Origin of the sequence: Aurantimonas sp. Leaf443, from assembly GCF_001425575.1 — a bacterium.
GTDB lineage: Bacteria > Pseudomonadota > Alphaproteobacteria > Rhizobiales > Rhizobiaceae > Leaf443.
In genome coordinates this window covers 113,187-169,018 of record NZ_LMRD01000011.1, presented here as the reverse complement: position 1 = coordinate 169,018, position 55,832 = coordinate 113,187, and the positions used below count along the sequence as shown (strand labels likewise).

General features: G+C 70.3%; 44 protein-coding genes and 1 tRNA gene (1 of these 45 only partly in view). 26 read left to right on the top strand and 19 right to left on the bottom strand.

Going from position 1 to position 55,832, the window contains the following annotated elements:
- Nucleotides 1–297: 297 nt before the first annotated feature.
- Complete coding sequence (locus tag ASG48_RS18050; protein ID WP_082529542.1) at nucleotides 298–441, bottom strand: DUF1127 domain-containing protein; 144 nt, start codon at nucleotides 439–441, stop codon at nucleotides 298–300.
- A 427-nt stretch (nucleotides 442–868) separates the two neighbouring features.
- Between ASG48_RS18050 and ASG48_RS16420 the strand changes: the two genes are divergently transcribed.
- The 7 genes from ASG48_RS16420 (at nucleotide 869) to ASG48_RS16390 (ending at nucleotide 10,419) form a co-directional block, all read left to right on the top strand.
- A tRNA-Leu gene (locus tag ASG48_RS16420) sits at nucleotides 869–953 on the top strand.
- 79 nt (nucleotides 954–1,032) lie between these two features.
- Nucleotides 1,033–2,394: a trigger factor gene (gene tig / locus ASG48_RS16415; RefSeq protein ID WP_055852360.1), complete on the top strand. Its 1,362-nt coding sequence runs from the start codon at nucleotides 1,033–1,035 to the stop codon at nucleotides 2,392–2,394.
- A gap of 164 nt (nucleotides 2,395–2,558) precedes the next feature.
- Complete coding sequence (locus ASG48_RS16410; RefSeq protein ID WP_055852320.1) at nucleotides 2,559–4,997, top strand: mechanosensitive ion channel domain-containing protein; 2,439 nt, start codon at nucleotides 2,559–2,561, stop codon at nucleotides 4,995–4,997.
- Nucleotides 4,998–5,171: 174 nt separating this feature from the next.
- Nucleotides 5,172–5,804 carry an ATP-dependent Clp protease proteolytic subunit gene (locus tag ASG48_RS16405; RefSeq protein WP_055852317.1) on the top strand — a complete coding sequence of 211 codons (633 nt, stop codon included), beginning with the start codon at nucleotides 5,172–5,174 and terminating at the stop codon, nucleotides 5,802–5,804.
- Nucleotides 5,805–6,044: 240 nt separating this feature from the next.
- Nucleotides 6,045–7,313, top strand: a complete 1,269-nt coding sequence (clpX, locus tag ASG48_RS16400) for an ATP-dependent Clp protease ATP-binding subunit ClpX (RefSeq protein WP_055852315.1) — start codon at nucleotides 6,045–6,047, stop codon at nucleotides 7,311–7,313.
- Between the two features lie 243 nt (nucleotides 7,314–7,556).
- Nucleotides 7,557–9,977 carry an endopeptidase La gene (gene lon, locus ASG48_RS16395; protein WP_055852312.1) on the top strand — a complete coding sequence of 807 codons (2,421 nt, stop codon included), beginning with the start codon at nucleotides 7,557–7,559 and terminating at the stop codon, nucleotides 9,975–9,977.
- 166 nt (nucleotides 9,978–10,143) lie between these two features.
- Complete coding sequence (locus tag ASG48_RS16390) at nucleotides 10,144–10,419, top strand: HU family DNA-binding protein (protein ID WP_055852309.1); 276 nt, start codon at nucleotides 10,144–10,146, stop codon at nucleotides 10,417–10,419.
- Nucleotides 10,420–10,543: 124 nt separating this feature from the next.
- Here the strand turns inward: ASG48_RS16390 and ASG48_RS16385 are convergent, their stop codons facing one another.
- Nucleotides 10,544–10,924 (bottom strand): hypothetical protein, encoded by a 381-nt coding sequence (locus ASG48_RS16385; protein WP_055852307.1) that lies wholly within the window; start codon nucleotides 10,922–10,924, stop codon nucleotides 10,544–10,546.
- Between the two features lie 144 nt (nucleotides 10,925–11,068).
- Nucleotides 11,069–12,154 (bottom strand): ATP-grasp domain-containing protein, encoded by a 1,086-nt coding sequence (locus ASG48_RS16380; RefSeq protein WP_055852304.1) that lies wholly within the window; start codon nucleotides 12,152–12,154, stop codon nucleotides 11,069–11,071.
- A 466-nt stretch (nucleotides 12,155–12,620) separates the two neighbouring features.
- Here ASG48_RS16380 and ASG48_RS16375 point away from each other — a divergent pair, with 466 nt between their 5' ends.
- Nucleotides 12,621–14,282: an MFS transporter gene (locus ASG48_RS16375; protein WP_055852302.1), complete on the top strand. Its 1,662-nt coding sequence runs from the start codon at nucleotides 12,621–12,623 to the stop codon at nucleotides 14,280–14,282.
- A 2-nt stretch (nucleotides 14,283–14,284) separates the two neighbouring features.
- Complete coding sequence (locus ASG48_RS16370) at nucleotides 14,285–15,577, top strand: HlyD family secretion protein (RefSeq protein ID WP_244486927.1); 1,293 nt, start codon at nucleotides 14,285–14,287, stop codon at nucleotides 15,575–15,577.
- 15 nt (nucleotides 15,578–15,592) lie between these two features.
- On the opposite strand, the gene ASG48_RS16365 is transcribed toward ASG48_RS16370, so the two are convergent.
- Both ASG48_RS16365 and ASG48_RS16360 read right to left on the bottom strand, forming a co-directional pair.
- On the bottom strand, nucleotides 15,593–18,016 hold the full coding sequence (locus tag ASG48_RS16365) for a hypothetical protein (RefSeq protein ID WP_055852299.1): 2,424 nt from the start codon (nucleotides 18,014–18,016) through the stop codon (nucleotides 15,593–15,595).
- On the bottom strand, nucleotides 17,949–20,432 hold the full coding sequence (locus ASG48_RS16360) for a glycosyltransferase (RefSeq protein WP_055852293.1): 2,484 nt from the start codon (nucleotides 20,430–20,432) through the stop codon (nucleotides 17,949–17,951). The genes ASG48_RS16365 and ASG48_RS16360 overlap by 68 nt, the downstream gene beginning before the upstream one ends.
- A 210-nt stretch (nucleotides 20,433–20,642) precedes the next feature.
- Here ASG48_RS16360 and ASG48_RS18870 point away from each other — a divergent pair, with 210 nt between their 5' ends.
- Nucleotides 20,643–22,124 (top strand): Hint domain-containing protein, encoded by a 1,482-nt coding sequence (locus ASG48_RS18870; protein ID WP_055852290.1) that lies wholly within the window; start codon nucleotides 20,643–20,645, stop codon nucleotides 22,122–22,124.
- On the opposite strand, the gene ASG48_RS16350 is transcribed toward ASG48_RS18870, so the two are convergent.
- The 3 genes from ASG48_RS16350 to ASG48_RS16340 all read right to left on the bottom strand — a co-directional run bounded on the left by ASG48_RS16350 (nucleotide 22,103) and on the right by ASG48_RS16340 (nucleotide 27,505).
- Nucleotides 22,103–25,297 (bottom strand): tetratricopeptide repeat protein, encoded by a 3,195-nt coding sequence (locus tag ASG48_RS16350; RefSeq protein ID WP_055852289.1) that lies wholly within the window; start codon nucleotides 25,295–25,297, stop codon nucleotides 22,103–22,105. The genes ASG48_RS18870 and ASG48_RS16350 overlap by 22 nt on opposite strands.
- A 60-nt stretch (nucleotides 25,298–25,357) precedes the next feature.
- Nucleotides 25,358–26,500 (bottom strand): calcium-binding protein, encoded by a 1,143-nt coding sequence (locus ASG48_RS16345; RefSeq protein WP_055852285.1) that lies wholly within the window; start codon nucleotides 26,498–26,500, stop codon nucleotides 25,358–25,360.
- A gap of 117 nt (nucleotides 26,501–26,617) precedes the next feature.
- Nucleotides 26,618–27,505: a hypothetical protein gene (locus ASG48_RS16340; RefSeq protein ID WP_156381651.1), complete on the bottom strand. Its 888-nt coding sequence runs from the start codon at nucleotides 27,503–27,505 to the stop codon at nucleotides 26,618–26,620.
- 405 nt (nucleotides 27,506–27,910) lie between these two features.
- Here ASG48_RS16340 and ASG48_RS16335 point away from each other — a divergent pair, with 405 nt between their 5' ends.
- The 9 genes from ASG48_RS16335 to ASG48_RS16295 all read left to right on the top strand — a co-directional run bounded on the left by ASG48_RS16335 (nucleotide 27,911) and on the right by ASG48_RS16295 (nucleotide 37,992).
- Nucleotides 27,911–28,750 carry a hypothetical protein gene (locus ASG48_RS16335; protein ID WP_156381650.1) on the top strand — a complete coding sequence of 280 codons (840 nt, stop codon included), beginning with the start codon at nucleotides 27,911–27,913 and terminating at the stop codon, nucleotides 28,748–28,750.
- A 107-nt stretch (nucleotides 28,751–28,857) separates the two neighbouring features.
- Nucleotides 28,858–30,951, top strand: a complete 2,094-nt coding sequence (locus tag ASG48_RS16330; RefSeq protein WP_055852281.1) for a hypothetical protein — start codon at nucleotides 28,858–28,860, stop codon at nucleotides 30,949–30,951.
- Entirely contained in the window at nucleotides 30,941–32,248 is a 1,308-nt protein-coding gene (locus ASG48_RS16325; RefSeq protein WP_055852278.1) for a glycosyltransferase, read from the top strand. Before ASG48_RS16330 ends, ASG48_RS16325 begins: the two co-directional genes overlap by 11 nt.
- The gene (locus tag ASG48_RS18485) at nucleotides 32,245–33,075 is read left to right on the top strand and encodes a hypothetical protein (RefSeq protein WP_055852275.1); all 831 of its coding nucleotides are present in this window, start codon (nucleotides 32,245–32,247) and stop codon (nucleotides 33,073–33,075) included. The genes ASG48_RS16325 and ASG48_RS18485 overlap by 4 nt, the downstream gene beginning before the upstream one ends.
- 2 nt (nucleotides 33,076–33,077) lie before the next feature.
- Nucleotides 33,078–33,809 carry a SapC family protein gene (locus ASG48_RS18480; RefSeq protein WP_055852273.1) on the top strand — a complete coding sequence of 244 codons (732 nt, stop codon included), beginning with the start codon at nucleotides 33,078–33,080 and terminating at the stop codon, nucleotides 33,807–33,809.
- On the top strand, nucleotides 33,806–34,708 hold the full coding sequence (locus ASG48_RS16310) for a SapC family protein (RefSeq protein ID WP_055852270.1): 903 nt from the start codon (nucleotides 33,806–33,808) through the stop codon (nucleotides 34,706–34,708). The genes ASG48_RS18480 and ASG48_RS16310 overlap by 4 nt, the downstream gene beginning before the upstream one ends.
- 41 nt (nucleotides 34,709–34,749) lie before the next feature.
- A complete protein-coding gene (locus ASG48_RS16305) occupies nucleotides 34,750–35,436 on the top strand; it encodes a methyltransferase domain-containing protein (protein ID WP_156381649.1) in 687 nt (228 codons plus the stop codon).
- Entirely contained in the window at nucleotides 35,433–36,704 is a 1,272-nt protein-coding gene (locus tag ASG48_RS16300; RefSeq protein WP_055852267.1) for a glycosyltransferase, read from the top strand. Before ASG48_RS16305 ends, ASG48_RS16300 begins: the two co-directional genes overlap by 4 nt.
- A gap of 154 nt (nucleotides 36,705–36,858) precedes the next feature.
- Nucleotides 36,859–37,992 (top strand): polysaccharide pyruvyl transferase family protein, encoded by a 1,134-nt coding sequence (locus ASG48_RS16295; RefSeq protein ID WP_055852263.1) that lies wholly within the window; start codon nucleotides 36,859–36,861, stop codon nucleotides 37,990–37,992.
- Between the two features lie 3 nt (nucleotides 37,993–37,995).
- On the opposite strand, the gene ASG48_RS16290 is transcribed toward ASG48_RS16295, so the two are convergent.
- Nucleotides 37,996–39,228 (bottom strand): hypothetical protein, encoded by a 1,233-nt coding sequence (locus ASG48_RS16290; RefSeq protein WP_055852260.1) that lies wholly within the window; start codon nucleotides 39,226–39,228, stop codon nucleotides 37,996–37,998.
- Between the two features lie 290 nt (nucleotides 39,229–39,518).
- Between ASG48_RS16290 and ASG48_RS18475 the strand changes: the two genes are divergently transcribed.
- The 4 genes from ASG48_RS18475 to ASG48_RS16270 all read left to right on the top strand — a co-directional run bounded on the left by ASG48_RS18475 (nucleotide 39,519) and on the right by ASG48_RS16270 (nucleotide 44,453).
- Nucleotides 39,519–39,860, top strand: a complete 342-nt coding sequence (locus ASG48_RS18475; protein WP_055852257.1) for an ATPase inhibitor subunit zeta — start codon at nucleotides 39,519–39,521, stop codon at nucleotides 39,858–39,860.
- A 288-nt stretch (nucleotides 39,861–40,148) separates the two neighbouring features.
- Entirely contained in the window at nucleotides 40,149–41,876 is a 1,728-nt protein-coding gene (locus ASG48_RS16280) for an ATP-binding cassette domain-containing protein (RefSeq protein ID WP_055852255.1), read from the top strand.
- On the top strand, nucleotides 41,873–43,198 hold the full coding sequence (locus ASG48_RS16275; protein WP_055852252.1) for an HlyD family type I secretion periplasmic adaptor subunit: 1,326 nt from the start codon (nucleotides 41,873–41,875) through the stop codon (nucleotides 43,196–43,198). The genes ASG48_RS16280 and ASG48_RS16275 overlap by 4 nt, the downstream gene beginning before the upstream one ends.
- A gap of 1 nt (nucleotide 43,199) precedes the next feature.
- Nucleotides 43,200–44,453, top strand: a complete 1,254-nt coding sequence (locus tag ASG48_RS16270; RefSeq protein ID WP_055852248.1) for a glycosyltransferase — start codon at nucleotides 43,200–43,202, stop codon at nucleotides 44,451–44,453.
- 44 nt (nucleotides 44,454–44,497) lie between these two features.
- On the opposite strand, the gene ASG48_RS16265 is transcribed toward ASG48_RS16270, so the two are convergent.
- The 4 genes from ASG48_RS16265 to ASG48_RS16250 are packed head-to-tail and all read right to left on the bottom strand — an operon-like array spanning nucleotide 44,498 to nucleotide 47,993.
- A complete protein-coding gene (locus ASG48_RS16265) occupies nucleotides 44,498–45,496 on the bottom strand; it encodes a biotin-dependent carboxyltransferase family protein (RefSeq protein WP_055852246.1) in 999 nt (332 codons plus the stop codon).
- Entirely contained in the window at nucleotides 45,493–46,362 is an 870-nt protein-coding gene (locus ASG48_RS16260) for a carboxyltransferase domain-containing protein (protein WP_055852244.1), read from the bottom strand. Before ASG48_RS16260 ends, ASG48_RS16265 begins: the two co-directional genes overlap by 4 nt.
- Nucleotides 46,359–47,747, bottom strand: coding sequence for an acetyl-CoA carboxylase biotin carboxylase subunit (locus tag ASG48_RS16255; RefSeq protein WP_055852242.1), 1,389 nt, complete (start codon nucleotides 47,745–47,747; stop codon nucleotides 46,359–46,361). The genes ASG48_RS16260 and ASG48_RS16255 overlap by 4 nt, the downstream gene beginning before the upstream one ends.
- A 3-nt stretch (nucleotides 47,748–47,750) precedes the next feature.
- Nucleotides 47,751–47,993, bottom strand: coding sequence for an acetyl-CoA carboxylase (locus tag ASG48_RS16250; protein ID WP_055852239.1), 243 nt, complete (start codon nucleotides 47,991–47,993; stop codon nucleotides 47,751–47,753).
- Between the two features lie 140 nt (nucleotides 47,994–48,133).
- Here ASG48_RS16250 and ASG48_RS16245 point away from each other — a divergent pair, with 140 nt between their 5' ends.
- The 3 genes from ASG48_RS16245 to ASG48_RS16235 all read left to right on the top strand — a co-directional run bounded on the left by ASG48_RS16245 (nucleotide 48,134) and on the right by ASG48_RS16235 (nucleotide 50,487).
- Nucleotides 48,134–49,099 carry a LysR family transcriptional regulator gene (locus ASG48_RS16245; protein ID WP_055852237.1) on the top strand — a complete coding sequence of 322 codons (966 nt, stop codon included), beginning with the start codon at nucleotides 48,134–48,136 and terminating at the stop codon, nucleotides 49,097–49,099.
- A gap of 66 nt (nucleotides 49,100–49,165) precedes the next feature.
- Nucleotides 49,166–49,891 (top strand): LamB/YcsF family protein, encoded by a 726-nt coding sequence (locus tag ASG48_RS16240; protein ID WP_055852234.1) that lies wholly within the window; start codon nucleotides 49,166–49,168, stop codon nucleotides 49,889–49,891.
- A 5-nt stretch (nucleotides 49,892–49,896) separates the two neighbouring features.
- Nucleotides 49,897–50,487, top strand: a complete 591-nt coding sequence (locus ASG48_RS16235; protein WP_055852232.1) for a glutathione S-transferase N-terminal domain-containing protein — start codon at nucleotides 49,897–49,899, stop codon at nucleotides 50,485–50,487.
- Nucleotides 50,488–50,489: 2 nt separating this feature from the next.
- Here ASG48_RS16235 and ASG48_RS16230 read toward each other — a convergent pair whose 3' ends face one another.
- The 6 genes from ASG48_RS16230 to ASG48_RS16205 form a co-directional block, all read right to left on the bottom strand.
- Nucleotides 50,490–51,722 carry an extracellular solute-binding protein gene (locus tag ASG48_RS16230; RefSeq protein ID WP_055852229.1) on the bottom strand — a complete coding sequence of 411 codons (1,233 nt, stop codon included), beginning with the start codon at nucleotides 51,720–51,722 and terminating at the stop codon, nucleotides 50,490–50,492.
- A gap of 31 nt (nucleotides 51,723–51,753) precedes the next feature.
- The gene (locus ASG48_RS16225; protein WP_055852226.1) at nucleotides 51,754–52,824 is read right to left on the bottom strand and encodes a GTP-binding protein; all 1,071 of its coding nucleotides are present in this window, start codon (nucleotides 52,822–52,824) and stop codon (nucleotides 51,754–51,756) included.
- Nucleotides 52,821–53,147, bottom strand: coding sequence for a hypothetical protein (locus ASG48_RS16220; RefSeq protein ID WP_055852224.1), 327 nt, complete (start codon nucleotides 53,145–53,147; stop codon nucleotides 52,821–52,823). The genes ASG48_RS16225 and ASG48_RS16220 overlap by 4 nt, the downstream gene beginning before the upstream one ends.
- A gap of 60 nt (nucleotides 53,148–53,207) precedes the next feature.
- Nucleotides 53,208–54,089 (bottom strand): polysaccharide deacetylase, encoded by an 882-nt coding sequence (locus ASG48_RS16215; RefSeq protein ID WP_055852221.1) that lies wholly within the window; start codon nucleotides 54,087–54,089, stop codon nucleotides 53,208–53,210.
- 41 nt (nucleotides 54,090–54,130) lie between these two features.
- Entirely contained in the window at nucleotides 54,131–55,216 is a 1,086-nt protein-coding gene (locus ASG48_RS16210) for an ABC transporter ATP-binding protein (protein ID WP_055852218.1), read from the bottom strand.
- A gap of 101 nt (nucleotides 55,217–55,317) precedes the next feature.
- A protein-coding gene (locus ASG48_RS16205; RefSeq protein WP_055852216.1) for an extracellular solute-binding protein crosses the window boundary here: on the bottom strand, nucleotides 55,318–55,832 show its final stretch. The gene runs 718 nt beyond the window's last position; only the last 515 of its 1,233 coding nucleotides appear in the window; its start codon lies beyond the right edge, outside the window; the stop codon is at nucleotides 55,318–55,320.

Genomic DNA, 55,832 nt, shown 5'->3' with positions numbered 1-55,832 from the left:
CCGCCGGAGCCTTTGGGAGGAGGATGGCTCGGCGAAGCTCTGGAACCTTGCGCTCGCCGGGGGAGGACCCGGCGAGCGTCTAAGACAACCCGCACCGATTGGGAGGAGGAGGTGCGGGTCTGATCCACAGCGGCGATTGGGAGGAGGAGCCGCTGCGAAGCTCTGCAATCTCTGGGCGCCCGTCGGGGAAAGGACCCGACGGGCGGCTTTCGAGAGCCCACGCGATTGGGAGGAGAAGCGTGGGCTTCCACCCACCGGACCTTTGGGAGGAGGATGGTCCGGTGGAATTCGAATGGTTCAGCCGATCGAGCGGCGGGCGACCGTCGGGATGTCGGTGCGGGCGATGCCGAGGTCGGCGAGCTCGCGCTGCGACAGGCGGTTCAGCTCGCTGCAGGTCTCGCGGAAACGGCGCCAGTTGTTGTAGCTGCGGACGATGTTCATGACCCTCGTGGTCCCTCTTTCAACCGATTGAAGCGAGCCTCGGTGGCTGCTTCAGTCGTTTTCGTTGTCCAGAAATTAGGTCCTGCTCCCCGTCCTCACCAGAGGTCGTTCTGCATAGCTGCGATGCGCATTGTGCATCGCAACATCGACGCCGTTATCGCGAAGAGAAACAATACCTTAACGAAATTCGACCGTGGCGTGGCAGGGCGTCCGGCCGCCGTTGCCGCATGGCTCGCGCAAGGCAATACGTCAGCGAAGTTGATGATTGGGGCGCGGTGCGCCGGTCTGGTGTGCCGGACGAGCGGCGTCCGACCGGTGGCGAGCGCCCGCGATTCACGCTCTCGAAGGCCCGGATTGGCTCTTTCGCGCCCCAGGGGCCGGTGATATAGAGACGCGCTTCGCGGCGCCCTTGCGTGGTCGCAGTAAAGCGGGTGTGGCGGAATTGGCAGACGCACTTGGTTTAGGTCCAAGCGCCGTGAGGCATGGGGGTTCAAGTCCCTCCACCCGCACCATCGTCGCGCATAACGAAAACATCGACGGCGCTCCGGCCATCCGGACTGGAGCGACCGCGGACAGATCGAAGGTATGAGCATGCAGGTAACGGAGACCAAGGCCGAGGGCCTGAAGCGCGAGCTGCAGATAGTCGTTCCCGCATCCGACCTCGAGGCGCGTCTTCAGACGCGGCTTCACGAAGCGAAGGATCGCGTGCAGCTGAAGGGTTTCCGGGCCGGCAAGGTTCCGATGGGCCATCTTCGCAAGATGTACGGCCGCTCGATGATGGCCGAGATCGTCAACCAGATCATCAACGAGACCCCGCGCAACGTGATCGCCGAGCGCAACGAGCGCTCCGCCATGCAGCCCGAGATCGCCATGAGCGAGAACGAGGCCGAGGCCGAGAAGGTTCTGCGCGGCGAGACCGACTTCGCCTTCACCCTTTCCTACGAGACGCTCCCGAGCTTCGAGCTCAAGGAGACGAGCGGCATCAAGATCGAGCGCCCGGTCGTCGAGATCTCGGAAGAGGAAGTGAACGAGCAGGTCGAGCGCATCGCCGGCAGCGCCCGCACCTACGCGCCCAAGGACGGCGCGGCGGCCGACGGCGACAAGGTGACGATGGACTTCGTCGGCAAGGTCGACGGCGAGGCCTTCGAGGGCGGTTCGGCGACGGACAGCGACCTCGTGCTCGGCTCCAAGCAGTTCATCCCCGGCTTCGAGGAGCAGCTCGTCGGCGTCTCGGCCGGTGAGGAGAAGACCGTCGAGGTCAGCTTCCCCGAGGATTACGGCGCTGCCCATCTCGCCGGCAAGGCGGCCAGCTTCGAAGTGAAGGTGAAGGCGGTGCTCGCGCCCGAATCGCTGGAGATCGACGACGAGCTCGCCAAAAAGCTCGGCCTCGAATCGCTGGAGCGCCTGCGCACGGTCGTGCGCGAGCAGCTGGAGAGCCAGTTCGGCCTCGCCACCCGCCAGAAGGTCAAGCGCCAGCTGCTCGACGCGCTGGACAAGGACTACAGCTTCGACCTGCCCGAGAAGCTCGTCGAGGCCGAGTTCGGCAACATCTGGAACCAGGTCCAGAGCGAGCTGACGCGCTCGGGCAAGACCTTCGAGGACGAGGACACGACCGAGGAGAAGGCGCGCGAGGAATATCGCCGCCTCGCCGAGCGCCGCGTGCGCCTGGGCCTCGTCCTGTCCGAGATCGGCGAGAAGGCCGGCGTCCAGATCTCCGACGACGACATGCAGCGCGCGCTCTTCGAGCAGATCCGCCGCTATCCCGGCCAGGAGCAGCAGATCTACGAGTTCTACCGCTCCAATCCGGAAGCGCTCGCCAGCCTGCGCGCCCCGCTCTATGAGGAGAAGGTCGTCGACCACCTCCTCGCCAATGCCGACGTGACCGACAAGCCGGTGACGAAGGAAGAGCTGATGGAAGGCGACGACGAGGACGAGGCCGTCCTCGCTTCCTGATCGACGCGATCACCGGAGCCTTGGAAAGGGTCGGTGCTAGCCGGCCCTTTTTCTTTGGCGCCCCTGCCACATCCTTCGCTTGCCCGACGGTTCGCCGAGCGTTCGGGCGCGCCTCCCGACACGCACCGGGGAGAGGCGCGAAGGATCACACGGTTCGGAATGCCATGACACGATATGTCCAGCGGCTGGCGGCCTTCGTCGCCGGCTTCCTCCTTCTCGCGACGCTCGCCGCGGGCGCGCAGGGCACCGGGTCTTCGCCCGCCTCCCTGCCGGGCGCCGTCTCGAAGCCCGCCGCTTCCCAAGGCGCGGAGGCCGAGGCCGATACCGCCAGCCTCGACGATCTCATCCGCATCCTCGAGAACGACGCGACGCGGCAGAAGCTCGTCGAATCGTTGAAGGCCTCGGCCTACAAGGCGCCGGAGCAGGCCAGCGGCGAGGGGGAGGCGGCGATGCCGGGCGAGGCGCTGGCGGAGACGCTCGCCGGCCGCATCGCCGCCTCCATGCAGATGGTGATCGACGGGGCGATCGAGACCTCGAAGGGCATCGCCGACAGTCTCATGGCGGCGGTGGATCTGGCCTCCGGCGCGGAGAGCCTCGACCTTCCGAACCTTCTGCAGACCGTCGCCCCCGTGGCGCTGGTGGCCGCTTCCGTCTTCGCGGCGCTCGCTCTGGCCAGCCTCCTCAAGCGCGGCCCCATCGCGCGCCTCTCGCGACGCGCCGAGAGGGCGGGCCCGATCTCCAAGCTGCTGCTCCTGGCGCTGGCGACGCTGATCGACACGCTCGCCGTGGCGGGCGCCGCGCTCGTCGGCTATGTCGTCGCCGTCGCGGCCTTCGACGCGCGCCCCACGCTGAACCAGCTTCTTTTCCTCAACGCGTTCCTGGCGATCGAATCGGCCAAGATCGTGCTGCGCGCCTTCGCCTCGCCGACGCGGCCGGCCCTGCGGATGACGCCCTTCAGCGACCGCCACGCCCGCTACTGGTTCTTTTGGTTCTCCCGCGTCATCTCGGTGCTCGGCTACACGTTCATGTTCGTGGCGCCGCTCGTCCAGCAGAGCTCCTCGCCGCGCGCCGCCGACGCCGTCCGTTTCTTCGTGGTCACGGCCTGCGCGCTTCTGGCGATCGGCCTGATCCTCAGGAATCGCGGCATCGTGCGCGAGAGGCTCAAACGCGCCAAGCGCAACGGCGACACGAGCCTTCGCGCCCGCGTCCACGCCTTCATCGGCCAGATCTGGTGGGCGCTCGCGGCGCTCTTCGTCGCCGCCCTCTATCTCGTCTGGCTGCGCAGTCCGGAGGACGGGCTCGCCTTCATGACGCTGGCGACCCTGAAGACGGTCGGCGCCATGGCGCTCGGCGGCCTCGTCGCCTCCATCCTCGCGCGTCTGATCGTGCGCGGCGTGAAGGTGCCCGACAGCGTGAAGGAGCGCCTTCCGCTCTTCGAGCGGCGGCTCAACGGCTTCATCCCGAGCGCGCTCACCGTCGCGCGGGTGCTCGTCATCCTCGCGGTGATCGCGACGACCCTCGAGGCCTGGAGCCTCGTTTCGGTCTCGGACTGGATGGCGACCGAGCGCGGACAGCGCTGGGTGGGCGGCCTCATCGGCGCGATGATCGTCGTCGCCATCGGCTTCGCCGTCTACGTCGCGATCTCCTCCTGGGTGGAATATCGCCTGAACCCGAAGTTCGGCCGCGTGCCGACCTCGCGCGAGCGCACTCTACTCTCCCTTTTCCGCAACGCCTTCACCATCGCCATGATCGTGGTTGTGTCCATGCTCGTCCTCTCGCAGATCGGCATCAATATCGCGCCGCTTCTCGCCGGCGCCGGCGTCATCGGTCTCGCCGTCGGCTTCGGCTCGCAGAAACTGGTGCAGGACATCATCACAGGCGCCTTCATCCAGATCCAGAACGCCATGAACGAGGGCGACATCGTGGAGCTGAACGGCATTTCGGGGACGGTGGAGCAGCTGACGGTGCGCTCGGTCGGCCTGCGCACCGTGGAAGGCACCTGGTATCTCATCCCCTTCTCCTCGGTCGACCGGGTCGCCAATTTCTCCAAGGACTTCGCCTATTACGTCGCCGACGTCGCCGTGGCCTATCGCGAGAGCATCGACGAGGTGAAGGTGATGATGCGCGAGGCCTTCGACGAGCTCCGCGCCACGGAGGTCGGGCAGAACATCATCGGCGAGTTCGACCTCTGGGGCGTGCAGGAACTGGCGAACTCGGCGATCATCGTGCGCGGCCGCATGATGACCAAGCCGAGCACGCAATGGGCGGTGGGCCGCGCCTATCGCGAGATCGTCAAGCGGATGAGCGACGAGCGCGGCATCGAGCTGCCCTTCCCGCACATGACCGTCTGGTTCGGCGAGGACAAGCGCGGCAACGCCCCGCCGATCCATCTGACGCCGCCCGAGCCGGCGGCCGTGCCGTCCCCCGCGCCGGCGCCGCAGACGGCACCCGCCGGGCTGCCGCCCCGTGGCCCCGCGGCGCCGGGAGCGCCTGGGGCCGGAGAGGACTTCGGTCTCCTCGACGCGCGCGGACGCCTCATCCCGCCCAGCAGGTCCGACCTCGACGAGGCGGAGGACGGGCCGGACGCCGCAGGGCGCACGTGAGCGCTCGACCCCCTATGCGAGCCGCGCGGTCGCGGCATGGCGCCGCGCCCGACCTTGCATCGCGCAAGGCGGAAGGCCTATCTACGGACCTCAGGATACGAAGACCCGATTCCCGGGCCGGATGCCGATTCGCGGCGCCGGCATCGACGGGCCGAAGAACGAGATGACGAACCGATGAAGCACCCCGTCGAAACCGCGATGAACCTCGTGCCGATGGTCGTCGAGCAGACCAATCGTGGCGAGCGCGCCTACGACATCTTTTCGCGCCTCCTGAAGGAGCGGGTGATCTTCATCACCGGTCCGATCGAGGACTCCATGGCGACGCTCGTCTGCGCCCAGCTCCTGTTCCTGGAGGCCGAGAACCCCAAGAAGGAGATCGCCCTCTACATCAACTCGCCCGGCGGCGTGGTAACGAGCGGCATGGCCATCTACGACACGATGCAGTTCATCCGCCCCGCCGTGTCCACGCTCTGCATAGGACAGGCCGCCTCGATGGGCTCGCTGCTGCTCTGCGCCGGCCAGAAGGACATGCGCTTCGCTACGCCCAACGCCCGCATCATGGTGCACCAGCCCTCGGGCGGCTTCTCCGGCCAGGCCTCGGACATCGAGCGCCACGCGCAGGACATCATCAAGCTGAAGCGCCGCCTCAACGAGGTCTATGTCCAGCACACCGGCCAGGACTACGAGACCATTGACCGCACGCTCGATCGTGACCACTTCATGACCTCGGACGAGGCGCAGGCCTTCGGATTGATCGACAAGGTCTATTCCTCGCGCGAAGCTCTGGAGAAGCCGGTCTCGGCCTGAGGCCCTCTCGCCTTGGGCCTGCCACGATCGGGGACCTGAATTCGGTTCCCGGTTAAGGGCGGCTCAAGCTTTCGCAGGTTTGATGCGTAGAGACATCGAACCGTCATGGGCAGGCGCCGCGTTACCGCTTCAAGAGGCCGCTTGCTTTGTGTTCGCTGCGGATTATCGTTACGCTCGGTGGGCGTTTTTCACGGACGGAAGCGGGATCCTGACCAGGTACTGGATCGGAAGGAAATTCGGATGAGCAAAACGAGCGGTGGCGATTCCAAGAACACGCTCTATTGCTCTTTCTGCGGAAAGAGCCAGCACGAAGTCCGCAAGCTGATCGCCGGGCCCACGGTTTTCATCTGCGACGAGTGCGTCGAACTGTGCATGGACATCATCCGCGAGGAAAACAAATCCTCGATGGTGAAGTCCCGCGAAGGCGTGCCGACGCCGCAGGAGATCATCGCGGTCCTCGACGACTACGTGATCGGTCAGTCCTTCGCCAAGAAGGTGCTGTCGGTGGCCGTGCACAACCACTACAAGCGCCTCGCGCACGCGGCCAAGAACAACGACGTCGAGCTGGCCAAGTCCAACATCCTGCTGATCGGTCCGACCGGTTGCGGCAAGACGCTGCTCGCGCAGACGCTCGCCCGCATCCTCGACGTGCCCTTCACCATGGCCGACGCCACGACGCTGACCGAGGCCGGCTATGTCGGCGAGGACGTCGAGAACATCATCCTCAAGCTCCTGCAGTCGGCGGACTACAATGTCGAGCGGGCGCAGCGCGGCATCGTCTATATCGACGAGATCGACAAGATCTCCCGCAAGTCCGACAACCCGTCGATCACCCGCGACGTGTCGGGCGAGGGCGTGCAGCAGGCGCTTCTGAAGATCATGGAAGGCACCGTCGCCTCCGTGCCGCCGCAGGGCGGGCGCAAGCATCCCCAGCAGGAGTTCCTGCAGGTCGACACCGCCAATATCCTCTTCATCTGCGGCGGCGCCTTCGCGGGCCTCGACAAGATCATCTCCGACCGCGGCCGCAAGACCTCGATCGGCTTCGCGGCCAATGTCGCCGGTCCGGACGATCGCCGCACGGGCGAGCTGTTCCGTCAGGTCGAGCCCGAGGATCTCCTGAAGTTCGGTCTCATCCCCGAATTCGTCGGCCGTCTGCCGGTGCTGGCGACGCTCGAGGATCTCGACGAGATCGCGCTGGTGCAGATCCTGGTGCAGCCGAAGAACGCGCTGGTGAAGCAGTATCAGCGTCTCTTCGAGATGGAGAATGTCGAGCTGTCCTTCCACGAGGACGCGCTGAAGGCGATCGCCCGCAAGGCGATCGAGCGCAAGACCGGCGCGCGCGGCCTTCGCTCCATCATGGAGGCGATGCTGCTCGACACGATGTTCGACCTGCCGACGCTGGAAGGCGTCCAGGAGGTCGTGATCTCCGAGGACGTGATCGAGGGCCGCGCGCGGCCGCTCTACATCTATGCCGAGCGCAAGGACGAGAAAGAGAACGTGAGCGCCTGACGGCTCTCGGCCGGTGGTCTCTTCGTGACGACCCCATCCGACCCGTCCCGGCGCCCCGTCGGGGCGGGTTTTTTTCGGCCTCTGCGCCGTCCCGGCCAATCACGGGCGACAGGTTGCCGCCCGCACTGGAAGCGCTCTCCGGCGCTGCCCATATGACGAGAGCTTAACGGCGTCGCGCCGGGTGCCGCACCGGGCCCGCCTCGACGGCCTGTGACGGCCACGAGCCGTAGAAAGGAAACTGCCATGTCCACATTCCCGGAACGGTCCGCGGGCGAGGGGGCGGCGCTCTATCCCGTCCTGCCCCTGCGCGACATCGTCGTGTTCCCGCACATGATCGTCCCGCTCTTCGTGGGTCGCGAGAAGTCGATCAGGGCCCTCGAGGAAGTGATGGGCGCCGACAAGCAGATCCTGCTTGCGACGCAGAAGAATGCCGGCGACGAGGACCCGACGCCCGACGCCATCTTCGAGCTCGGCACCGTCGCCAACGTCCTGCAGCTCCTCAAGCTGCCCGACGGCACGGTGAAGGTTCTCGTCGAGGGCGTGGCGCGCGCCGAGATCGAGAGCTTCACCGAGCGCTCGGACTGGCACGAGGCCCATGCGAGCATCGTCGAAGAGACCGAGGACGACCCCGTCGAGGTCGAGGCTCTGGCGCGCTCCGTCGTCGCCGAGTTCGAGAATTACGTGAAGCTGAACAAGAAGATCTCGCCCGAGGTCGTCGGCGCCGCGTCCCAGATCGACGACTATTCCAAGCTCGCCGACACCGTCGCCTCGCATCTCGCGATCAAGATTCCCGAGAAGCAGGAGATGCTCGCCACGATCAGCGTGCGCGAGCGGCTCGAGCGGGCGCTCGGCTTCATGGAGTCCGAGATTTCCGTTCTCCAGGTGGAGAAGCGCATCCGCTCGCGCGTGAAGCGCCAGATGGAGAAGACGCAGCGGGAATACTACCTTAACGAGCAGATGAAGGCGATCCAGAAGGAGCTCGGCGACGGCGAGGAAGGCCGCGACGAGGTCGCGGAGATCGAGGAGCGCATCAAGAAGACCAAGCTCTCCAAGGAGGGCCGCGAGAAGGCGACGGCCGAGCTGAAGAAGCTGCGGCAGATGAGCCCGATGTCGGCCGAGGCGACGGTCGTGCGCAACTACATGGACTGGCTGCTCGGCCTGCCCTGGGGCGTGAAGTCGAAGGTGAAGATCGACCTGAAGAAGGCCGAGGAGATCCTCGACCACGACCATTACGGCCTGGAGAAGGTGAAGGAGCGGATCGTCGAGTATCTGGCGGTGCAGAGCCGGCAGTCGAAGATCAAGGGCCCGATCCTGTGCCTCGTCGGCCCTCCCGGCGTTGGCAAGACCTCGCTCGCCAAGTCCATCGCCAAGGCGACGGGCCGCGAATACGTGCGCATGGCGCTCGGCGGCGTGCGCGACGAGGCCGAGATCCGCGGTCACCGGCGCACCTATATCGGCTCGATGCCCGGCAAGGTCATCCAGTCGATGAAGAAGGCCAAGCGCTCCAACCCGCTCTTCCTGTTCGACGAGATCGACAAGATGGGCATGGACTTCCGCGGCGACCCGTCCTCGGCGCTGCTGGAAGTGCTCGATCCCGAGCAGAACTCGACCTTCATGGATCACTATCTGGAGGTCGAGTACGACCTCTCGTCGGTGATGTTCGTGACGACGGCCAACACGCTGAACATCCCCGGGCCGCTGATGGACCGCATGGAGATCATCCGGATCGCCGGCTATACCGAGGACGAGAAGGTCGAGATCGCCAAGCGGCACCTTCTGCCGAAGGCCATCCGCGACCACGCGCTGAAGCCGGAGGAGTTCTCCGTCGCCGAGGACGCGCTGCGTGAGATCGCCCGGCGCTACACCCGCGAGGCGGGCGTGCGCTCCTACGAGCGCGAGCTGATGAAGATCGCGCGCAAGGCGGTGACGAAGATCCTGAAGGGCGAGGCCACCACCGTCGCGGTGACGGCGGCCAATCTCGAGGAGTCGCTCGGCGTGCCGCGCTATCGCTACGGCGAGGCGGAGTCCGACGATCAGGTCGGCGTCGTCACCGGGCTGGCCTGGACCGAGGTCGGGGGCGAACTGCTTACGATCGAAGGCGTCATGATGCCCGGCAAGGGCAAGATGACGGTGACGGGCAATCTCAAGGAGGTGATGAAGGAGTCGATCTCGGCCGCCGCGTCCTACGTGCGCTACCGGGCCCTCGACTACGGCATCAAGCCGCCGCTCTTCGAGAAGCGCGACATCCACGTGCACGTGCCGGAAGGCGCCACGCCCAAGGACGGTCCGTCCGCTGGCACGGCGATGGCGACCGCCATCGTCTCGGTGCTCACGGGCATCCCCGTGCGCCGCGACATCGCCATGACCGGCGAGATCACCCTGCGCGGACGCGTGCTGCCGATCGGCGGCCTGAAGGAGAAGCTGCTCGCAGCCCTGCGCGGCGGTATCCGGAAGGTGCTGATCCCGGAGGAGAACGCCAAGGACCTGGTGGACATCCCCGACAACGTGAAGAACGCGCTTGAGATCGTGCCGGTCTCGCGGATGGGCGAGGTGCTCCAGCACGCGCTGGTGCGCCAGCCGACGCCCGTCGAATGGTCGGAGGAGGACGAGCCTCTGAAGGGCCACCAGACGGTCGAGGATGGTGCAACCGCTGTGGCGCACTGAACGCACAGTTGTCATCAAGTAACAGGGCCGCCCCTCGGGGCGGCCTTTTTTTCGGTCTAGCCCCGGAAATCCGGCATTTTGGCGTTGCCGATCCGGGCCGCTTCCGCAAATGTCCTTGCGGACCTTTGGAATCGGGCCGACCGATGCAAGAACAGGAGGATCATCCGTGAACAAGAATGAACTGATTGCTGCGGTGGCGGACAAGAGCAAGCTCTCCAAGCAGGATGCGAATTCGGCCGTCGACGCCGTGTTCGAGGCTCTGCAGGAGTCCATGGCCAAGGGTGAGGAGATCCGTCTCGTCGGCTTCGGCACGTTCTCCGTCTCGCACCGTGCCGCCTCGAAGGGGCGCAATCCTTCGACGGGCGCCGAAGTGGACATCCCGGCGCGCAACGTGCCGAAGTTCGCGGCCGGCAAGGTCCTCAAGGACGCTGTCAACAAGTAGGCCGTTCCGGCCTGTTCGAGGCATCGGGAGGCGCAGGGCTCGGCCCTCGTCTCCCGCCTCGTTTTGACATTCCGAAAGGGCGGGTCGGTGACGATCCGCCCTTTCGCATGTCCGGTCTCCCGCCTCAGGCGTCGCTAGGCTGGGGCCCGGCCTCGCCGTCGGGGGCCGTCGCCTCGCCCGGTTGCGCGCCGTTCGCGGGCTGCCGGCCCGCCGTGAAGAAGGCGAGCTTGCCGGTCTCCCGGGCATAGTCGGACATGGCGGTCTCCGCATAGGCGGAGCAGACGTCGATCGCGTCGGGGCCGCCGGGCGACTGGGTGAGATCGTTCAGCAGCTTGACGCCCTGTTCGTAGCGATGCTGCAGGAAGGACAGGCTCTCGGCCTGCTGGCGGAACAGCGTGGTCAGAAAGTTCTCCTGAAACCGCGCGGCGGCGAAGATCGCCTTCTGGCCGGCGGCGAGAGCGGGCGAGACGAAGTCGGTGCCGGGGGGCGTCGTATCGGTCTGCATGAAGGTCTCCTTGCGTGTCCGGTCCGCCGGGCTTCGTCACGAAGGCCGGCAGGCGATCCGCGCACCATAGGCGGGGCGGCCGAAAGGGCCTTGATCGAGATCAAGCGAGCTCCGGCCGAGTTCCGCAGGCAGGCGTGTCCAGAATCAGAGCTGCTGGCCGCCTGCGGCGCGCCGGGACGGAAGGAGGCGGCTTGCCGCCATCAGCGCGTAGACGAGCGGGTCGCGGGCCACGGCCGAAAGCAGCGCGTCGTCGCCGAACCGCGCGGGCTGGCCGCGCAGACGGCGCGACAGGACCGTGCGCAGCCCGTCGAGGCGCTCGAGCCGGACGGGACTGCGCGCCGTGCGCCGGAAGCGGCGCGGCCAGAGGCCGAGTTCGACGAAGTTGACGCCGGCCCGCAACGCGACGTCCATCCGGTACCAGAAGCGCGGATTGCATTCGAGGACCTGGAGCGCCCCCCGCGGGTCGCGTTTGATGTCGAAGACGAGGATCCCGTCGATCCGCAGATGCGAGGCGACGATCTCGGCAAGGCGCGTGGCTTCGGACTCGTCGATGAACTCGACGCTGGAGCCCCGTCGCCGATAGTGCGCCGCGCGTTTCACGCGCCCGCCCTTGCAGAGCACGACGGTGGTGAATTCGGGGCCGGGCACGTAGCGTTGCAGGAGGAGCGGCGCATAGGCGACCCCGGCGAGCACGGCCGCCGCGTCGGCCGCCGTGACCTTCACGACCCCGGAACTGCCCCAGAGCGCCAAGGGCTTGACGACGAAGACCGCACCGGCCTCCGCCGCGGCGAGGGCCGAGCGGACGTCGTCCGAAGTGGCGCAGAGCCGCGTTTCGGGATGGGGGACGCCGATCCGCCCGCACAACTGCGCGAAGCGCCATTTGTCGTCGAGTTGATCGAAGGCGACGACGGCGGGCACCGGATAGCATTTGGCATCGAAGGCGGTCCGGTGCTCGGCGAGAAAGCGCGTCGTCTCGGCGTCGCTCGGGATCAGATAGTCGATGCGCTGCGACGCCAGCAGCGCCTGGACCGCCGCCACGTCCGCCCGCCCGCCGAAGGCCTTGCCGGAGGGGTCCGGCCGCTCGTGGAACTGCGTGCAGAGCCGCGAACGGGAGAGGTCGCGCGCCGCGCTCGTGCCGAAGACGTGGACCGCGCGGAACAGCGGGGCGCAGCATTGCAGCGTGCGATACTGCAGCCGAAAGCCGGCGCTGAGGACGAGGGCGGTTTCCATTGCGTTCTGTCCGCTCGGAGCATGTGCTTTGGGCCACGGCCGTGCCGGATCCGGTCTGACTCCATCCGGATGCGACGCGGAGTCTAGCGCCCCGCGACGCGTTCCGCGCGCAGGGGCGGCGGTCCTCAAGTGGTACGTCATTTGCGACGACCGGTCTTTCCGATGCCCCGTGGGAAGGAAGGGGACCCGACACCGCTCGCTGAGCCCCGCCGCTCGCGCAGGTCAGTCCTGCATCCCGAGGCGTTTGACAATCCGGCGGCGAGGCGCACTTCTCGCCGATGCCTGCTCCAATCCGCGCCTCTGGTCTCGACCGGACCGAACTGCCGATGCCGGCCGCGCCGACCGACGGGGCGACGCGGCGGCGTGCGGCTGTCCTGACGCCCGCTTTGCGGGGGATCGGTCCCGCAGCGGTTGCGGTCCCGACGTCCAGCGCGGCCTGCCGCGGCCGGACGGACGCCTGAGCGCGATGCGCGAGCCGCATTATCTGGAGCCGCCGCCGAACTGGACGGCGGAGGAACGGCCGACCCTTCCGGGCTCGCCGGGCACGCCCTACCACCGCCCGCCCGTGCGCCTCGCCTATGCCGCCGTCGGCGTGCTCGTCGGCATCACCGGCGGGCTCGGCAACGCGCTCGTCACCGCCAACCTTCCGCAGATCCAGGGACAGCTGGGGCTGACGCCGGTGGAGGGGGCGTGGCTGCCGGCGGCCTATGTCATGTTCAACGTGTCGGCGAACCTTCTCCTCGTGAAGGCACGCCAGCAATTCGGCATCCGGCGCTTCGCCGAGATCGGCATCCTCGCCTATGTGCTGGTCACGCTGGTGCATGTCCTGGCCAACGACTATGCGACGGCCGTCTTCGCCCGGGCGGTGAGCGGGTTTGCGGCCGCGCCGATGAGTTCGCTCGGCCTCTACTACATGATGCAGGCCTTTCCGAAGCGCCGCATCGGCGCCGGGCTCAGCCTCGGCTTCGCCCTGTCGCAATTCGCCGTCCCGATCGCCTGGCTCGTCTCGCCGCCGCTTCTCGACATCGGCGACTGGCGCGGGCTCTATCTCTTCGAGCTCGGCATGGCGCTCGTCTCCATGGCGGCCGTGGTGGTGCTGAAGCTGCCGCCGGGTCTGCGCATCAAGGTGTTCGAGCCGCTCGATCTCCTGACCTTTCTCCTGATGGCGCCGGCCTTCGCGCTCGTCTGCGCGGTGCTCGGCCAGGGGCGCACGCAATGGTGGCCGGATCAGCCCTGGATGGCGCAGGCGTTGATCGCGGCGCTCCTGCTGCTGCTTGCCGCCTTCTTCCTCGAGCATCATCGCGCCAATCCGCTGATCCAGACGCGCTGGCTCGGCGCCCGGGAGGCGATCCGCTTCGCGCTCGGCGCGCTGGGCCTGCGCTTCATCCTCTCCGAGCAGACCTATGCCGCGACGGGGCTCCTGCGCACGCTCGGCATGGGGCCGGACCAGTTGCGCCCGCTCTATGCCGTCATCCTGGCCGGAACGGTCCTCGGCGCGGCCCTGTCCGCCGCCCTGTTCTCGCCCAGGCGCCTCGTGCCGCTGATCCTGACCTCGATCGTCCTCGTGATCGTCGGCAGCAGCATGGATCTCGACGCGTCGAACCTCACGCGGCCGCACGATCTCTTCGTCAGCCAGTTCCTGGTGTCGACGGCCGCCGGCATGTTTCTCGGCCCGCTTCTCGTCCTCGGCATGACGCCGGTCCTGGCGCGCGGCACCGACTACGTCATCACGCTTATCGTCGTCTTCTCGCTCACCCAGAGCATCGGCGGGCTCGCCGGCCCGGCCGCCTTCGCCACGTTCCAGCAATATCGCGAGCACGAATATTCCGCCCTGCTCGTCGCCGATGTCGACCCGACCGACGCGGCCGTGGCAAGGCGCATCCAGCAGCAGGCCCAGCCCTATGCCGCGCTCATCACCGATCCGGTGCGCCTGCGCGCGCAGGGCGTCGCGCAGCTGTCGCAGGCGGTGACGCGCGAAGCGAACGTGCGCGCCTATAACGACGTCGTCTGGCTGAACCTCGTCATCGCCCTCGTGTTTCTCGTCTGGTCGCTGACGCAGACGCCGCCGGCCCGCAGGCTGGCGAAGTCGATCCTCGCCGCCACCTTCACCGCAAAGGGAGTGTCCTGACCGTGGATACGATCCGCTCCGGGAGCGACCGGGCGCAAGCCGGCACGCCCATCCCCAGCGATGCCGAGACGAGCGCGCAGATCGCCCGCTCCGCCGATCAGGCGACGGACGCCTCGCCCCCGGAAGCCCGCCAGCCGGAGCCCGCGACAGGGCCCGCCCGCGCCGCGCCGGTGGCGGAGACGCCGAAGAAGCTGCGCCCGAAGCCCGGCACGGTCGTCGCGATGCTCTTCGTGGCCTTGGCCGGCGTCCTCCTCATCCTCTATGCCTGGCGCCTCGGGCCGTTCGCGACCGCGATCGTCTCCACGGAAGACAGCTACGTGCGCGGCCAGATCACCGTGATGGCGCCGCAGGTCAGCGGCTACGTGACGGACGTTCTCGTGCGCGACTTCCAGCGCGTCTCTGCCGGCGACCCGCTGGTGAAGATCGACGACCGCATCTATCGCCAGCAGCTGGAACAGGCCGAGGCGCAGCGCGCGCAGGCCGAGGCGACGCTTCTCAACGCCGACCAGACGCGGGCGCAGAACGAGGCCGAGATCGGCGCGCGCAAGGCCGATCTCTTCCAGGCCGAGGCCGAGCTCGCGCGCGCGCAGGCCGAGGCGGAACGGGCCCGCTCGCTGACCGGCCGAGGCCTCAAGCCGGAATCGGAGACCGATCAGGTTCTGGCGACGCTGCGCACCGCGCAGGCCGGTATCCGCCGGGCGGAGGCGGCGATCAACATCGCCGAGCAGACGCTGCGCGCCACGGAGGTCTCCAAGCGGGGCCTTGAGGCGAGCGTGCGGACCGCTCAGGCGCAGGTCGATCTCGCCCGCATCAATCTCGACAACACGATCGTGCACTCGCCGCGCGCGGGCCAGGTGGGCGAGGCCTCCGTGCGGCCCGGCCAATACGTGACGGCGGGATCGCAGCTGATGTTCCTCGTGCCCGACACGCTCTGGGTGATCGCCAATTTCAAGGAGACGCTGACGCGCTACGTCGCCGTCGGCCAGCCGGCCCGCGTCAGCGTGGACGCTCTCGGCGGCACGGTGTTCCGCGGCCGCGTGGTCGAGATCGCGCCCGCGACCGGGTCGGAATTCAGCGTGTTGCGGCCCGACAATGCCAGCGGCAACTTCACCAAGGTCGTCCAGCGGCTGCCGATCCGCATCGCGCTGGAGGCGGACCAGCCCGGTGCGGACCGCCTGCGGCCGGGCCTCTCGGTGGTAACGCATGTGGACACGAGCGGTGCCGCGCCCGCGCCGGCCGGCTGGGTCCGCGCCCTGCGCGACCTGCCCGTCCTGCGCGATCTTCTCGGACCCTGAGGGTCGCGGCTCCGGTCACCAGCCCGGCGGCAGGTGCCGGGGCTGGGCGACGGTCGGCCTGCGGGCGCGGATGGCGCCGGGCGGCCAGGCGAGTCCCGAATAAGGCACGGGGCCGCGGTCGAGCTGGGGGTTGTAGAAGGGGTCGCAGGCGAAGGCCTCCGGCCAGCGCGCGAAGAGCAGCCGCTCGGCCCGCTCGCGCAGCCGGCGTCGGGGCTCGCCCTCGGGCCGGACAGCGCTGCCCGCCCGCTCCAGACACGCGTCGGGCGTGACGACGAGCCGGCGGCCGAGGGCCCGCAGCTTCAGGCAGAAGTCGATGTCCCCGCCATCCTCGGGGAAGAGCTGCGGGTCGAAGCCGCCCGCCGCAAGGAACGCCGTTCGCGTCGTCAGGAGGCAGGCGCCGGACAGGGCCGAGACCTGGCGCGCGACCCGCAGGACATCGCCGTATCCGGCATCCTCCGCCCGGCGGTCGAGAAAGGCGCGGGCGTGGCGGCCGGCGGGACGCAGCACGAGGCCGGCCTGCGCGACGAGGCCGCCCGCGGAATGGATGGTCGGTCCGACCGCGCCTGTCAGCGGTTCGGCGAGGCGCCCGGTCAGCTCGTCGAGCCAGTCCGGCGCCAGCGGGCGCAGGCCGGGGTCGAGGAAGCAGAGCTGCGGCGTCTCGGCCCGCTCGGCCGCCCGCCCCAGGCGTGCGGCGCGGCTCTCGCGCGGCAGGGCTTCGAGGACGGGAACGCCGTCGAGCTCGAAGGCGCGGCGGCGCTCCTCGGACAGGGGCGCGGTGACGAGAAGGATGCCGGCGCCGGTGCGCATGCGCGTCGCCTCGAGAGCTTCGAGGCAGGGCCCGATCTCGGCCGGCCCGTCCGGGCCGCACGCGTCGACGACGATCGTCGTCGCCGGTCGCGCGGCCATGCGCCGGCGCATGCGAACGGCCGGCAGCACCGCCTCGGCTCGCAAGTCCACGTCGGCGCGGATGCCGCGTTCGGCGAAATGGGCGAGCGTCGCCGCCTGCAGCACCGGACCGAGCACGGCCGGATCGGGCGCGGCCAGGACGATGCCCGCGCCCGGCACATGCAGATGCGTGCCCCGGCCGGCGCCGTTCTCCAGCGGCGCGAGGAACAGCCGGAAGAGTTCGGTCACGCCCCGGCGGGCCGCCTTCAGCGCCGCGCCCCGGCGCATGGCGAAGGCGAGGGCCGCAGAGCCCTGTTCGAGGAAGCGCTCCTCGTCGAAGGCCGGGAGCATGAGAGGGTGCAGCGTGCCGTCCTCCATCCGCAGGAGGAGGTCGCCATAGGCGATGTCCGCCGCCGGGTCGTTCTCGAGAGCGGAGGCGAGACGGGCGAGCGCGCCCGGACGCAGCGCGGCGCCGGCGGCGAGGAAGACGACGACCGGGCTCGGCGCGCCGGCTCCTTCCAGGAACCGCACGAGATCGTTGGCGCCGAAGGAGGTCGGTCCGTCTTCGCTGGAGAGCGTGGCGCCGGTCCACGATCCGTCCGCCTTCAGCGCGGGGCCGGCGAGCGTCTCGCGCCCGCGCGTCTCCTCGCCGATCACTGCGAGCGCCACGGGCTTGCCGAGGCGCTGGGTGGCGGAGACGGGAAAGAAGCGCGCATCGAAGGAGGCGAAGCGCTCGAAGGGCACCGCGTCGGGGCAGGCGAGGTCGAAAAGCTGCCCGCGTGCCGCCTCGTCGCGAAGGTCGGCGCGCGAGAGGAGGTCGGCTTCCAGCGCATCGGCGAAGGCGACGAGCGCGACGGGACTTCCGGGCAGCTGCCGCCCGCAGTGACGCAGTTCGACGTGGCGCGCGCTTCCATCGGCGAGAAAGCGCGGCAGGGTGAGAAGGAAGGCCGGCTCGACGCGCGGCGCCGCTCCGTCGCCGATCTCGCGCCAGCGGTCGGCGCGGGCGAAGGCGACCCGTTCGCCGTCGACATAGGCCTCGACGAGCGGCGTCGCGCCGTCCGCCGGGCGCCTCACCCAGCCCCCGAGCCTCAGTCCGCCGAGCCATTCAACGCCACCGGCCGGCGAGGGAGACGGCTCGAACGGCGCATCCAGAAGGTCCACGCTCCGGCGCGGGCCGCCGGGCAGGTTTGCGATCTCGACGCTCGCCAGACGCGCGCCCGCCACGAGATCGGGATGCAGCGCGAAGCGGAACCCGTGGCACCCGTCGCCGGGACCCTGCTCGAAGAGCGAGTCGTCGAAGCGCTCGCAGCGCTCGAGCGCGACGGGCACGGCGTCGAGGAGGAGTTCGACGACGAGCCGACGCTCGGGTTCTGCGGGGTCGAAGGCGTGGCCCTCGAACGTCGCGTCCGCCGTGCGCGCGAGCCGAAGCTGCAGGCCGGAGAGGGCGGTCAGCGGCCGTGATTTCGTCTCCGGCGCGGCGCCGGCCTCACGCCGGCGGCGCTTGGATGCGATGAGCGAACCAATCGGCGATCGCGAAAGCGTTTCCTGCGTCACGGCAATGAGGATCCAGGTGAAGGGTCGAAGGGGATGGCGGGCAAGCCTTGCCGAAGGTCCAGTCGGCCACGGCGCGGGGCAGGCCGCTTCTGTCGGCGAGGCGTTCGAACTCGGCGAGGCAGGGCGAGGCGGGCGGCAGGGCGAGGGCGCGCAGGCCGAAGAGGCCGAGGATGGCGATCTCCTGCGCCCGCGCAATCGCGCCCGTCACCACCACATTGCCGAGTCCCGCCGACGCGACCGCGTCGCAGCTTTCGCCGAGGACGACGAGCCGGGCCTCGGGCAGGGCGCGGCGCAGGGCGCTCGCGAGATGGCGGACGAAGGCGTCGCCCTGCGGAGACGGGGTCGGGCAGACGATCCCGAGCGAGACGGGCGCGCCGGTCGCGGTGACGACCGGCGCGGCGTCGCGCTCGCCGCGCGCATCCACGATCTCGATCTCCGCCGCGAGCGTGGCGTCGCGCGCCAGTGTTTCGAGCGACTGGCCGTCGCAGACGAGAAGGCGCTGGAGCCGGAGCCCGAGAGCGGCCCGCCAGCGGGCCACCGGCGCGAGAAGGTCCGCATCGCCGATCGGCGGGGCCTCGCCGAGAACGAGACTGAGCGTCGCCGTGATCGTCGCGAGGGCGGCGGCGAGCGAGGCGGGCGGCAGGGCGCCGGCGACGATCTCGATCTCGTCCGGCGCCATCGAACGCAGCCGCTCGGCCAGCGCCGCGCCATGTTCGAGGTCGAGGACCAGCGATTGCGGGGCCAGGGCGCCCGGGCCGAGTAGCCGCGCCTCCGACCGGCCGCCGGCCGAGGACCAGGACAGCTGCGCCGCGTCGCCGCCAAGTTCCGCAAGCCGGAAGGCCAGGAGCGCGCTCTTGCGCGGGCCGACGAGAAGGCGCCCGCCGGTGCGCGGCGGCAGGACCGCCTCGATCGCCGCGCGGGCCTCGCGCAGCGGGTCGGCGGCGACATGGGCGGAGCAGTCGGCGAGCGTCTCGGGATGGCGCCGGCGCAGAAGGCGCAGGTTGCGCGAGACGAGGGCCGCCTTGTCCGCGCCGAAGGACAGCGAGCCATGATGGGCGACGAACACGCCGCCCGCGCAGACATTGCGATAGCCGACCTCGCGGGCCTTGAGGCAGAGTTCCATGTCCTCGAAATAGCCGCGCCCGAAGAGGCCCGGCATCTCGCCGACGGCGGCCCGGCAGTCGTGCCGGACGTAGAGGCAGAAGCCCGTGCCGGTCGGCAGATCGACGAGGCGGCCGGCATTCGCGCCGGCGGCCGCCGCATCGAGCGCGGCCGCCTCCTCGGGTGACGGGGCGGCGTTGGCGCGGCCGGGGACGGGAAAGCTCGTATATTCGCCGTTGTTCGAGAGCGGCGTCACGGTTCCGATCTCGGGAGCGGCGTAGGCCGCGTCCGCAAGCCGGTCGAGCCCATCCCGAGGCAGGAGCGCGTCGGCGTTGAGGAGGAGGATGTCGGCGCCGCCGGTTCCCTCCAGCCCGCGCCGCACCGCGCCGCCGAAGCCGAGATTATGCGCGTTGCGCCGCAGTTCCACGAGGCCCTGCGCGGCCCGATCGTCGAGATGGTCTCGCAGCGCCGCGTTCGGCGAGGCGTCGTCGACGACGATAAGGCGCGTGGCGGGACGCCCGCGTGTCTGCGCGATGGCCGCTTCCAGGCAGGCGCTCGTCGCCTCCAGATCGTCGAAGACCGGCACCACGACGACGAGGGGCGCCCGTTCCGGCACCTGCCCCGGCGCCTCGCCCTTGGCAGGGCCCGAGCCGCGACGGCTGCGGGCGACGAGCGGGCCCTGCGCGAGCACCTCCCCCGCGCCGCGGACCGCGAAGCCTCGCGCCTCCTGAAACGGCAGCACCGCTTCCACCATCGCGCCCCGGCCGTTCTCGGGCACGAAGTCGAGGTCCGCCTGTGCGGCGAGCGGCAGCGCAAGGCGACGGCTCGCACCCTCGATCTCCAGCGTGACGTCGCCCGCGCCATGCCAGGCCACCCAGCCGGAGAGGCGGTTGTCGACGAGATCGAGCCGCACGGCCGCGACGAGTCCGGCGCAGAAGAGATGCGTCAGCGCATCCTGCACCGCGTGGGGCGGGGCATGGGGCGCCAGGACCAGATGCCGGGCGGCGTCCAGGCGTTCGTCCGCCGTGCCGAGACGCAGGACCGTCGAGTTGACGACGGGGTCCAGAGGATCGGCCTCCCGGGCCGCCGCCAGGTCCTCCTGCCAGAAGGGCCAGCCGCAGAGGCGCCCGGCCAGCGCGCGCACCGCACGGTCCGCCGCCCCCGGCGGTTCGGGCAGGCGGCAGCGGCGGTCGGCGAGCTCGAAGGCCCGGCGCGGCTCGCCGGCCCGAAGAAGGCGCGTCGCGGCGACGGAGAGGGCGCCGGCCTGGCCGTCCCGTTCCTGTGCCGTGCCGAACCGTGCCTGCCTTGCGTCCATGATCCTGCCGAACGAGCGAACGGGCGGCCGTCTGGGACCTGCACCGCGATGGCGGAGTGTCCCGCAGCTTGCTGGCTTCGGACTGACTTCTCGGTCCGAGCCTCTTCATGCTTTGCTTGCCGTGATTTCGGATCGCGCTTGCCGCAACGGGCCGTTCGCCCGCATGCTCGCTCCCGCGGGCGTGCGCCCGGAGCGTCGAAGGGCAAAGCCATGGCTGCAGGCGAAGACGACGATCTCTCCGGCGACGACGCCGGCTCCGGCGGCGCGTCCGAGTCCAAGGACCGCGGCGGCAGTGGCGGCAGTGGCGGCGGCGGCGGTTCGGGCGCCGCCAGCGTCGTCATGACCGGCGGCATGACCTCGGCGAGCGCGATGAGCGGCATGTCGAGTTCGGCCGCGGCCGAAAGCGGCCCGAAGGCGACTTCCGGCAAGGCGGAGAACGGCGACGGCGCCGCGCAAGGCAGCGCGGAAGCGGCGGCCTCCGCCGGCGAAGGCGCGGCCCCGTCCGCAGCACCCGGCGGTGCCGCGCAGTCCGGTCCCGCCGGCGCCGCGAGCGCCGCTGGCGGCGCGGCGCAATCGGCGGCGGGCGCCGGCGCGGGCGGCGGCACGACGGGCGGCGGCCTCGCGGGCGCTTCGGTCTCGACCGCCGCGCGCGACGCGCCGGCGGGCGGCGCGCCGCGCGAAGGCGGCGGGCCCGCGGCGGGTGGTCCGGATTCCGGCCCCTCGTCCGGCGCGGCCCCCTCGGAGGCGCCGGCGCAAGGAAGCGCGAGCGGCGAGGGCGGCGCGAGCGGCACGGCCGAAGAAGGCGCCTCGGACGCTGCGGCCGGCGAGACAGGCGGGTCGAGCGCCGGCGGCGGTGGCAGCACGTCCACGGCAGGGTCGAGCGCCGCGGACGCGGCCAACAGCGCGACGGCGGAGAGCGCGGCCAAGACTTCCGGAGACGGGGGAGCCTCGTCGCAAGGCGCAAAGGTCGCATCCACGGCCACGGAAGCCGCCGCGACCGGCACGGGCGCCGGCACCGGCATCGGCGCGGCGGTGACGAACGCGACCGGCGGCGCCCAGCCGGCCGCTGCCATCGAACGCCCGTCCTTCGTCAATCCGATCTGCTTCATGCCCGGCACCGCGATCGCGACGCCCTCCGGCGCGACGGCGGTGGAGGATCTGAAGGCCGGCGACCTCGTTCTCACCGCCTCCGGGGAAACCCGGCCGGTGCGCTGGCTCGGCGTGCAGACGCTCGCCACCGGCTTCGCCGATCCGCTGCGCGCCTTTCCGATCCGCATCCGGGCCGGCGCGCTCCACGAGGGCGTGCCCTGCCGCGATCTGCGCGTCTCGCCGGACCACGCGCTTTTCGTCGGCGGCATCCTGGCCCATGCGAGCGCGCTGGTGAACGGCACGTCCATCACGCGCGAAACGCATGTGCCGGAAACGCTCGTCTACTATCACGTGGAGCTGTTCGACCACGCGCTCATCCTTGCGGAGAACGCGCCGGCCGAGACCTTCGTCGACAATCCCGAGCGGCTGGCCTTCGACAACTGGGCCGAACGCGAGGCCCTGGCCGAGGAGACGGCGGCAAGCGCCGAGATGGCGCTGCCGCGCGCCAAGTCGGCCCGGCAGGTGCCCGCCGCCTTGCGCCGGCGGATCGCCGAGCGCGCCGAACGGCTCGGCCTCGCGCCTCAGGCGCTGCGAGTCGCCTGAGCGGGCGACCGGGCGGGGCGTGCGCGCCCGAAGGCCGTGCGGCTCCAATGCCGCTCGGTCGCCTTGTAGGCCGCCTGACAGTGGATCGCGACATGCCGCAGGACGGCGTGGCGCTCCAGCACCAGCACATCCGCCAGGAGGTCCGGATCCTGCGCCATCAGGCCCGCGGCCGCGCGCGTCAGGAGGGCGGGGCCGGTGGCGAGCCAGAGAATGTCCGTGTCGCCCCGGTTCACCGCCGCGACGGCGAGGTCGAGCGCCCGCACGATCACCGGGTGGCGCGGCCGGGCGGCGATGAAATTGTTGCCGAGCGAGCCCAGATCCTCCTGGTAGACCACCAGCCCGTGGCCGCCCTGCAGGAGGGGCGCGAGGGCGCCGAGGCAGCGGTCGTCCGCATCGGCATAGAGGCCGCCCCTCTCGCGCAGAAGGGCGAGGCGGAAGAGATCGGCCTTCATCGCCGGCTCCTCGGCACGCGCGTAGGCCGCGGAGATCGCCGGTTCGCCGAGCGTATCGAGGAAGAGGCGGGCCTCCGCATCGTTCCAGAGCCGATGCGCGGCGCCCGGGATCGCCTGCCGCCAGCTTTCGATCAGGTCAAGGAGATCGGCGGGGGGCGGCGGCTCGTCCCAGTACTGGTGGATCGCGGGCGGGATCGGGGCGCCGGCGCGGGCGGCCGATGGACGGTCCGCCAGACGCCCGGCGATGCGATGCTCGATGAAGAAGCGGATCGCCGCCGCCGTGTTGTCGGGAAAGGCGCGCACGACCGCCGCGACCGCCGCCGGTCGCTCCGCGCGCGGGGCGTCCGCCACGCCACGGAGCGCTGCGAGAGCCTCCGCATCCAGGCGGAACTCGTCGAAGATCTGCCCGTAATGGCTTTGCGAGGGGTTGGCCGACTTGCCGCGCAGGCGGTTCGCACCCGCCTCCAGCCGCGCCAGATCCGCCAAGTGATGACCGGCGCGGTCGAGATCGAGATCGAGCAGGGCGGCGTGAACGAGGCGGTTGCGCACCCAGCCGTCGCCCGGCAGCGCCGCAAGGGCCGTCTCGCCGTGCAGCACGGCCGCCCCGAAATCCCAGCGCGCCGCGTGAAGAAGGCTGCGCGCGAAGGCGACGCGTGCGCGCTCGTGCGCCGTGCCCGCCGGAGCCTCATCGAGCGCGGCCGACGCCGCCTCGAAGTCGCCCGCGTCGATGGCGGCGGTGATGCCGGCGAACCAGAGTCCGAAATGGCGGGGATGGGCGATGCGGGCGGCGCGAAGCGCCTCGGCGGTCTGCGCGACATGGCCGCGCTGGCGCTGCAGCTCGACACGGGCCAGCGCGATGTCGGGCCGTTCGCCGAACCGCGCGAGCGCGCGCTCGAACGCCGCCGTCGCGGCCTCGGGCCGGCCGAGAACCGTCTCCAGCCGCGCGACGGCGAGGAGGCAGGAGAGCCGCGACGGGTCCGCGATCTCCGCGCGGCGGTAGAACGAGAGCGCCTCCTCCAGGTCGTCGCGAAGGATGGCGCGCCGGGCGAGGGCCTCCAGAAACGCCGGCGCTTCGGGGGCCCGTTCTCCGGCCTCGGCGAGAAGCGCGTCGGCGCGGGCCGCGGCGCCGGCGCGCAGCGCGTCCTCGGCCGATTCCACCAGCGCCTCGACCTCGTCCGGCCATCGGCGCGCGACCTGCTCGAACGCGTCTGCCGCCGCCGCCCAGTCGCCGCGCGCACGGTAGATCCGGGCAATCTCGATCATCGCCTGCGCACCGCGTGCCGGACCCTCGGCGATCTCGCGCAGGCGCGGCAAGGCGTCGTCGCAGCGCCCTTCGTCCTGCAGCGCGCGGGCGAGCTCGATCCGCGCGAAGGGCTCGTCCGGATCGAGCGCGTCGGCGCGTTCGAGGAGCGCCAGCCGTGCCGGGGCATCGCCCCGCAGCCGCGCCAGATGCGCCTTGCCGATCAGCGCCCAGGCGAAATCCGGCTTGCCGTCCAGCGCCCGGTCGTAGAGCGCTTCCGCCTCGTCGAGGGCGCCCCTGTCGCGCCGGTCGTCGGCGAGAAAGAGCAGCGCGCGCGGGTTTGCCGGGTCGATGGCCAGCGCCCGTTCGGCGAAGCCGCGCGCGGCCGCCGGCCCCTCCTGCCGGCGCAGGAGAAAGGCCAGCTCCACGAGGGCCGCAACGCCGGTTCTCGGCCCCTCGGCGAGTTCCTCCAGGAGGCGCCGCGCCCTCTCCATGCGGCCGAGCGCGGTCCATTCGGCGGCGATCTCGAGCCCCGCGCTCCCGCGGGCTTCGGGAAGCGTCTCGGCATGGCGCAGATGGGCGAGGGCGACCTCGCGAAGGCCGCGGACGCGCGCGATGCGCGCCAGGCCGAGATAGCAGCGCAGGATTGCCGGGTCGGCGACGAGCAGGCGGGCATAGGCGGTCTGCGCCTCCTCCAACCGGTCGAGCTTCAGGAGCGCCTCGGCATGGGCGAGGCGCAGCGAGCCGTCCCCGGGGGCGATCCGCAAGGCCTCGCGCAGACGCTCGCAGGCTCCCGCAGGGTCGCCGCGGCGCGCGAGCGCCTGCGCCTCGGCGCGCAGGCCCGGCACGAAATGCGGATGGGCCGCGCGCAGCGCCGCGAAGGCCGCCCGCGCCTCGTCGGGCCGGTCCACCGCATCCAGGGCGGTGGCGACGTCGAGCGAGAAATAGGGATCGGCCGGCAGAAGCCGGGCGGCGGACTGGAAGAAATGCAGCGCCTCCTGTACCCGCCCGCCGTCGCGCGCGATCTCGCCGAGGCTTCGCAGCATGTGAGGCAGCGGCGTGCCGCGCGCGAGATCCAGGAGCCCGCTCGCCGCCTCGTCGACCCGTCCGGCCGCCTTCAGGCAGGCGGCCGCGTCCTGCCGGTTCCACAGGTCGCGCGGATCGAGGCGGGCGGCCTCGGCGAAATGGGCGTGCGCGGCCTCCATCTGCCCGAGCCCCCGGCTGGCCAGCGCCAGCGTGCGGCGGGCCGGCGCGAAATCCGGCGCCTCGGCGGCCAGATCCTGCGCCCTGGCGCGCGCCTCCTCGAAGCGATGCAGGGCCAGGAGTTCGAGGGCGACATCGTTGCGCGTCCAGCGATCGGCCGGGTTCTGCCGGCTGGCCGCCTCGAAATGGGCGAGCGCAGCCTCGCGCCGGTTCGCGGCGCGGGCGGAGAGGCCCGCGCGTCGCTCCTCCTCGAAGGGCGTTGCCTGTCTGAGCTCCATGAAGGCGCGTCGTCCGATGGGTGTCCTCTCCCAACGTAGCGCCGGCAAGGCTGCGAAACCCTAAACGGAGAAGATCGTGTCCTTGAAGCGCAGATGCTCGACGCCGTCGATCGAGGCGCGATAGCCGTCGTCGAAGCTGACCAGCGTCGTGGCGCCGGAGACGGTGACATGGGCGTCGGCGAAGTTGCGGTCCTGGAAGACCAGCGTGTCGTCGCCCGCACCACCCGAGATCGTGTCGAGGCCGGTTCCGTAGCCGGCCAGCGTGAAGAAGTCCGATCCGTCGCCGCCCGAGACGCTGTCGGTGAGGCCGTAGGACAGGAAGCGGTCGTCGCCGGCTCCGCCCAGAAGATGCGAGCCGCTGGTATGCGAGCCGGTGATGAAGTCGTCGCCGGCGCCCCCGTCGATCGAGGCCAGGCCGTGCATGCCGTCATGCAGGGTGATCGTGTCGTTGCCCGCGCCCCCGAAGACCGTCGACCGGCTGCCGAAGACGTCGATGCGCGAGCCGATCGTGGCTTGCGAGCCGTCGATGAGCGCGTGGTCGCCATGCGCCGAGATCGTGTCGCCGAAGGTGAAGATCGTCGCGTGGTCGCCCGAGGCGTCGATCGAGGCGCCGCCGCCGTGGATCGTGTCGTAGGCTCCGGCGGAGAGGATCGTGTCGCCGCCGTCGCCGGCATGGATCTGCGTGTGGCCGTTCGCGCCGCCGACGAGCAGGCTGGTGCCCGTGTCGCCGGTGGCGCCCCACAGCGTGTCCATCCCGCTGCCGCCCACGAGCGTGTCGTGCCCGCCGCCGGAGAAGATCTGGTGGCTGCCCCCGTTCGTGCCGCCGAAGATGCTGTCGTCGCCGAGCCCGCCGTGGATCGTCGCGTTGCCCGCGCCGCCGACGATCGTGTTGCCGCCGAGGCTCGCGAACACCGTGTCGTCGCCGAGGCCCGCAAGCCGGACCTCGCCGCCGCCGGCCAGGATCACCGCCGTGTCGTGCCCGCCGTCGTCGACGACGATGGGGCCGGACGTGTGCCCGACCGCCGCGACGATCGCCTTGTCGCCGGCTTCCGCCAGGACCGAGCCGGCATCGAGCGACTGGACGGCGATGTCGGACGTGCCGCCGAGGCCGAGGCCGGACAGGATGGCGTTGATGTGGTCGGTCGCCTCCTGCGAGAGGGTCGAGAGGGCGGCGGTCTCGGCGCTGGTGTAGATCTCAGTCACGGCGCGCCTTCCGCCGGGCGAGCCCGGGCCTCAACGTGAAACGCCGGCGCAGGGGCGCCGGGCGGGATCGCGAGGGAAGGGAGCGGTCCGGGATCGCGGACCGCCGCGCGTTGCCGGTCATGCCGCCTCGTTCGCTCGCTCGAGTCGGCGGAAGACGCGAAGGCGGCTCGATGCCGGCGTCGCGACGGGCTCGCGCGGCGCGGCCTCGGCGGCCTCCGCCGTCACGAAATCGAGCTTCAGCCCTACGAGCGGGTCGAGCAGGGACGGGCCGGTGAGCTCGATCTCGCGACCGACGCGTGTCACGGTCGTGGCGCCAAGGAAGGCGGCTTCGGCCTTGAGGGCGAGCGAGGCCGCGGCCTCCGGCTTCAGCCGGATGCGCAGCCCGATCAGCGGCACCGCCTTGCCGCGCGAGCCGGCATAGGTGCCGGCCGGAAACCAGCTGGTCCAGCCGCCGGTGCGCCCGCCGGTCGCCACCTGGTATTCCAGCGGCAAGTCCTCCGTCGTGCCGCGCAGTTCGAGCCCCTCGATGCGGCCGGGCATCTGGGGGCCGCACACCCAGTCGCCGCGGCCGGCCGTGAGGTCGCCGCGCAGCGAGACGTGGGCGCTGACGAGGAATTCCGCGCCACCTAGGGGGAGCGGCTCGCGCGCCCGGGCGGCGGGCATGGCATAGGCCGGACGCGGGGCCTCCACGCGCTTCAGTTCGATCTCGGCCGAGAGGGGCGCGCCGGGTCGGCGGGCGCGCAACGTGAGTTCGATCGTGCCGGCCTCCTGCGCCACGACGACGAGCCCGGCGCCGGGTTCGGCGAGGACGCCGAACGCGTCGCCCGGCGCCGACACGAGGAGAACGCCCTCCGAGGCGCCGGTGACGGCCGCGATGGGGGCGAGGCCGGCGAGGAAGGCGGGATCCGCGCTCCACCGATAGGTCAGCATGTGCAGGCCGCGTTCGACCGACAGGACTGCCTTGCGCTCGCCTTCCACCACGATCGATCCCTTTCGCTTCGTCACGCCGCGATCATCACGCTCGAGAAGCGAAAATGAAGTTTATGGCGGTTGAAAACGCAGCAAAACGGGCGGCATTTTTATGCACGCTGAATCGCTCTTTAAGCGGTTGCTGCAAGTTGGAGGCTTTCTTGACGGTTAGGATTTCACGAACCGTTCGAGATCGAAGACCATCGCGATGGTAAACGCGTCGCTTACTTGAAGGCGCGGTTTCGATCCGACCCGAGGCTCGACCGGATCGCGGACTGTTCCGGCAACACGGACGCGAGCGCGCCGCTTCGGCAGGGACTCGGATCGGACAAGCAACCTTGTCGCGAACCTTACGGTCAAGGCGAAGTGTTGGGCGTCTATACCAAACCGTAACGATCGAAGGCTAGTTTTGAGGAAACGCCTGTCTAGGGATGTCTGTGCATGATCAGGGGAAGTATCGAGCTCGTCACGAATGACGGCATCCAGGGTTGGATCTTTTCCGAGGACGGAAGGATCAAGGAGCGTACGTTGCTCGCCTTCTACGGCGAGCATTGCGTCGGGGCAGGGCGGGTCAACACCTTCCGCGCCGACCTCGCCGACGCCGGAATGGGCGACGGGCATCTCGGCTTCGCCTTTCCCATCTCCGTGCCGGTGAGCGACGTCGGTTCGGTCGTCGTCAAGCTGGAAGGGTCCGACGCCGTGCTCCTGCAGAACGGCGCGATGATCACCACCGCCGGCGCCCCCAGCCGCGACCTCAGCCGGTCCGACGTGCGCGAACGGCTCGCCTCGCTGAAATGGGCCCTCAAGCACGGCCGCATCGCGCAGGGCGATTTCGACTTCCTGCGCATCCTCTGGTCTTCGGGCGTCTACGAGCGCGGCCTCGTGCGGCGCAACGCGGCCGACGACGGCGCGCTGGTGGAGAAGCCGCAGGGCGTCGCCGCCGCGCTTCTCGAGGCCTATCTGCAGACGGATGTCGAGGTCGGCGTCGAGCGCGTTCGCAACGCCGCCGAGTTCGCCGCCGAGATGGCGCGCCTGTCCTGCGACCACGGCTCGGCACCGATCGTGGCGCTCCACACCGACCGCCGGGCGATCCTGCGCGTCGTGGAGGGCTCTCACATCGGCGCCGGCGGTCCCGACGGCGAGGCGCGGCCGACCCATTTCGTCGACTACGCCCTGTCGCCCGAGAGCCTCGTCGTCCTCGACGTGCGCACCACGGCCGAACTCCTGATGCCCGAGGGCGCCGTGCTCGACGTCATCTCCGCGGCGCCGAGCCTGGCCTGACAGGCCGGCGCGCCTGATCCTGCGGCCGCGCGGCCGGTTCGCCTTCCGGCGGGTCCTCGCGCGCGGCAGGGCCTGTCCCTCTCTCCCATTCGGCCGCGCTCCCTGGCATGCTGCAGTTCGTCGCCCCCCTCGACTACGCCTCGCCGGACCTGACGGACAGCCCGTCCGGTCGCTGGCGCGGCGCGGTCGAACGGTTCGAGCCGCTCGTCGGCATCGAGGGCTGGGCGCTGGCGATCGACGCGCCGGACGAGCCGGTGGAACTGGAACTGACGGTCGGCGGCGAAGCCTTCGCGCTCGGCGTCACCTTCGAGCCGCGGCCCGAGATCGCCCGCACGCTCGGCACCGAGACGGCCTGCGGCTTCCGCTTCGGTCCGGAGATCTATCCGCGCCTCGCCCGCCTCGCGCCCCATCGCCGCGACCTGCCGGTCGGCGTCAGCATCGCCGGCACCGACACGGCGCTTCGTTCCGCGCGCGGAAGGGCGCCGAGCGTCGGCGCCCTGGTGGACGAATGGCGCAGCGCCGTCCTCGGCGCCATGGCGCCCGCCGAGCGTCGGCTCGGCAAGGGCGATCGCCTTCTGGCCCGCCTCTCCGCCCTTCGCATGCAGGCCGAGCCGCTGCGCGAGCGGCCCTTGCGCCCCCTTTCGGACCACGATGTCGGCCAGATCGACGCGGTCTTTCCGGCGTCCGACGGGCAGGTCTGGCTCGTCGGCTCGATGAAGCGCGGCATCGAGCCCGAGTTCCCCGCCATCGTCCTTGATCGCCAGAAGTTCCCCTCCGGCATGGCCGTCCTGCCCTACGAGCGCCAGGACCTGCCGACGAGCGCGGTCGGCTTCGTCGGCGTGATGGACACGGGCTGGGTGCCGCCCCCGGCGATGAAGGACGGGTTCGTCTATGTCGGCCGCCAGGGCCAGTTCTATCTGCGCTACGGCGCCCATACCCGTGTCCTGCGGGCGGACGCCTTTCTCGCCGCCTTCACGCAGGCCCAGACCGTCGCTCCCGGCGGACTGGGCGACGCGATGGCCGCGATCCTGCATTCGGGATCGAACTGGCTGCCCGGCAACGCCGCCGCGACCGGCCTTGCGGTCGAGGGCGGCATCGATCGTCTCCTGATGATGCCGGGCTTCGGTTGCCTCGCCGAGGGCTGGGCGGTGAGCCCGGCCAAGCGCATCGAGACCTTTCACATGCGCATCGGCGACTGCGTGCTGCTCGCCGATGAGAGCGCCACCAGCTTCCGGCCGCGCGCCGACCTGCAGCCCGTGTTCGGCGCCGGCTCCGTTACGGCCCGCGCCGGATTCTCCACGGTCCTGCGCGGAGCGCTGCCGTCGGACGCGGGCGGCACGCCGCTCCTGCGCATCGTCCACGACGACGGCACGATGGCGGTACAGCGCGTCGAGCCCAAGCTCCTGCGCCGCCTCGACATCGTCGGCGACGGCGAGGAGGTGCTGCGCCTCTTCCCGTCCTTGCGCTGCGAGCCCTTCTATCCCGACTTCCTGCGCACCGTGCGGCGGACCCTGCGCGAGCGGACCCGCGAGCCGGCGGCGCTCGCGCTGGCGCCCGCGTCGCGCGTGGTCATCCTGCGGCTTCCCGGCGAGGTCGCAAATCTCAACCTCACCTTCGCGCGGCTGGCCCGCCAGGCCGCGACGCTGGAACCGGGGATCGGTCTCGCCGTCGTCATGGACCAGGGCCGTGCGCGCGCCGAGGCCATGCTGCGCTTCGAGGAGCTTTGGGCCGCCGGCGGCTCGCGTCCGTTATCGCTCTTCAGCGTGTCGCACGAGGACGATATCCTCGCGGAACTGCCCTGGATCCTCGGGAGTCTGGGCGCCGAACGCTTCGTGAGCGTCGGTCGCGGCCTCGTCCTGACGCCCGAAGGCTGGGGCCATGCCGCGCAGAGCCTGAAACGGCTCGGCCACGCGATCGACCGGTTCGAGATCGTCGACGACGCCGGGAACCCGGACCGGGTCGAGGGCGCGCTCTCGGCGGCCTGTTTCGGCTGGTCCGCGCCCGCCCTCCTCGAATGGAGCCTGTCGGCGCCGCGCTTCCTGCGCGGGGTCTTCCGCGACAGCGGTCTTCCCGTCTCGTCCCGCCGCGACCGCGCGATGCCGGGCGCGGCCATGCGCGTGGAGCGGATCCGCGCCTCGCGCCTCGCCGACATGGTGGACGAGGATCTCCTGTCGCTCGGAGGGCTGCGCCATGACGCTTGATCCCGGGTACCGCTTTCCTGCCGGCGAGGGCCTTCTGCCCGAGAGGATCGCGATCGTCTCGCACAGCCATCCCTCGATCTCGAAGGGCGGCGCGGAGATCGCCGCCTACGCGCTTTATCGCGGCCTGCGCGAGATCGGCATCGACGCGATCTTCGTGGGCGCCTGCAGCATGAACGACCGGCACCGGCTGGCGCTCGGCAGCGCGCACGAGTTCGCCGTCTTCTTCGAGCCCGAGCGCTACGACCACTTCTTCCATCTCGCGCCGCGCGCCGTGGCCGAACAGCTCCTGTCGATCCTGCGCGCGCAGCGGATCGGCCTCGTCAACTTCCACCATTTCTTCAACCTCGGGCTCGACGCCCTGCGCGCCGTGCAGGACGAGCCGGGGATGCGCTCGTTCCTGACGATCCACGAATTCCTCGGCATCTGCCAGAATCACGGGCAGATGATCACGCGGCAGACGCAGAGCCTGTGCGAGCGGGCGACCAACGAGAACTGCGTCTCCTGCTTTCCCGAGCACCTGCGCAGCCAGTTCACCATCCGCAAGGAGACGATGCTCGACGCTTTCGGCGCCTTCGACGGTTTCGTCTCGCCGAGCCGCTTCCTCGCCGAGCGCTTCCTCGAATGGGGCCTGCCGACCGAGCGAATGACCGTGATCGAGAACGGGCTCCTCTCCATGCCCGCCCATCCGCGCGCGGGGCGCTCGGGCGAGGCGTGGACCTTCGGTTTCTTCGGCCAGATCAACCCGTTCAAGGGCGTCGACGTCCTTCTGGACGTCGCCGACCTCATCGCCAAGGACCCCGAGCTCGCGCGCCGCATCCGCCTTCGCATCCACGGCAACCTCATCGGCCAGACGGAGGGCTTCAACAAGCGCTTCGAGGAGGCGCAGAAGGCCCATCCCTTCCTGACCTATGCGGGGCCCTATGCCAACGCGGCGGTGCACCGGCTGATGGGCGAATGCGACTATGTCGTCATTCCCTCCAAGTGGTGGGAGAACTCGCCCGTCGTCATCCAGGAGGCCTATTCGATCGGGGCGCCGATCCTGTGCACGGGCATCGGGGGCATGGCGGAGAAGGTGCCGGACGGCATTTCCGGCCTGCACTTCCGGCTCGGAGACGCGGCCGATCTCCTGCGCGCCATGCGCCTCGCCACCGACCCGCGCAATGCGGCCAAGCTGCGCGCCGGCATTCCGGCCGTGACCAATGCCGGGGACATGGCAGGGCGCTACGTCGCCTTCTTCGCCCTCGCCATCGCCGGGGCCGAGCAAAGGGAAGCGCGCGGCGCGATGGTGGCGGCGTGATCCGCGGCCATATCGACTTCGTCTCGCGCGGGCGCGTCGAAGGCTGGATCCATTCGGAGAAGGTGCGCCTCACCGGCCAGACGGTGCTCGCCTTCGTGGACGAGACCTGCGTCGGCGGCGGCCCGGTCGAGATCTTCCGGCAGGATCTCCTCGACGCCGGGCTCGGCGACGGCGTCGTCGGCTTCGCCTTTCCCGTGATGCTGGAGCCCTGGCACGACCCGCGCACGCTCGACATTCGGCTCGACGGCGGCTCCATGCAGATCAAGCAGGCGGGCGCCTGTCTCGTCGCGCGCGACAGCGTCGGCGAGGATCGCAAGCGCCAGGGCCGCGACGCGGCCTCGCTCTCCTGGATGCTCGCGCGCGGCTGGCTGACGCAGAGCCAGTACGAGGCGCTGCGCATCCTTTCCGAGTTCGGGGTCCACGCGCAGGCCCTGCGCCGCGACGCGGCGCGCCGCAGCCCCGACGAGATGGCCGAGGACGTCGCGCTCGTGGCGGGCGAGGAATGCGAGCTTCACATGGTCCAGCCGATCGCCATCGAGATCCGCGACCGCGTCGCGCCCGCCGACCTGCCGGCGATCCGCCGCGAACTGCGCGTCGCCTTTCCCTTCGTGCCGCCCGTGATCGGCCTCTGGTCCCCGCGCCGGCTGCATCTGGGCGTCGAGGAGGGCTCGCATCGCGACGGCGCGCAGAGCCTTGCCGGCGGCGCGGTGGAATACACGTTCGGCGACCGCCACCTCCTCATGCTCGATCTCGACACGCGGCACGGCTTCCCGCCCGGCGAGGCGCCGCGCTTCACGGCCTTCGTCCCCAGCCCGCCGCAGGCTTGAGGATGCTGGCCGAGAACCCCAGACCCCTGACCGCCGAGCTGATGAGCGCGCGGATCTATTCGCCCTTCGCCTATCCCTTGCCGCGCCACACCCAGATCGTGCCGATCGCGGCGGCGGAGGCCGAGCGGCTCGGAGCGAGCTTTCCCATCGTCTGGCGCAAGGGGCCGGAGGGTCCGCAGCTCGTCGCCCTGCGCTCGCTCCTGCCGGACGGCGACGGTTTCGCGCCCGGTACCGCGGGCGTCCTCGCCCTCCTGCCGCTCGTCTTCCAGGCCTATCCGTTCCTTCTTCCCGAGCGCGGCGAGGGGGAGGCGGAACCGCGCCGGATGGTGGACGCGGCCGTGCCGGACGAGCCGAACGACGCGGGGGCGGCGATCACCGGCGCGGACGGCCGGCTGTCGCGCGGCACCGAGCTTCGCCTTCGCGCGCTCGAACTCTACGAGCGCGACCGCCCGCGCACGCTCGCCATCGGCCGCGCGGTGGAGGCGAGGGGCTTCCTCGAACCCTGGCCGCTGCGCTTCGATCTCGGCCACGGGCAGCGCTGCGAGATCCTGGACCTCTTCGTCGTCGCCCAGAAGACCTTCGACACGCCCGCCCTGGCGCCGCTTCTGGCCGAGTTCGGCGTCGCCGCCGCACGCCTTCTCGGCCAGCATCGCCTCTCGCTCTTCCGCGCCGGGCCGCTCCTGGCCGCGGCGCAAGGGGCGGTGGCCGCCCGCGCCCGCGGCGGCGCGGCATGAACGGCGCGGGGCCCCTGCCTCTGGCGCGCTTCGCCGCCGCGCGCTGCCGCCCGCCCGGCCATTACGGCTTTGCCGGCGCGCTCGGCTGGCTGCCGATCAACGACACCGAATATCATCTGACGGCCCATCACCTGCCGCTCTCGGTGCGCATCGTCGGCGACGAGCCGCGGCTCGGCGTCGTCACGGATCCCGCCTTCCTCGCAAAACCCGTGGTGGACGAGGCGGGCCGCTGGCGCGCGGGCTACATGCCCATCGCGCTGCGCGTCTTCCCCTTCGTCCTCTCCGCCACGCCCGGCCCGCGCCCGATCGACGAGCTCGACGTCCTGGCCGGCAGTCGGCTCCTCGGCGATACGGGCGTCGCCATCTGCTCCGATCCGCAGGCGGGCGTGCTCGGGCCCGAGCTCTCGGCGATCCGCAACACGCTGACGATGATGCGCGCCGGCGGCGCCCGCCTCTCGCACGCGCTCGATCTCCTTCTGATCGCCGGCCTTCTCGTGCCCCTGCGGGGCGCCGACGATCGCCCCTGCGCCGACCTCGCGCTCGATCCGCAGCGCTTCGCGGCCCTCGACGCCGGGACGCTCGCCGCCCTCGCGCACGAGACCTTCCTGCCGCTCGATCTCGCCACGACGCTTCTCTTCTCGCGCCGGCATCTGGCCATCGACCGCCTGCCGCGGCCCGAAACGGTCCGCGAGCCGCGCCCCGGCGCCGAGCCGGCCCCGATCCTCCAGGCCGACCCCATGGATTTCGTGCTCGCCAATCTCGAGACGATGAATTTCGCGCTCGACGGCAGCGACCTCTTCGACCTCCTCGATCTGGAGGGGCTGGACCCGGCCGACGGCGATGCCCGATCCGCGCAAGGCGAGGGGGATATGACGGCGGGCGAACGGGCCGTGGCCTGAGCCCGCCGCGCCTGAACGCCCGACCCTATCGAAAGCCGACCGTGACCGAACCGCGCGCGCCCCGCACCGTCCTCAATATCGGCAGCGGTCCGGCGCGCCCGGAGAAGCTGCACGCGGCCTTTCGCGGCCCGGACTGGCGCGAGGTGCGGCTCGACATCGACCCTGAGGTCCTGCCCGACATCCTCGGCACGATGACCGACATGGGCGCAAGCGTTGCGACCGGCAGCGTCGACGCCATCTGGTCGTCGCACAATATCGAGCACCTGCCCGCCCACGAAGTGCCCACGGCGTTCGCCGAGTTCGCCCGCGTCCTGACACCCGGCGGCTTCGCGCTCCTGACCTGCCCGGATATCGAAGCCGTCGCCGCCCTCGTCGTGGAGAAGGGCCTCGATTGCGTCGCCTATGTCTCGCCGGCAGGCCCCGTGACCCCGCTCGACATGCTCTTCGGCCACGGGGCTTCCATTGCCGCCGGCCACGGTTTCATGGCCCATCGCACGGGCTTCACCGTGCAGCGCCTTGCCCGGATCGTGCTCGAGGCGGGGTTCGGCGAGGTGCGCCTCGCCAGGGGCCGGTTCGACCTCTGGGCGCTCTGCCTCATGCCCGGCTGCGCGCTGGAGAGCGTGGCGCCCTTCTTCGCCGATACGGCGCAGCGCGATCTCGTCGCGCCCTCCGCCATGCCCGAGGCGGACGCGGCCGCGCCGCTTCCCGCGCTCGCCCGTTCCGCATGAAGATCCTCTTCGTCCACAACAACTTCCCCGCCCAGTTCCGGCATCTGGCGGCCCATCTCGCCCGCGATCCCGCCAACGAGGTGCGCGCCATCGGCGCCGACTTCGCGAGCGCCCCGCGCGGCGTCGTGCTGCATCGCTACAATTTCCAGCCCGCCCAGTCGGCGGAGACCCATTCCTTCGCCCGCCGTTTCGATCTCGAATGCCGCCGCGCCGAACAGGCCCTCTACGTCGCCTCGATGCTGAACGCGGACGGGTTCCGGCCCGACACGATCGTCGCCCATGGCGGCTGGGGCGAGGCGCTGCCGCTGCGCGCGGTCTGGCCGCAGGCGCGCATCGTCAACTATTGCGAATATTTCTACCGGGCCGCCGAATCCGACGTGAACTTCGATCCCGAGTTTCCCGGCTTCGGCATGGACGGGCTCGTCGGCCTCTCCGCCCGGAACGCCACCAACCTCCTGGCGCTGGCCGACGCCGATCTCGCGGTTTCGCCGACGCGCTGGCAGCGTTCGACCTTTCCGCCGGAGTTCGCCCAGAAGATCAGGGTCGTCCACGAAGGCGTTGATACCGAACTCGTCGCGCCCGATCCCGAAGCGACCTGCCGGCTGGAGACTGGGCGCGTCGTCACGGCACGCGACGAGATCGTCACCTTCGTCGCGCGCAACCTGGAGCCGCTGCGCGGCTACCATGTGCTCATGCGGGCGTTGCCGGCGATCCTGAAGGCGAGGCCGAACGCGATCGTGCTCATCGTCGGGGGCTTCGGCGTCTCCTACGGGCAGCGTCCGCCGGCCGGCAAGACGTGGCACCAGATCTTCCTCGACGAGGTGGCGGCGGAGCTCGATCTCTCCCGCGTCCACTTCCTCGGGCACCTGAAATACTACGATTATCTCGACGTCCTCAGGGTCTCCTCTGCCCATATCTATCTGACCTACCCCTTCGTCCTGTCCTGGTCGTGCCTCGAAGCGATGGCGACCGGATGCCTCGTCGTCGCTTCGGACACGCAGCCGGTGCGCGAGGTGATCGACGAGGAGAATGGCGTGCTCGTGCCCTTCCACGCGCCGGACAGGCTGGCGGAGGCGGTCGTCGAGGTCCTGTCCGACCGGGCCCGATACGCGCCCCGGGCGGCGGCGGCCCGCCGCACGATCGTGGAGCGGTTCGATCTCCGCACCGTCTGCCTGCCGGCCATGATGGGCGTCCTGTCCGACGTTCAGGCAAGGCCGCCCAGGCCCGTCGAGGCCTCGCGTCTGCCCGGCGCCTGGCCCATGGGCTGAACGCGCCTCTGCCGGGCCTCGTGCGACGGCCGGGGTCCGCGCCCGTTAAGGCCTGATCCATACACCCGGCATAAGGTCGCTCGCATGTGTCGCCCACGGCTCCGGCCGAAGCGCCACGGCGCTTGTCCGTCGACCAGAAGGCTTCTCCCCGAAGATGCGCGCAGCTCTTGTCAAATATTCCGGACGTCGGCTGAGCAACCACGAAGCCGTGTGGTTCGACATGCCGTTCCGCTCGACGCTCGACGAATACTACAACACCGGCGACATCTGCGTTTACGATTCGACCCTGCGTCTCGTGAACTACAGCAGCGGCGTTCCGCTGAACATCGACGAGCCGGTGACGGAGGAGGGCGTTCGGCACATCAAGGCCCATTGCGACTTCATCCTCCTGCGCGGCTCGAACTACATCCACGAGGAGATGAACTGGGGGCATTTCATCGACTGGCTCGAGGCGCTGGACATGCCGGTCCTGTGCATCGGCGTCGGCGCGCAGGCCGAGCAGGAACGCGCCATCACGCTGCCGACCGAGAACCGCCGCGTCTGGCAGGCGATCGCGGACCGCTCGCCTTCGATCGGGGTGCGCGGTGCTTTCAGCGCCGAGACGCTGCATCGCAACGGCATCCACAATCTCGAGATCGTCGGCTGTCCCTCGGTCTTCCGGGCGCTCGACCGCTCGATGACGCTGCGCCACGCGCCGGGTGGCCCGCGCCGCGTCACCTTCTCGCTGCGCCGCGAGGTCGGCTCGACCTACGCCGTGGACCCCGCGAAGTTCCAGGCCACGCAGAAACGCATCATCGCCAAGCTTTCGCTCGTCTCCGATCTCTACCTGTCCTGCCATGGCGAGCCGGAGGAGAAGGCCTTCTTCTTCCGCGCTCCCAAGCACATGGACGGGGCGCGCGCCAAGCTCGTCGCCGAGGGCTGGTTCGACGAGATCACCGGTCGGCTCCTGCAGGATCTCTACGAAAGCCGCCTCTACTATGTCGGCGCGCCGGGCGACTACGACGTCTACGCCCCGCAGTTCGACGCCGCCCTCGGGTACCGCGTGCATGCCGTCCTTCCGGCCGTGGCCGTGGGCGTTCCCGGCGTCCTCTTCTCCTACGACACGCGCTCGCGCGAACTCGCCGAGACCTTCGACCTGCCGATCTACAGTCCCGAGGATTTCGAGCGGCAGAAGCTCGCCGACGCGCTCGCGCCCTCGCGCTTCGACCGGTTCCAGAGCCTCTTCCCCGAGCGCTACGACCGGATGAAGGCCTTCATCGAGAAGAACGGCGTCGAGACGCGCATGTGAGGGTCAGCGCGGGGCGGGCACGATCCGCGTCTCGCGCATGACCACGTCCCGGTCCGGCGTCAGCGCGCAGCCGTCCGGCCTGATCCGCACGAAGGTGAGGAGGGGCGTGTCGCCCGCCGTGCCGAAGTTCCGGTCGGCGCTTTTGGGATCGACCAGCGCGGGATAGGCGATCGGCTCCTGCGGTTCGCAGTCGCCCGCGATCGGCGCTTCCAGGAGAAGGGCCGGCCCTTCCCAGGAGATCAGGTCGCGGCTGGTCGCGTAGAAGACCCCGGTGCGCTCCACCCCGTCCGTGCCGGTGCGGCGCCCCTTCATGAGCGCGACGGTGATGCCGCTCGGCTCGTGCAGCGTCAGGCTCGTCACCGGCCAGGGCAAGGCTCCGGGGGAGACCGGGTCGCAGAGCTGCGCCTCGACCGCCGGCGGCCGTTCCGCGTAAGGGTCTGCGAAGCGCGTCGTGAAGCCGCCGTTGCGCCAGCCGCGCCAGGCGCCCGCATCCTCCAGGCGGTCGCTGCGCAGGAGGCAGTTGCCCGGGCGCTGCGGCGGCGGCGAGACGACATTGGCGAAGACGTAGAAGGCGCCGTCGCGCGAAAGGATGTTCGTCGGCTCGAAATAGCCGGCATGCCCGCCGCGGGTCTCGTCGGCCCGGAGGGGAAGCGCCGCGACGAGACGGGGCTCCTGCGGCGCGAAGCTGCGCCCGCCGTCGTGGGAGACGGCGGCGGTCAGCGTGTTGTACCAGCAGGCCATCGCGTCGGACGAAGGGCACTGGCCCGTCCGCGCGCCGCGGAACTCGTTGTGCACCAGCGCATGGACGGTCCTCCCGTCGAGCGTGTGGGTGGCGGCGATCCAGCCGAGATTGTCGAAGCTCGCCGGGTCCCTCTCGTCCTTTCCCTCGAAGACGACCGCGCAATCGTGCCGCGCCTTCAGGAGGCTCGGGCCCGTGGCGGCCCGGTTGCGGTGATGGGTCTGGAAGACGTGGACGAGGCCGTCCGCGTCGCGGAAGGCGCGGGTCGGCGTGTCCGGCACGTCCCAGGTCTCGCAGGCCTCGCGCCCGTGGTCGAACAGAAGCCGCTCCTCGCCGACCACCTCGATCCGCAGCGACGGAAGGGTCGCGTCGTTCGCCGCCGTGCCCGCCGCGGTGCCGAGAAGCGCGCCGGCGACGAGGCCGGCGCGATGCCGGGCTCCGCGCGGCGACGGGCGCGGGGCTGAGATCGGCGAGGCGGCCGCGGCGCGATCGGTCATGCGCGAAGTCTCCCGGACTGCCGTTGGGGACGACAGGAATGGGCAGGCGACCTCTCTCGTTCCCGCAAGGTCACCTGCGGTCGGACAGGGCGCACCGTCCCAGGCGGCAGGCCCGGCGGTTCCGCCCGGCTGGCCCGAACCGCGCCGAAGGGCCGTTTTCGGGGCGTTCCGGCACGGCAGCATCGCGTTTCGCGCAAATGCCGAGAATTGATTCGGTTGTCTTTGCGTCACTTTCAATCGTGCCGTGCAAGATCGGTCTCGTTCAAGACTTCAGCTCAAAGGAGCAGACCATGGCGTCGATGATGATGAACCGTAGCGACATTGCCGAGCGCAGTTTCCTGCTGGCCGAGGAGCGCAGCTTCCATAACCGTGCCAAGGTCGATCGGGAAGTCGGCCTCTGGGCGGCCGGACGGTTCGGCCTCGGCGGCGAGGCGGCCGCGCGCTACGCCAACGGTGCGGTGCAGGCCGGCGTGCGCTCGGCGACCGGGCGCGGCGGCTTCGACCATATCGCCGCCTCGATCGGCGCCTCGGGCATCAATATCGAGGAGCTGCGCACCCGCTACGCCATGGCCCTTTCGGCCGCCGCCCTTCCGCCGCTCGCCTTCGCCGAGGACAAGCGCCGGACGATCTGACGGCGGGGCGCGCCCGCAAAGGTTTCACGGCCAAGCATCGCGTGTATTTGGCCGTTCAGGCGCAGGATTAGGCAAAGTTTTACAAGCCTCGGGCACACTGGGGCCGTAAGTCATCCCGGCGCCTTCCTTGGCGCCGGCATGCGCGGCAACGAGAAGCGCGTCCAACGTGTGCAGCCCCGTCCCGTCAGAGCCTGAGGCCTGCGGACCCGAAGCCCCCTCCGGGCCGGGAACGACGGCGCGCGGGGCGCGGTCCGCGAACGGCTGCGGGGCCTGCGAGTGAACCCCGTCATGTCCTCGCCGTTGCTCGGCGTTCTGCGGGGCTTCTCAATCGGATATGCCGGTCTCTTCGCATTCGGGTTCTTCTTCCCGTTCCTGTTCATGGCCATGTCGCTCGTGCCGATGGCGATCATCGAGCGCGTCGGCACGAGCCGAAACGCGGCGACGCTCGTCACGCTCATCGTCATCGCCGCCGTCCTGACGATCACCTACACGCTGCTCGAGGTCATCCGCGGGCAGACGCTGGAGCGCATGGGCACGGTCGTCGACCAGCAGCTCACGCGCATCTGCTTCGACGCGTTCAACCGCGACAAGAAGAACGCCGACGGCACGCCCGCCCAGGCGCTCGCCGACCTCCAGACGACGCGCCGCTTCCTGTGCGGCCCCTCGCTCTCGGCCCTGATCGACGCCTTCTGGTCGCCGATCTTCGTGGTCGCGATGTTCTTCATCTCCGCCCCGTTCGGCTTTCTCATCCTCGGGCTTCTGGCCCTGTCCGCCGTCATGTCGGTGACGACCCACCATGCCGTGTCCGGCCACCTGAAGGCGGCGCAGCGGGCCGACATGGAGGCCAACGAGTTCGCGCTGGCCGTCTCGCGCAATGCCGAGACGCTGCGCGCCATGGGCATGCTGCCCTGGCTCACCGAGCGCTGGTACGGCCTGCACCGCGACGGCCTCGGCTGGCGCAGCGTGGCGCAGACCCGCGCCGCGCGCCTCGGCCTCCTGCCGCGCGTCATTCAGAACGGTCAGATGATCCTCGTCTACGGGCTCGGCGGGTTCCTCTTCCTCGAAGGGCAGATCCATATCGGCGTGCTCTTCGTCGTCCTCATGCTCCTGATGCGCGCGCAGGGACCGCTGCAGCATCTCATCACCAACTGGAACTCGATCCAGTCCTTCGTGCTGGCCGCCCGGCGCCTGGACGCCCTCCTGCGCGCCGTCGAAAGCGCGCCGCGGCACCTGCAGCTGCCGATGCCGCAGGGCCCGCTCGTCGTCACGCGCGTCGTCGGCGGCCCGCAGGGGCTGGAGAAGCCGGTCATCCAGGACGTGTCCTTCGTCCTCCATCCCGGCCGCATCCTCGGCATCGTGGGGCCGAGCGGAGCCGGAAAGTCCTGCCTCACGCGGCTGCTCGTCGGCATCTGGAGCCTGCGACGCGGCACGATCGTCTTCGGCGAGCAGGACCTGTCGCACTGGAGCCAGGACGATCTCGGCCGGCATATCGGCTACGTGCCGCAGGACGTGGAATTCCTGCCCGGCACGATCGCGGAGAACATCTCCCGCTTCGATCCGGCGGCCACGAGCGAGAAGATCCTCGCCGCCGTCGAGGCCGCCGCGATCCACGACATCATCCGCGGCCTTCCCAACGGCTACGCCACGCGCCTCGGCACCGGCGGGCACATCCTGTCCGGCGGCCAGCGCCAGCGCGTGGCGCTGGCCCGCGCCATCTACGGCGATCCGCGCCTCGTCGTCCTCGACGAGCCGAACTCCAATCTCGACGCCGGCGCCGAACAGATGCTCGGCCGCACCATGCGCGCGCTGCGCGACAAGGGGGCGGCCGTCATTGTCGTCTCGCACCGCATCAGCCTCCTGGGCTTCTGCGACGACCTCCTCGTCCTCAACGAGGGCGCCGTGCAGGCGCTCGGCACGCGCGACCAGATCTTCAACCGCCTGCCGCGCTTCCGCGGCCAGACGCCCGAACCGACACCCCTGATCGAACTGCCGCGCACCGGGACCTACGGCCCGTGAGCGCGCCGGCCCTCGTCCTCTCCGCCGCCCCCGAGCCCGCCACGAACTGGCGCGCCTCGCTGCGCATGGGCTTTCTCGTCCTCTTCCTGTCGGTCGGCGTCTGCGGCGGCTGGGCGGCGCTCGCCCATATCGACTCCGCCGTCGTGCTGCAGGGCACGTTTTCCGTGGAGTCGCACCGCAAGACCGTGCAGCATCTGGAGGGCGGCATCGTCTCGGAGATCCTGGTGAGCGACGGCGACCGCGTCGAGGAAGGGCAGACGCTCATCCGCCTCGACACGACGCGCGCCGAGGCGCAGGCCGTGGTTCTCGCCCAGTCGCTCGCCAACGCTCTGGCCACCGAGGCGCGCCTCGTCGCCCAGCGCGATCTCGTCGACTACATCCTCGTGCCCGACGAGGTGGCGACGCTTCTGGGCCCCGGCGACCGCGCCGAGATCGACGACAACCACCGCGAGTTCGAGATCCGCAAGCTGGTGCTGAACTCCTCCCTCGAACTCGTCGAGACGCAGATCAAGCAGACCCGCAACGATATCGAGCAGACCCGGCTCGATGCGGATTCGGCGCGCAAGCAGCTGGAAACCGTGGTGAAGGAACTGCAGTCGGTGAAGCCGCTGCTGGCCAAGGGCCTCGTCGCCATGAGCCGCGTCACGGTTCTGGAGCGCCAGAAGGTGCAGTTCGAGGGCTCGCTCAGCAAGGCGCTGAACGACGCCAAGAAGGGCGAGGGCAAGATCTCCGAACTGCGGCTGCGCGGCGAGGCGCTGAAGCGCGACTACCGGCAGGAGGCCTCCAACGCCCTCGTGGAACTGCGCAAGCAGATCTCGCAGTTCCGTCAGGAGCGCCAGGTGGCGCTCGACCTGCTCGCCCGTTCCGCGATCCGCGCGCCCGTCGCGGGCAGCGTCCAGCAGAGCCGCCTCTTCACGGTCGGCGGTGTCCTGCGCTCGGGCGAGCTGATCCTCGACATCGTGCCGGAGAGCGACGAGTTCGTCGTCAAGGGCAAGATCACCCCCGCCGACATCGACCGGGTGAAGGAAGGCATGGCGGTGGAGATCAACCCCGCCTCGCTGATGAAGTACAAGCGGGAGAAACTGTCGGGCACGCTGAAATTCGTCTCGCGCGACGCCATCGCCGACGCGAATCCGAACATCCCGCCCTATTTCGCCGTCGAGGTCGCGGTGAACCGCGACGCGGTGCCCGAAGAGATCCGCGGCAAGCTGACGGCGGGCATGGAGGCGGCCGTCATCATCCCGACGGCCGGGCGCTCGGTGCTGCAATATCTCGTGGCGCCGGTGGCCGAGAATCTCGACGAAGCCTTCCGCGAGCGCTGAGATGGAGCGGGCGGCCGAACGGCGGCGGGTGCTGGTCGTCGCCCATGGCCATCCCGATTTCGGGCCGGGCGGCGGCGAGATCGCGGCCTACACGCTCTTCCGGGCGCTCCGCTCGCATCCCGGCGTCGAGACCGCCGCCTTCCTCGCGCGCACCGCCGAGCCGCGTCTGCCCATCGGCGCGGTGGGTCGTCTTCGCGAGGGCGAATATCTCGTGCGCGGCGAGATCGCCGACTGGCCGCTGATGCGGGGCGCGCCCTGCGACGCGCCTCCGGGGCGCGGCCTTGCCGACCTCCTCGCCGAGCTTTCGCCGGATGTCGTTTTCCTGCACCATTACGTCCATATGGGGCTGGAGACGCTCGCCGAGATCCGCGCCGCCCTGCCGGCCGCAAGGCTTGTCCTCACCCTCCACGACTATGTCGCGATCTGCCGCAACCAGGGTCTGATGGTGACGACGGGCCCGGCCGGCACGTTCTGCGCCCGGAGCGGCGCGGCCGCGTGCCACCGCTGCTTTCCCGACCAGCCCGAAGACCTCTTCGACCGACGGCGCGCGCGGATGCTCTCGGCCTTCGCGGCGCTCGACGCCTTCGTCGCGCCTTCGGCCTTTCTGAAGGCGCGCTATGTCGACTGGGGGCTGGAGGGCGCGCGCATCGCGGTGATCGGCAACGGCGTCGAAGGATCGACCATGCCCGCACCCCGGTTCGAGGCGCCGATCCGCCTCGGCTTCTTCGGGCAGGCACGGCCGCGCAAGGGGCTGGAGGTCGCGCTCGCGGCCTTGCACGTGCTGGAGCCGGCGTCGCGTGCCCGCTTTCGCTTCGGTGTGAACGCGAGCCGGCTGGAGGCGCAGGAGCCATGGTATCGCGCGCTCGTGCGCCGGCTCGCCGAGCCGCTGGAGGCGGCCGGGATCGTGACGTGGCACGGCGCCTATGCGCCCGGCGACCTCGACGCGCGCATGGCGTCCGTCGATACGGTCCTCGTCCCGTCGACCTGGTGGGAGAACGCCCCGCTCGTCATCGCGGAAGCCTTCGCGCGCGGGCGGCCGGTGATCGGATCGCGCCTCGGCGGCATCGCCGAGAGGGTGCGGGACGGGACCGACGGCCTCCTCTTCGCCCCCGGCGACGCCCGCGACCTCGCACGGGCGCTCCGCCGCCTTCTCGCCGACCCGAGCCTCGGGCCGACGCTTGCCGCCGGGACGCGGCCGCCGACCGCGCCGCAGGCGATGGTGGAGGCCTATCTCGCGCTGGCGACGCGCGGCTGATCGTTCTGGATCGCGGTCTCGGCCATCCGCGCGATCGGCGGCGATCAGCGCTGGTTCAGAGCTTCGGCGATCCCGTCGGCGAGGCGCCGGGCCTCGCGCCGCGCGGCGAGCGCTTCGTCCATGGTCACCGCCTCGAAGCGCACCGCCTGATGCGGCTGCAACTGGCCGATCAGGTCCATGTCGGCCGAGATCACCGTGCCGAGCATGAAGTAGCCGCCGCCCGAGACCGCGTCGCGGTGGAGCACGATCGGCTCCGTGCCGCCCGGCACCTGGATCGAGCCGTAGGGGTAGCAGCTGTCGACGATGTTGGACGGGTCCGAGCCCGCGCCGAACGGCTGCTCGCGCGGCTCGAACTCCAGCTTGCGCCCGCCGCGGAACCGGTAGCCGATGCGGTCCGCCTCGGGCGCCACCTTCCACTCGTCCTCGAAGAAGCGCGCCTGCGAGCCTTCCGTGATGCGGTGCCAGTAGAGGCCGGGCAGCACGCGCAGGGTGGGCGGCGAACCCGGCAGGCGGCGGAGATCGCCCGGCACGCTCGCGCCCTCGCGCGCCGCACCGGACGGCACGCCGAGCGAGAGTCTGTCGCCGGCCTTCAACGGCCGTCCCTCGAAGCCGCCGAGCGCGCCCAGCGCGTAGGTCGAGCGCGAGCCGAGGACGAGCGGCACGTCCACGCCGCCGGAGATCGCGATATAGGCGCGCGCGCCGGCCTTGAGATAGCCGAAGGAGAGGACCTGGCCCGCCTTGACGGAAAACGCCGTCCAGCCGGGCTGCTCGACGCCGTCCACCTTCGGCGGCATGGTCGCGCCCGTCACCGCCACGCTCGCGTCGCGCTCGAACCGGATCTCCGGCCCCATGAACACCGCTTCCAGCGCCGCCGCGCCCGGCTCGTTGCCGACGAGCCGGTTGGCGGCGACGAGCGCGTGGCGGTCCATCGCGCCGGAGATCGGGATGCCGAGATGGTAGTAGCCGGGCCGCCCGAGATCCTGCACCTGCGTCGACAGGCCGGGCTTCAGGATTTCGAGGGCGTAGTCGTGTGCGGCGCTCATGGCTGAACCTTCAGGAGCGAGGCATTGGTGCCGTCCGGATCGGCGAGGAAATCGGCAAGGGAGAAGCGGACGTCGCGGATGACCGGCTCGAAACGCCCGCCGTCCACCGCCTCCACGGCGGCGTCGTAGCCCTCGCGGTCGACGCGGCGGAACTGTACGATGTCGCCCGGGCGGAAGAGGATCATGAAGTCGCGCAGATAGCTGATGCGCTGGGCGGGGTCGTAGATCGGCATCGGCGTGATGCCGAACATCTGGTAGCCGCCGGCCCCGCGCACCGAGTAGATGCAGCCGAAGCAGCCGCCGTGGCCGACGGTGAGGCGCGGCGTGTCGGTGCGGGGCCGAAGATATTTCGGCACCTCGATCTGCCGCTTGCGCTCGACCATCTGGTACATGAAGGGCAGGCCCGCCACGAAGCCGACCATGGAGACGAACCACGGCGCGCCCGAATGGGCGGCGATGAAGGCCTCCACGTCGTCGAACCCGTTGATGCGCGCGGCATAGTCGAGATCGGTGCCGCCCGGATCCTGGTGGCGCTCGCGAAAGCGCATCAGCGTCTCGCGCGTCCAGGGGTCGTCGTAGAGGACGGGCACCTCGATGACGCGGGTGGAGATCACCGTGTCGGTCGTCTGCGCGCCGCTCTCGAAGCTCTTCAGCTCCGCCATCAGGTCGTCCGGCGCGATCACGTCCGGATCGAACTTGATCTGGAACGAGGCGTTGGAGGGGCAGATCTCGGTGACGCCGCGAATGGCGCTCTCGCGCACCGCGTTGGTCATCGACAGGCTCTTGAAGAAGGCCGGGAGGGACATCTCCTCGTTCACTTCCACGAAGATGTGCTCGTCGCCGCCGAAGGAATATCGCATCGTCATCTCGCGGTCTCCGTCGTGGGAAGGGCCGGCGCCTGAAGGCTCGGGAGCGCGCGCTCCTCGAGCCAGCGCGTGTGGAACCGCCCGGCCAGGATGTCGGGCTCGCGCGCGAGCGCCATGTGCAGCGGCGCGGTGGTGGCGATGCCCTCGATGCGCAGCTCGCCCAGCGCACGGCGAAGGCGCGCGATGGCGCCCTGGCGCGTGTCGTCCCAGACGATCAGCTTGCCGACGAGGGAATCGTAGAAGGGCGGGATCGCGTAGCCCTCGTAGAGCATCGTGTCGAAGCGCACGCCCATGCCGCCGGGCAGGGCGAGGCCGCTCGCGGTGCCGGGCGAGGGCCGGAAGTCCAGCGCCGGATCCTCGGCGTTGATGCGCACCTCGATCGCATGGCCGCGCAGGACGATGTCCTCCTGGCGCACCGAGAGGGCTTGGCCGCCGGCGATGCGGATCATCTCGCGCACGAGGTCGAAGCCGGTGATCATCTCGGTCACCGGATGCTCGACCTGGATGCGCGTGTTCATCTCGATGAAATGGAAGTCGCCGCGCGTCTCGTCGTAGAGATATTCGAGCGTTCCGGCGCCGCGATAGGAGACGCTCCGGGCGAGCGCCACGGCCGAGTCGCAGAGCGAGCGGCGCGTCTCGGCATCGAGGCAGGCGGCCGGCGCCTCCTCCCAGATCTTCTGGCGCCGCCGCTGCAGCGAGCATTCGCGCTCGAAGAAATGCACGACGTTCGTTCCGTCGCCCATGATCTGCACTTCGACATGCCGGGCGCGCGCGATGAAACGTTCGAGATAGAGCCCGCCGTCGCCGAAGGCGGCCTTGGCCTCCGCGCTCGCCGCGCCGAACTGGGCGCGCAGCGCCGCCTCGTCCTCGGCCACGCGGATGCCGCGCCCGCCGCCGCCGGCCGCGGCCTTGATCATCACCGGGTAGCCGATGCGCGAGGCCTCGCCCACCGCCTCGTCCAGCGTCGCGATCACGCCCTGGCTGCCGGGCACGACGGGCACGCCGGCGCCTTCGGCGATCTCCCGCGCTTTGGCCTTGTCGCCCATGGCGCGGATCGTCTCGGCCTTCGGACCGACGAAGATCAGCCCCGCCGTCTCCACCGCCTCGGCGAAGGCGGCGTTCTCGGAGAGGAAGCCGTAGCCGGGATGGACCGCGTCGCAGCCGGTGGAAAGCGCGGCCCGCAGCATCGACTCGACGTTCAGATAGGATTTCGAGGCATGGGCGGGTCCGACCTCGACCGTCTCGTCGGCGAGGCGCGCGGCCAGCATATCCCGGTCCGCGGCGCTGACGGCCTGCACGGTCGCGATGCCGAGATCCTTTGCGGCGCGGATGATGCGCACCGCGATCTCGCCGCGATTGGCGACGAAGAGCTTGCGGATCGCCATCGTTCAGGCGTCGAGATCGTAGAGCGGCTGGCCGGCCATGACGGCGTCCTCGTTCTCGACATGGAAGGCGGTCAGCGTCCCGGCCGTCTCGGCGACGACGGGGGTGAAGCTCTTCATCACCTCGATGAGGCCGATCGTGTCGCCGACCGCCACCGTGTCTCCCTCGGTCTTGAAGACCGGTTCGCCGGGCGAGGGCGAGCGGTAGAACGTGCCGGGAAGGGGGGCCATGATCGTGACGACCGACATCGGGAGCACTCCTACGCAATGGTTGCGAACCGTGGCGAAAGACTTGCAAAGCCGGGGCGGCGTGTAAAATCGCAAATAGGAATTCACCCCATCTGAAAAACCGATAAGGTCGCGCGTCCGGGGCCGAATGAGGAGCAGACGTGTCCGTCTCGCTGAAGCAGATGCGCTATTTCGTGGCCGCGGCCGAAGCCGGGCGCATCGGGCAGGCGGCCGTGGAGCTGAACGTCTCGCAATCGGCCGTCACCGCGGCGATCCAGCAGCTGGAGGGCGCGCTCGGGTTCCGCCTGCTCGACCGCACCGCGCTCGGCGTGTCGGTGACGCTCGAGGGCGGGCGGTTCCTGCAGCAGGCGCGCGATATCCTGATGGCCGTCGCCGAGGCCACGCGCCATTCGCGCGTCGCGCCGCGCGAGGTCGCGGGCCCGCTGCGCGTCGGCGTCACCTACACGGTCGCCGGCTATTTCCTGCCGCGCCACCTCGTGCGCTTTTCGGCGAGCTTTCCCGCCGTCGAACTCGAGCTCTTCGAGGCACCGCGCACCGTCGTCGAGCAGGCGCTGCGCGACGGCGCGCTCGATATCGCCGTGCTTCTCGTGTCGAATGTCGATCCCGGCGGTCCCATCGGCTTCGAGACGCTCACGCGCTCTCGCCGCCGCCTGTGGATGGCGCCCGGCCACGCGCTGTCCAAGCTCGACCGCGTCGGTCTCGCCGACGTCGCCCGCCACCCTTACGTCATGCTCACCGTCGACGAGGCGCGGGCGACGGCGCTGCGGTACTGGACGAGCGCGGGCATCGAGCCGGACGTCGTCTTCCGCACCTCCTCCGTCGAGGCCGTGCGCTCCATGGTGGCGGGCGGCATGGGCGTCACCGTCCTGTCCGACATGGTCTACCGGCCCTGGTCGCTCGAGGGCCAGCGCATCGAGACGCGGCTTCTGGAGGAGGAGATCCCGACCATGGATGTCGGCCTCGCCTGGATGCGCGGCGCGGCTCTGACGCCCGCCGCCGAGGCCTTCCGCGACTTCCTGCGCTTCGCCCTGACCGGCGTCGGCAACCACCGTGCCGAGGAGCGCGCGGCTGCGTCATCGATTTTGTCGATGGCGCCCGCCAGTTAATCCCATTTGACCTGCCGCCGCCCGGCGGCGACCCTTCGAGGCGCACTGTGCCACGGGGAGACGACGATGGGCGTTCAGATCAACTGCGACATGGGCGAGAGCTTCGGCCTCTATCGCTGCGGCGACGACGAGGGGCTGATGCCGCTCATCCACATCGCCAACGTCGCCTGCGGCTTCCATGCCTCGGACCCCGTGGTGATGCGCAAGACGGTGGCACTGGCCAAGGCACAGGGCGTCGCCGTCGGCGCGCACCCGTCCTTTCCCGACCTGCAGGGCTTCGGCCGGCGCGAAATGAAGATGGGTCGCGACGAACTCTCCGCCTGCCTTCTCTATCAGATCGGCGCGCTGAAGGCCTTTCTCGACGTCGAAGGCATGCCGCTCAACCATATCAAGCCGCATGGCGCCCTCTACGGCGCGGCGGTGCGCAACGAGGAGGTGGCCGAGGCCATCGCCGACGCCGCCCTGGCCTTCGGCGTGCCCGTGCTCGGCATGGCCGGCACGAACCAGGAGAAGGTCTATACGGCGCGCGGGCTTCCCTTCCGGGCGGAATATTACGTCGATCTCGACTACGATGCCGAGGGGCGGCTCATCATCACCCGCGAGCACGAGGCCAAGGATCCGGCGGATGCGGCGCGGCGCGCCGTGCGGGTGATGGAAGAGGGCGTCGCGACCGCCATCGACGGCACGGAATTTGCGATGCGGGCGGACTGCGTCTGCGTCCATTCCGATACGCCGAACGCGGTGGAACTCGCCCGTGCCGTGAACGAGGCGCTGCGTCCCTGGTTCGACTGAGCGCCATGCGCCTCTATACCGGCCCGACGACGCCCTTCGGGCGGATGGTGGAGGTCCTCGCGATCGAGGCGGGGCTCGAACTGCCGCGCGAAGTCGTCAAGGTGACGGAAGCGCGCTTCCTCGACGAGGCGAACCCGCTGCGCCTCATCCCGACGCTCGTCGACACGCCGCACGGCACGATCCACGACAGCCGCGTCATCTGCCGCTACCTCGCCAGTCTCTCGTCGGACGTCGGTTTCTATCCCGCCGCCGCGGACTGGCGCTTCGAGACGCGGCTGGCGCTGATCTCGGGCATCATGGATGCGGGCGTCGCGCGCCAGGGCGAGCGCTCGCGGCCGGAGGCCTCGCGCAGCGAGGCTGCGATCGCGGTGTTCGAGCGGCGCCTCGCCAAGGGGATCGCCGCGCTCGACCGTGATTTCCAGGCCTTCGCCGACGCCTGGCCGCGCATGGACGCGATCGCCGCGGCGGTCCTCCTCGCCTACGTGGACTTCCGCGTCGGCCCCCGCTGGCGAGAGGCGAGCCCGGCGCTCGCCGGCTGGTTCGCGGTGGCGGGCGAGCGGGCGTCGATGGCCGCGACGCGGTTTCCCGCGCCGTGATCTCAGCCGACGAGCTCGACCCAGCGGCGCACGAGATAGTTGTGCTCGTCCATCGTCGTGTTCCAGACCGCGATATTGGCCGCGCGGTCCCAGTAGGAGCCGCCCGAGCGCAGCGAGCCCGCCGTGATGGAGGGCCTGCCGCCGGGGCCGGGCAGGTCGCGCGCCGCGGGCATGCCGCCGTACCAGTAGTCCCATTCGGCCGCGCTCAGATGCGGCCGGATGCGTTCGGGCACGGACATGTAGTAGCCCTGCCGCGCGACCACGGCGCCGGGCCAGCCGGAGAGCCACCAGTTGAGATAGTCGTAGGCGACGTCGAGAAGGCGCCCTTCCAGCCGCGCCGAGAGCGACAGGCCGCCATGCCAGGCCCGGTAGCCCTCGACCGGGACGGCCTGTCGCACGGGCACCTGCCGCTGCTTGAGCGCGGCGATGCTGGGCGACCACATGCTGCCGAGCGCCATGCGCCGGTCCGCCATCATGGCGGTCGCATCGTCCACCGTCTGCCAGAAGCCGGCGAAATGGCCGTCCGCCTTCATCGTCAGGAGGAGATCGATCAGCGCGTCGATCTCCTCCACCGAGAGATTGCCGGAATCGGCGAAGCGCATGAGACCGGCGGCTTCGGCCGCGAGCACCGCGTCGAAGATGCCGATGGCCGGCTCGTCCACCAGCGCCACGCGGCCGTGGAAGGCGGGATCGAACAGCGCCTTCCAGCTGGTGACGCGTTCGGGATGCCCGTCCACGGCGCGCTCGTCATAGGCGAAGGCGTCGAAATTGTGGACCGTCGGCAGCATCGAGATGAAGCGCGAGGCGCGCGAGCCGAGCGAGCCGTCGGCCTGCACGTAGAGCCGCGTCACCGGCGCGTCGCCGCGCCCGACGCGCGCCGAGGGGCGGATCGTGCCTTCCTTGGTGAGTTCGCTGACCTCGCCCCAGGCCGCGATCCGCGCCGTGTCGATCGCCTGCACGGCGCGCCAGTACCAGACGATGTCGAGATTGTGGAAGCACTGGTCGTAGATGTCGAACGCGTCGGGCGAACCGGCGGCATGGCGCTGGGTCGCCTGGAAGTTGCGGCAGTCGAAGGCGATGCGGATGCCGAGATCGGCCTCCGCCTGGACGCGGATCTCCTCCAGAAGCGTGATCTCGGTGCCGAGGATGCGCAGCATCGGGCGCGGATCCGTCTGCACGGCCGGGGCGGCGAGGCGGGCCGGCGCGGGCCGGGATTTCACGGTCAGGTCGTTCATGCCGCGCCTTTGCGGGCCGGGAGCCTCGCGGTCAAGCCGCCTCGACGTTTCCGCGCCCGGCCGCCTTCGCCGAAGGGCCGAGGACGAAGCCCTCGAAGGAGCGGCGGATGCGCTCGGGGTCCAGCCCGTCGACGATGAAGACGAGGCGCGAGCGCCGGTCCTCGCTCGGCCAGGCCGCCATGTGGGTGGGCGGATGGACGAGATGCTGCACGCCGTGGACGGCGACAGGCCGCGTCTCGCCTTCGAGATCGAGAATGCCCTTCACGCGCAGGATCGAACCGCCATGGCGGTTGAGCAGCATCGACAACCAGATGCCGAAGCGCGTCCAGTCGACGGCGCGTTCGGGCACGATCGAGAAGGCGACGATGGAGTCTCCGTGCCGGTTCGGGTCGTGCCCGTGATGGGCGTGGTGGCCGTGTCCCTCGGCGCCATGACGGTGATGCCGATGCGCCTCGTGCGGCGCCGGGTCTGCGGCCTCGACGGGCGTGTCCGCCAGGAGCCAGGCGACGTCCCAGTCGTCGCCCCGCACGTCGCGGATCGCGGCGGTCGGGTTCAGGAGGGCGAGCCGGGCGGCGAGGGCCTCGGCGGTCTGGCGGTCCACGAGGTCGGTCTTGGTGAGGAGGATGCGGTCGGCGCTCGCGATCTGCTTGCGCATCTCCCCGCGGCGGTCGATCCCCTCCGGCGCGTTCACCGCGTCGATCGTCGCCCAGGTGCCGGCGACGGTGAAATGGTGGCTCACCACCGGGTCGGCGCGGATCGTGGAGAGGATCGGGAAGGGATCGGCGAGACCGGTCGATTCGATGACGAGCCGGTCGAAGGCCGGCACCAGCCCGCGCTCGCGCTTCGACAGGAGGTCGCGCATCGCCTCGGCGAGCTCCCCGCGGATCGTGCAGCAGAGGCAGCCGGACTGGAGGAGCACCGTCGTCTCGTCGATGCGCTCGATGAGGTGATGGTCGAGCCCGACCTCGCCGAACTCGTTGATGAGGACGGCCGCGCCTTTCAACGCCTCGTCCTGCAGGATGGAGCGCAGGAGCGTCGTCTTGCCCGAGCCGAGGAAGCCGGTGAGGAGATGGACGGGGGTGAAGGTCGGCGCCGTGCTCACGAGGCGGCCTCCAGCCGGGCGAGGAGGTCGGGATCGAGCGGGTCGAAGAGCCGGCCCGACAGCGCCTCGGCGGTGGGCCAGAGATGGGCGAGGTTCTCCACCACCTCCGTCTTGCCGGTGGCGGTGGAGAGGAGATAGGCACGACCGTGCCAGTCGCCGAGCGAGAGGCGGTAGGCGCGCAGCACGTCGTTGGCCGCCCGGATGCGTCGCGTGCGCTCGGCCCGCCGCTCGCGCGGCTCCTCGTTGCGCGAGTAGACGCCCGGCCGCGCGACCGCGTCGCTCCAGTGATCGTCGACGCCGAGAACGCCGCAGAGGGAACACATGGCAAGCCTCCGTTGAGCCGAAGCCCGGGCCCCCCGCGAGGGCGCCCGGGCGATGGACGCCTACGCCCTGCGCGGCGAGCGGCGGGCGAAGTCGTCCGCCATCTCGTTCATCGTCACGAAGCGCACGCCCTCGTGGCCCTTCATGTACTCGAACAGGCGCTCGAGCATGAGCAGCACCTGCGGGCGCCCGGACACGTCGGGATGGATGGTGATGGGGAAGACGGCATAGTCCATCTCGCGATAGACCCAGTCGAACTGGTCGCGCCACATCTGCTCAATGTCGCGCGGGTTCACGAAGCCGTGGCTGTTGGGCGCCTTCTTGATGAACATCATCGGCGGCAGGTCGTCGAGATACCAGTTGGCGGGGATCTCGATGAGATCGGTCTCGTGGCCGCGCGTCAGCGGCACCATCCAGTCCTTGGGCTTGCCGGCGTAGTCGATCTTCGTCCACTTGTCGCCGACGCGCACGTAGTAGGGCGTGAAGTCGTCATGCATCAGCGAGTGGTCGTACTTGATGCCGCGCTCCAGCAGCAGCTCGTTGGTGACGTTGGAGAATTCCCACCACGGCGCGACGTAGCCGGTCGGGCGCTTGCCCGAGAGCGTCTCGACGAGGTCGATGCACTTGTCGAGCACCTCGGTCTCCTGCTCGCGCGTCATCGCGATCGGATTCTCGTGGGTGTAGCCGTGGATGCCGATCTCGTGGCCGGCGTCGGCGACCGCCTTCATCTGGTCGGGGAAGGTCTCGATCGAGTGGCCGGGGATGAACCAGGTCGTCTGGATGTCCAGGCGCTTGAAGAGCTTGAGGAGGCGGGGGCTGCCGACCTCGCCGGCGAAGAGGCCGCGCGAGATGTCGTCCGGCGAATCCTCGCCGCCATAGGACCCGAGCCAGCCGGCGACGGCGTCGACGTCGATGCCGAATCCGCAGAGGATTTCCTTGGCCATGGAATGTCTCCCTTTCATGTCTTCTGGTTTTGCGTGGCCTTTCAGGCCGCGATGACGGTGGAGCGGGCGGGGTCCCAGGTGAGGACGACGGTGTCGCCCTCGCGGGCCTCGAGGTCGCGGAAACGCTCGACATGGGACTCGACCTGCACCGGCCGGCGACCGGGCAGGGCGACGCGCAGCGTGCCGATATGGCCGACGATCTCGCGCGTCAGAACCGTACCCTCGACGCGGTTGCGCCCCGTGGCCGGGAAGCCGGCGGGATGGACGTCGAGCGCGTCGGACGGGATGGCGATGATCGCCTTGCCGCCGGGCGCGATGGCGCGCGGCCCGACGCCCTCCATCGGGCCGAACGGCGTGTCGATGCGGGCGGCACCCGCCCTGTCGCAGGGCGCGATCGTGCCCTCGAAGATCGTGTTGGCCCCGATGAAGCCGGCGACGAAGGGCGTCTGCGGCCGCGTGTAGAGGTCGCGCGGGTCCGAGATCTGCTCGACGCGCCCGTTGCTCATCACAACGACGCGGTCCGACAGGCCGAGCGCCTCGGACTGGGCATGGGTGACGAAGACGAAGGTGATGCCGAGCTCCTTCTGCAGAAGCTTCAGCTCGTTCTGGATGATGCGGCGCAGGTTCGCGTCGAGCGCGCCGAGCGGCTCGTCGAGAAGGAGGATGTCCGGCTCCACGACGAGGCCGCGCGCGAGCGCGATGCGCTGGCGCTGCCCTCCCGAGAGCCGGTCGGCGCGGTGATGGGCGATGTCGGTGAGGCCGAGCTTCTCGAGGATCTGTCCCACGCGCCGCTTGCGCTCGGGTGCGCCGACGCCCTTCACGCTCAGGCCGTATTCGACGTTCTTCCACACGTCCATATGCGGGAAGAGCGCGTAGTTCTGGAAGATCATCGAGGTCGGCCGGCGCTCGGCCGAGAGATTGCTGACGTTGCGGCCCTTGATGAGGATGTCGCCGGAAGTGATCGTCTCGAAGCCGGCGATCATGCGCAGCGTCGTCGTCTTGCCGCAGCCGGACGGGCCGAGAAAGGCCACGAACTCGCCCTTCTCGACCGCGAGGTCGAAGTTCGAGACGGCCGTCGTGCCGTCGTCGTAGACCTTGCCCACCTGGATGAGTTCGAGATCGTGCATGGGGCTGCCATCCGCGCGGGAGCCGGCGCCGGGCCGACGAGGGAGAGGGAAGGAACCCGACGGGACGGCGCGTGGCCGTCCCGTCGGGCCGAGCGAAGCGCTCAGGCGTTCAGGAACTCGTCCCACTTCTGCACGAGCGCGTCGTATTCTTCCGGCCACTGGTGCCAGTAGGCGACGTTCGAGGCGCGGGTGGCCAGCGAGCCGCCGTCGCGCAGGTCGCCCGGCTTGATGCCGCGCTCTTCCGCCATGTCCCAGGGCTTGCCCTCGTACCAGAAGGCATATTTCTTCGGGTCCATCGCCTTCTCGATATTGGTCGAGGGCGAGTAGTAGCCCTGTTCCGAGACGGTGATGCCCGGCTCGCCCGACAGCCAGTAATTGGCATAGGCGGCCACCGCCGCCGCGTTCGGCGTGCCCTTGATCATCGCAGGTCCGATGGCCCAGGCGCGGTAGCCTTCCTTCGGCACGGCGTAGCGGCAGGCCTTGCCCTGCGCCTTCACCGCCATCACGGCCGGCTGCCAGGCGTCGCAGACCACCATCTCGCCGGAGGCAAGGAGGTTCACCAGCTCGCCGAAATCGCCCCAGAGCGCGCGGAACTGGCCTTCCTTCTTCTTGGAGA

What these genes read in the sequence shown, in the direction of transcription:
- clpX (WP_055852315.1), top strand. Translation starts at nt 6,045, where the DNA reads ATGAGCAAAACGAGCGGTGGCGATTCCAAGAACACGCTCTATTGCTCT.
- ASG48_RS16210 (WP_055852218.1), bottom strand. Translation starts at nt 55,216, where the DNA reads ATGCACGATCTCGAACTCATCCAGGTGGGCAAGGTCTACGACGACGGC.
- ASG48_RS16330 (WP_055852281.1), top strand. Translation starts at nt 28,858, where the DNA reads ATGCTGCAGTTCGTCGCCCCCCTCGACTACGCCTCGCCGGACCTGACG.
- ASG48_RS16350 (WP_055852289.1), bottom strand. Translation starts at nt 25,297, where the DNA reads ATGGAGCTCAGACAGGCAACGCCCTTCGAGGAGGAGCGACGCGCGGGC.
- ASG48_RS18475 (WP_055852257.1), top strand. Translation starts at nt 39,519, where the DNA reads ATGGCGTCGATGATGATGAACCGTAGCGACATTGCCGAGCGCAGTTTC.
- ASG48_RS16385 (WP_055852307.1), bottom strand. Translation starts at nt 10,924, where the DNA reads ATGCAGACCGATACGACGCCCCCCGGCACCGACTTCGTCTCGCCCGCT.
- ASG48_RS18050 (WP_082529542.1), bottom strand. Translation starts at nt 441, where the DNA reads ATGAACATCGTCCGCAGCTACAACAACTGGCGCCGTTTCCGCGAGACC.
- ASG48_RS16230 (WP_055852229.1), bottom strand. Translation starts at nt 51,722, where the DNA reads ATGAACGACCTGACCGTGAAATCCCGGCCCGCGCCGGCCCGCCTCGCC.
- ASG48_RS16280 (WP_055852255.1), top strand. Translation starts at nt 40,149, where the DNA reads ATGTCCTCGCCGTTGCTCGGCGTTCTGCGGGGCTTCTCAATCGGATAT.
- ASG48_RS18870 (WP_055852290.1), top strand. Translation starts at nt 20,643, where the DNA reads ATGGCTGCAGGCGAAGACGACGATCTCTCCGGCGACGACGCCGGCTCC.
- ASG48_RS16335 (WP_156381650.1), top strand. Translation starts at nt 27,911, where the DNA reads ATGATCAGGGGAAGTATCGAGCTCGTCACGAATGACGGCATCCAGGGT.
- ASG48_RS16215 (WP_055852221.1), bottom strand. Translation starts at nt 54,089, where the DNA reads ATGGCCAAGGAAATCCTCTGCGGATTCGGCATCGACGTCGACGCCGTC.
- ASG48_RS16235 (WP_055852232.1), top strand. Translation starts at nt 49,897, where the DNA reads ATGCGCCTCTATACCGGCCCGACGACGCCCTTCGGGCGGATGGTGGAG.
- ASG48_RS16380 (WP_055852304.1), bottom strand. Translation starts at nt 12,154, where the DNA reads ATGGAAACCGCCCTCGTCCTCAGCGCCGGCTTTCGGCTGCAGTATCGC.
- ASG48_RS16410 (WP_055852320.1), top strand. Translation starts at nt 2,559, where the DNA reads ATGACACGATATGTCCAGCGGCTGGCGGCCTTCGTCGCCGGCTTCCTC.
- ASG48_RS16360 (WP_055852293.1), bottom strand. Translation starts at nt 20,432, where the DNA reads ATGGACGCAAGGCAGGCACGGTTCGGCACGGCACAGGAACGGGACGGC.
- ASG48_RS16265 (WP_055852246.1), bottom strand. Translation starts at nt 45,496, where the DNA reads ATGAGCGCCGCACACGACTACGCCCTCGAAATCCTGAAGCCCGGCCTG.
- tig (WP_055852360.1), top strand. Translation starts at nt 1,033, where the DNA reads ATGCAGGTAACGGAGACCAAGGCCGAGGGCCTGAAGCGCGAGCTGCAG.
- ASG48_RS16270 (WP_055852248.1), top strand. Translation starts at nt 43,200, where the DNA reads ATGGAGCGGGCGGCCGAACGGCGGCGGGTGCTGGTCGTCGCCCATGGC.
- ASG48_RS16310 (WP_055852270.1), top strand. Translation starts at nt 33,806, where the DNA reads ATGAACGGCGCGGGGCCCCTGCCTCTGGCGCGCTTCGCCGCCGCGCGC.
- lon (WP_055852312.1), top strand. Translation starts at nt 7,557, where the DNA reads ATGTCCACATTCCCGGAACGGTCCGCGGGCGAGGGGGCGGCGCTCTAT.
- ASG48_RS16295 (WP_055852263.1), top strand. Translation starts at nt 36,859, where the DNA reads ATGCGCGCAGCTCTTGTCAAATATTCCGGACGTCGGCTGAGCAACCAC.
- ASG48_RS16375 (WP_055852302.1), top strand. Translation starts at nt 12,621, where the DNA reads ATGCGCGAGCCGCATTATCTGGAGCCGCCGCCGAACTGGACGGCGGAG.
- ASG48_RS16325 (WP_055852278.1), top strand. Translation starts at nt 30,941, where the DNA reads ATGACGCTTGATCCCGGGTACCGCTTTCCTGCCGGCGAGGGCCTTCTG.
- ASG48_RS16220 (WP_055852224.1), bottom strand. Translation starts at nt 53,147, where the DNA reads ATGTGTTCCCTCTGCGGCGTTCTCGGCGTCGACGATCACTGGAGCGAC.
- ASG48_RS16255 (WP_055852242.1), bottom strand. Translation starts at nt 47,747, where the DNA reads ATGGCGATCCGCAAGCTCTTCGTCGCCAATCGCGGCGAGATCGCGGTG.
- ASG48_RS16250 (WP_055852239.1), bottom strand. Translation starts at nt 47,993, where the DNA reads ATGTCGGTCGTCACGATCATGGCCCCCCTTCCCGGCACGTTCTACCGC.
- ASG48_RS18480 (WP_055852273.1), top strand. Translation starts at nt 33,078, where the DNA reads ATGCTGGCCGAGAACCCCAGACCCCTGACCGCCGAGCTGATGAGCGCG.
- ASG48_RS16300 (WP_055852267.1), top strand. Translation starts at nt 35,433, where the DNA reads ATGAAGATCCTCTTCGTCCACAACAACTTCCCCGCCCAGTTCCGGCAT.
- ASG48_RS16260 (WP_055852244.1), bottom strand. Translation starts at nt 46,362, where the DNA reads ATGACGATGCGATATTCCTTCGGCGGCGACGAGCACATCTTCGTGGAA.
- ASG48_RS16405 (WP_055852317.1), top strand. Translation starts at nt 5,172, where the DNA reads ATGAAGCACCCCGTCGAAACCGCGATGAACCTCGTGCCGATGGTCGTC.
- ASG48_RS16240 (WP_055852234.1), top strand. Translation starts at nt 49,166, where the DNA reads ATGGGCGTTCAGATCAACTGCGACATGGGCGAGAGCTTCGGCCTCTAT.
- ASG48_RS16290 (WP_055852260.1), bottom strand. Translation starts at nt 39,228, where the DNA reads ATGACCGATCGCGCCGCGGCCGCCTCGCCGATCTCAGCCCCGCGCCCG.